This window comes from Pseudoalteromonas sp. MMG022 (genome assembly GCF_021654245.1).
GTDB lineage: Bacteria > Pseudomonadota > Gammaproteobacteria > Enterobacterales > Alteromonadaceae > Pseudoalteromonas > Pseudoalteromonas amylolytica.
On the sequence record NZ_JAKFZQ010000004.1, the window covers coordinates 1 to 57,671 of the forward strand.

Annotated in this window: 26 protein-coding genes (1 of these 26 running past the window's edge); 17 read left to right on the plus strand and 9 right to left on the minus strand. The window is 46.2% G+C overall.

Annotation, left to right across the window (positions count from 1 at the left end):
* Positions 1 to 243 precede the first annotated feature (243 nt).
* Both L1070_RS04670 and L1070_RS04675 read left to right on the plus strand, forming a co-directional pair.
* A complete protein-coding gene (locus tag L1070_RS04670; protein ID WP_070983105.1) occupies positions 244 to 858 on the plus strand; it encodes a trimeric intracellular cation channel family protein in 615 nt (204 codons plus the stop codon).
* 20 nt (positions 859 to 878) lie between these two features.
* Complete coding sequence (locus tag L1070_RS04675; protein ID WP_237124670.1) at positions 879 to 2,390, plus strand: YifB family Mg chelatase-like AAA ATPase; 1,512 nt, start codon at positions 879 to 881, stop codon at positions 2,388 to 2,390.
* On the opposite strand, the gene L1070_RS04680 is transcribed toward L1070_RS04675, so the two are convergent.
* Positions 2,387 to 3,091 (minus strand): response regulator transcription factor, encoded by a 705-nt coding sequence (locus tag L1070_RS04680; RefSeq protein WP_070983117.1) that lies wholly within the window; start codon positions 3,089 to 3,091, stop codon positions 2,387 to 2,389. The two genes, L1070_RS04675 and L1070_RS04680, sit on opposite strands and share 4 nt — an antisense overlap.
* 226 nt (positions 3,092 to 3,317) lie before the next feature.
* Positions 3,318 to 5,774 (minus strand): prolyl oligopeptidase family serine peptidase, encoded by a 2,457-nt coding sequence (locus L1070_RS04685; protein ID WP_237124671.1) that lies wholly within the window; start codon positions 5,772 to 5,774, stop codon positions 3,318 to 3,320.
* Positions 5,775 to 5,882: 108 nt separating this feature from the next.
* On the opposite strand from L1070_RS04685, the gene L1070_RS04690 reads away from it, so the two are divergent.
* Complete coding sequence (locus L1070_RS04690; protein WP_070983119.1) at positions 5,883 to 6,947, plus strand: hemolysin family protein; 1,065 nt, start codon at positions 5,883 to 5,885, stop codon at positions 6,945 to 6,947.
* Here the strand turns inward: L1070_RS04690 and L1070_RS04695 are convergent.
* Positions 6,944 to 8,152, minus strand: coding sequence for an EAL domain-containing response regulator (locus tag L1070_RS04695; RefSeq protein WP_070983120.1), 1,209 nt, complete (start codon positions 8,150 to 8,152; stop codon positions 6,944 to 6,946). The two genes, L1070_RS04690 and L1070_RS04695, sit on opposite strands and share 4 nt — an antisense overlap.
* 144 nt (positions 8,153 to 8,296) lie before the next feature.
* Between L1070_RS04695 and L1070_RS04700 the strand changes: the two genes are divergently transcribed.
* The gene (locus L1070_RS04700; RefSeq protein WP_237124672.1) at positions 8,297 to 9,310 is read left to right on the plus strand and encodes a site-2 protease family protein; all 1,014 of its coding nucleotides are present in this window, start codon (positions 8,297 to 8,299) and stop codon (positions 9,308 to 9,310) included.
* 16 nt (positions 9,311 to 9,326) lie between these two features.
* Here the strand turns inward: L1070_RS04700 and L1070_RS04705 are convergent, their stop codons facing one another.
* Complete coding sequence (locus L1070_RS04705; RefSeq protein WP_237124673.1) at positions 9,327 to 10,646, minus strand: TIGR00366 family protein; 1,320 nt, start codon at positions 10,644 to 10,646, stop codon at positions 9,327 to 9,329.
* 203 nt (positions 10,647 to 10,849) lie between these two features.
* Here L1070_RS04705 and L1070_RS04710 point away from each other — a divergent pair, with 203 nt between their 5' ends.
* Complete coding sequence (locus tag L1070_RS04710; RefSeq protein WP_070983123.1) at positions 10,850 to 11,089, plus strand: hypothetical protein; 240 nt, start codon at positions 10,850 to 10,852, stop codon at positions 11,087 to 11,089.
* Here the strand turns inward: L1070_RS04710 and L1070_RS04715 are convergent.
* Positions 11,069 to 11,980, minus strand: coding sequence for an AEC family transporter (locus L1070_RS04715; protein WP_237124674.1), 912 nt, complete (start codon positions 11,978 to 11,980; stop codon positions 11,069 to 11,071). The genes L1070_RS04710 and L1070_RS04715 overlap by 21 nt on opposite strands.
* A 111-nt stretch (positions 11,981 to 12,091) precedes the next feature.
* Between L1070_RS04715 and L1070_RS04720 the strand changes: the two genes are divergently transcribed.
* Positions 12,092 to 12,460 carry a YacL family protein gene (locus L1070_RS04720; protein WP_070983124.1) on the plus strand — a complete coding sequence of 123 codons (369 nt, stop codon included), beginning with the start codon at positions 12,092 to 12,094 and terminating at the stop codon, positions 12,458 to 12,460.
* 20 nt (positions 12,461 to 12,480) lie between these two features.
* Here L1070_RS04720 and L1070_RS04725 read toward each other — a convergent pair whose 3' ends face one another.
* Positions 12,481 to 13,182 (minus strand): 2OG-Fe(II) oxygenase, encoded by a 702-nt coding sequence (locus L1070_RS04725; RefSeq protein ID WP_070983125.1) that lies wholly within the window; start codon positions 13,180 to 13,182, stop codon positions 12,481 to 12,483.
* Positions 13,183 to 13,210: 28 nt separating this feature from the next.
* On the opposite strand from L1070_RS04725, the gene L1070_RS04730 reads away from it, so the two are divergent.
* Positions 13,211 to 13,600, plus strand: a complete 390-nt coding sequence (locus tag L1070_RS04730; RefSeq protein ID WP_237124675.1) for a thioesterase family protein — start codon at positions 13,211 to 13,213, stop codon at positions 13,598 to 13,600.
* Here the strand turns inward: L1070_RS04730 and L1070_RS04735 are convergent.
* Together L1070_RS04735 and uvrA are read right to left on the minus strand one after the other, a co-directional pair.
* Positions 13,590 to 14,615, minus strand: a complete 1,026-nt coding sequence (locus L1070_RS04735) for a hypothetical protein (RefSeq protein ID WP_237124676.1) — start codon at positions 14,613 to 14,615, stop codon at positions 13,590 to 13,592. The two genes, L1070_RS04730 and L1070_RS04735, sit on opposite strands and share 11 nt — an antisense overlap.
* A 51-nt stretch (positions 14,616 to 14,666) precedes the next feature.
* On the minus strand, positions 14,667 to 17,486 hold the full coding sequence (uvrA, locus tag L1070_RS04740) for an excinuclease ABC subunit UvrA (RefSeq protein ID WP_237124677.1): 2,820 nt from the start codon (positions 17,484 to 17,486) through the stop codon (positions 14,667 to 14,669).
* 132 nt (positions 17,487 to 17,618) lie between these two features.
* Between uvrA and L1070_RS04745 the strand changes: the two genes are divergently transcribed.
* The 4 genes from L1070_RS04745 to L1070_RS04760 all read left to right on the plus strand — a co-directional run bounded on the left by L1070_RS04745 (position 17,619) and on the right by L1070_RS04760 (position 21,125).
* Positions 17,619 to 18,389 (plus strand): transporter substrate-binding domain-containing protein, encoded by a 771-nt coding sequence (locus L1070_RS04745; RefSeq protein WP_237124678.1) that lies wholly within the window; start codon positions 17,619 to 17,621, stop codon positions 18,387 to 18,389.
* Between the two features lie 52 nt (positions 18,390 to 18,441).
* On the plus strand, positions 18,442 to 19,809 hold the full coding sequence (locus L1070_RS04750) for an MFS transporter (RefSeq protein ID WP_070983129.1): 1,368 nt from the start codon (positions 18,442 to 18,444) through the stop codon (positions 19,807 to 19,809).
* Positions 19,810 to 19,829: 20 nt separating this feature from the next.
* Entirely contained in the window at positions 19,830 to 20,510 is a 681-nt protein-coding gene (gene ssb, locus L1070_RS04755) for a single-stranded DNA-binding protein (RefSeq protein WP_237124679.1), read from the plus strand.
* Positions 20,511 to 20,687: 177 nt separating this feature from the next.
* Positions 20,688 to 21,125: a GNAT family N-acetyltransferase gene (locus L1070_RS04760; protein ID WP_237124680.1), complete on the plus strand. Its 438-nt coding sequence runs from the start codon at positions 20,688 to 20,690 to the stop codon at positions 21,123 to 21,125.
* Between the two features lie 152 nt (positions 21,126 to 21,277).
* Here L1070_RS04760 and L1070_RS04765 read toward each other — a convergent pair whose 3' ends face one another.
* Positions 21,278 to 21,994, minus strand: a complete 717-nt coding sequence (locus L1070_RS04765) for a type II CAAX endopeptidase family protein (RefSeq protein ID WP_237124681.1) — start codon at positions 21,992 to 21,994, stop codon at positions 21,278 to 21,280.
* A gap of 1,114 nt (positions 21,995 to 23,108) precedes the next feature.
* Between L1070_RS04765 and L1070_RS04770 the strand changes: the two genes are divergently transcribed.
* The 6 genes in view from L1070_RS04770 to L1070_RS04795 are tightly spaced (at most 36 nt apart) and all read left to right on the plus strand, a layout consistent with a single transcriptional unit that may run on beyond the window.
* Entirely contained in the window at positions 23,109 to 34,613 is an 11,505-nt protein-coding gene (locus L1070_RS04770) for a non-ribosomal peptide synthetase (RefSeq protein ID WP_237124682.1), read from the plus strand.
* On the plus strand, positions 34,610 to 39,112 hold the full coding sequence (locus L1070_RS04775) for a MupA/Atu3671 family FMN-dependent luciferase-like monooxygenase (RefSeq protein WP_237124683.1): 4,503 nt from the start codon (positions 34,610 to 34,612) through the stop codon (positions 39,110 to 39,112). Before L1070_RS04770 ends, L1070_RS04775 begins: the two co-directional genes overlap by 4 nt.
* Entirely contained in the window at positions 39,102 to 45,332 is a 6,231-nt protein-coding gene (locus tag L1070_RS04780; protein WP_237124684.1) for a non-ribosomal peptide synthetase/type I polyketide synthase, read from the plus strand. The genes L1070_RS04775 and L1070_RS04780 overlap by 11 nt, the downstream gene beginning before the upstream one ends.
* Positions 45,329 to 48,355, plus strand: coding sequence for a type I polyketide synthase (locus L1070_RS04785; RefSeq protein ID WP_237124685.1), 3,027 nt, complete (start codon positions 45,329 to 45,331; stop codon positions 48,353 to 48,355). The genes L1070_RS04780 and L1070_RS04785 overlap by 4 nt, the downstream gene beginning before the upstream one ends.
* 5 nt (positions 48,356 to 48,360) lie before the next feature.
* Complete coding sequence (locus L1070_RS04790; protein WP_237124686.1) at positions 48,361 to 57,039, plus strand: SDR family NAD(P)-dependent oxidoreductase; 8,679 nt, start codon at positions 48,361 to 48,363, stop codon at positions 57,037 to 57,039.
* A 36-nt stretch (positions 57,040 to 57,075) separates the two neighbouring features.
* A protein-coding gene (locus L1070_RS04795) for a non-ribosomal peptide synthetase (RefSeq protein WP_237124687.1) crosses the window boundary here: on the plus strand, positions 57,076 to 57,671 show its 5' end (the start). It continues 9,862 nt past the right edge of the window; only the first 596 of its 10,458 coding nucleotides appear in the window; the start codon lies at positions 57,076 to 57,078; the stop codon falls past the right edge of the window.

Sequence of the window (57,671 nt, forward strand, 5' to 3'; positions counted from 1 at the left end):
GGGTGCTAGTCTAAACCTCTCTCAGCAACAACTTTAAATAACCCCTCAGCATTCTATAAAATGGTTCACTTCACCTTGCGCAAAAAGAGCGTTTCGCTTCGCTCATATCGCTAACCTTTTGCACCCTAGCTTCGCGCTCCGTCATTCAACATTTGCACTTTGGTCACGCATTCGTTTGTGATTTTGCGCCTTAGCATCTTAATAAGCTAATATGCTTAATTCAAATATATAGTGGGGAATGATATGACCGAATTGATCCATTGGTTTGATTTACTTGGAGTTATGGTATTTGCTATATCGGGCACGCTCATAGCGCATAGTAAGCATATGGATGGTTTTGGCGTTGTGGTGTTAGCGACCGTCACTGGCATAGGTGGAGGCACGTTGCGCGATATTATCTTAGATGTTCCTGTTTTTTGGCTGCATGATACAAGCTATTTTATTGCGATATTTGGTGCTATTTTTATCAGTATTCTATTCTTAAACAGGCAAAAGCAGATACCAAAACAAATGCTCCAAGTTGCGGATGCGTTTGGCCTAGCCTTTTTTGCTGTAATGGGCGTACAGAAGGCATTGAATATTGGGATGCCTGATACCACCGCTATTATTATGGGAGTACTGACAGGATGTTTTGGAGGGGTAATACGGGATGTATTGGCACGAGAAATCCCCTTACTACTAAAAGGGGAGTTGTATGCGATCACGTGTATTGTAGGTGGGGTTATTTACACCCAGTTGATAAACTTTTCAATGCCACTGGAGATAGCCATGCTGAGTGCGATGAGTGCAACCTTATTGCTTAGGCTATTAGCTATGCGTTACAACATAGTACTACATATATTTAAGTATCCAGACTAACTAAAACCAAGGACAGGGATATGTCACTTGCAAAAATTTATACCAGGGCTCAGGTAGGAGTCAGTGCACCTCAAGTGTGTGTTGAAGTACATTTAAGTAATGGCTTACCTGCATTTCATATTGTTGGCTTGCCAGAAATCTCGGTTAAAGAAGCGAAAGAAAGAGTCCGCTCAGCGATAACCAACTCTAAATTTTTATTTCCAGAACAAAGAATCACCGTCAACTTAGCGCCGGCAGATCTCCCTAAAGAAGGGGGACGTTATGATTTAGCCATCGCTGTGGGCATTCTTGCAGCTTCCGGCCAGGTAGCTGTTCAGCAGTTAGCAGATTTTGAGTTTTATGGAGAGTTGGCATTGAGTGGAGAGGTGCTAGCGGTGAGTGCTATTCTACCGAGTGTATTGGCTGCTGCGAAAGCTAATCGTTGCTGTTATTTGCCGCTTCAGAATGATCCATTAGCAAGTTTAGCATCGCATGCTCAGAGGAAAGCGGTGACGTCTCTAGAATCCGTATGGCTTGATATGCAAGGCCAACAGAGTTTACCGATAAACATTATTCACCCACATGATGAAAACAGGTCAATTGACGATGTGGATATGAGTGATGTAAAGGGGCAGGAAGGCGCTAAACGTGTGTTGGAGATAGCAGCCGCTGGAGGGCATAATGTGTTATTTCTGGGCCCGCCAGGTACTGGCAAGTCGATGCTTGCGCAACGAATGCCAACGATAATGCCCACCTTACCTCCAAAAGAAGCTTTGGAAACGGCTTCGGTGTACTCTTTAACAGGGCAGCATATTGATGCTCAAAGCTGGCGGAAACGGCCTTTTAGAAACCCTCATCATACTTGCTCGGCGGTTGCATTAGTGGGGGGCTCATCAAAACCTAAACCAGGAGAGATTTCCTTAGCACATAACGGTGTACTTTTTCTCGATGAGCTACCAGAGTTTGAAAGAAAGGTCTTAGACTCACTAAGAGAGCCAATGGAAACGGGTATGGTTACCATCTCACGTGCAGCACAGCAAGTTGACTTTCCTGCGAGGTTCCAGCTCGTCGCAGCGCTTAATCCAAGTCCGACAGGTCATTATGATGATAAAAGAGCTACTTCGGAGCAGGTACTTAGATATCTATCGAAAATATCAGGGCCTTTTCTTGATCGTATTGATTTACAAATAGAGTTACCACGTTTATCTACAATGCAACTACAAAGTGAACATGTACCAGAGACGAGTGAAATAATAAAGGAGCGAGTTGATAGGGCTTATGAAATTGCACTTCAACGTCAAGGTAAGGTAAACGGTATGCTTAGTAATCGAGAACTGGCTTTGTACTGTAAACTGGCGGAGGGGGAAAAACTGTTTCTGGCTAAAGCCGTCGATAAATTGCAACTTTCTCCACGCTCTTATCATCGCATTTTGAAAGTTGCCAGAACTATATCTGATTTAGACGGATACCCAGACATATCAATGCTTGCCTTAAAAGAAGCCTTAAGTTATCGAGCATTGGAGCGCTTGATAAGCCAACTCACAAGGTATTAAGCCGAGAGCATGTAGCCTTTGCCGCGAACAGTGACGATGCGTTTTTGATCCTTTTCATCGCCTAGCTTTTTACGCAGCCTACCGACTAGCACATCAACAGTTCTATCGTTGGGACTCCAATCTGGTTGGCCGATATCTTCCGATATTTTTTCACGAGATGTGGCCTTGCCAGCGTTGGCAATTAAGCATATTAACACTTTATGCTCGGCTTCGGTTAAACGGGACTCCTCACCATGTTGGTTAATCAAGGTGCGGTTGTCGGGGTGTAGCTTAAAATCTGCGTATTCGATAAACTCTTCAGATTCATCGCTGTCACCGTTTTGTGAGATCCGTTTGTAAAGTGCGCGCATTCTGAGTTCTAATTCTAATAAGTCGACGGGTTTACACACGTAGTCATCAGCGCCTTGGGCAAGCCCTGCAATACGATCAGCTTGAGAATCTCGACTAGATAGCATGATTACACCAATATCCGTTAGGGTGTTCAACTCTTTGGCAAGCTCTAGTCCGTCAGTTGCGGGCAAAACAATATCTACGATGGCTAACGATATGGGTGCATCAGTATTGCCTGCAAGCTGAATATGCTCGAGCGCATTTGCTCCTGTATTATCAACTTTTATGTCAAACTCGGTCTGTGCGAAATGGCTCAAAATCCGTTTTGCTAATAGTTCGTCGTCTTCTACCAGTAATACGTGAATGGTCATAATGTCGTTATCTATTCAATGATTACGTTTATATTAGCACTGTGAAATCATAGGTGAGAAGACTAAGGTGACTTTTTTGCAATAAAAAGTATCAAAATCACGCAAGGGTGTAATTGTAAAACTTTCAAAATGATATTTAGTGCTTAGGTATACGAATAATATGGAATTATTTTAGGAATGTAGTGTTTGACGCAGGAAGTGATTAGTACCACTTCCTGCGGTTAAATTATTTTTGGTAGATAAATTGCCACCACTGAGGTTCATCTTTCAAATGCATGTCGAAATAAGCAAGCATAGTATTCCACCAATGAAATCTTCGATCTCTGGCAAAAATCTGATGGTCAGCACCTTTATACTCGATTAGCTCTACATCTTTACCTAATAGCTTTAGCGCGGTATACATATTATGGCTCTCACCCGGTGGTACGTTGGTGTCAGCATCCCCATGCAGCAATAGTATAGGTGTAGTAACTTTATCTGCGTGAAATACGGGGCTGTGTTGAGAGTACAAAGTTGGATTATTCCAAGGAAAGCTGTTTTTAGAGGCTTCTCCAGAATACAAATACCCCCACCAACCTTGACCCCAATATGAAGTAATGTTTGAGATCCCTGCGTGTGCAATAGAAGCACTGAACATATCTGTTTTCGTAGCTAGTAGCATGGTCATAAAACCACCATACGATGCACCAAGGTTACCTATTCGAGCAGGGTCGATAAATGGGTAAGCTTGTGCAAATGCTTTAGTTCCATCAATGATGTCTTGTGCAGTATGTTCACCCCAAGCGTTCACATGCTCAGCTGAAAATTTTTGTCCAAACCCAGTCGCGCCAGTTGGTTGCAATACGTAGACAACATATCCATGTGCCGCCCAAAGGTTGAATGGGTAACGCCCTGTAAAAGCTCTAGACACAGGGGATGTACCACCGTAGTAATAAACCAGCGCTGGATACTTTTTGGATTTATCTAGATCGTGTGGTAAATACACTCGCCCTTTGATTTGTACACCTGATTGATTGGTGAAGTTGAATTCGTCTAACGTAGCAACATCGCTATATTGATAGGCGATGTCTTTAGAGTTCCAAAGTAACTCAACACGGTTATTTTTAAGCGTGATGCGCTTGAGTTGTTGAGGGCTGCTAGCCTGAGTACCTGTCACAAGTATTTCATGATGTTTTGAGTGGCTAGTAGTGGTAAAGTTTTCCACGACGTCCAAGCCTGATTCAATGTGGCTGAAGCGGGATTTACTTTCATCAAACAAATATAGTTGCTGTTTGTCCTCGTCAATGACTTTAAGGACAACATCGTTGTTTTTTAACACATCAATATCGCTAATCGATGGATTAAATTGCTTGCTAAATGCTTCGTGATTCTTACCATTAAAGTCCATCTTATATAGCTGGCCATCATAGTTATTGGCAAGCATATCTTTTGGGATGGTACGTCCTAAACCTTGAGAAAAATCTGGCCCAGCGACTAAGTAGATACCATCTTTTGCGTATTTAGCTGTGCGGAATGTACGGTATTTTCCTAACAAGGTCTGCTTTGAATCACTTAAATGAACTTCTAGTAATTCTGTGAGCATATGTGGAGGTGCGTTGTAGTCTTGCGGGTTACGGCTCACTAGAATGGTGTTTCGTTGTGCGTTATAGTCTTCAAGCTGGTGACTCAATTTACCTTCTGTCAGTGCGTTGATAAGGCCTGAATTCAAGTCCAATAGAAAGATCTGACTATTGGCACGAGCATAAGACCATCTATCTTCTAAGCCACGATAATGTTTAACTAGCTTATGTGCGCTTTCTTCACTCTTAGACCAAGAAAATATCAAGGTATTATCATCAAAATAATCAAAGCCACTGGCGCCATCCAAGTTCTGTGCAATGACCTGAGTGCTAAAGTCCTTCATATTTAAGAGCGTTACTTTTTGGTCTTGTACAAAGGCCAACTGTTGAGAGTCAGCTCGCCATGCAACGCTACTTGCATTTACCCCGTTGAATCTATATAGAATTTTACTCTCTTCATTTTTGAGGAGTGTTTCTGTTTGTGGAGTATTCCCCGTATTATCAGCATAGTGGCGCGAGGTAGTGAGATAGTATTGACCATTGGGAGACTGAGAAATTGCCGTGATAGTTGGCGCATCAAAAAGCTGCTTAGCAGAGAGTGCGTGCTGTTCTTTATTTGTTAGAACGATTTGATCGTGTTCGGCTTTTGGAGTGTAGTCAATTTTTACTTCATTCCAGTTGTCCACTTGCTCGGCAATTATGATAACTTGGTGATCACCCGTTGGCACCTGTATGTCGTATTCATTTTTACCTGTTTGTAGTTCTGCGTTTAAATAAACATGAGCGGTTTTGATACCAGTTAGAACAAGTTTGCCTTGTGTAAAGCGCTTTGTACTAAACTGGAATTTTAAAGCTTGTATACCTTCCATAGTCAGTGCTTTGATATCACTCATTTTTTGCCATTTGAGCTGAGTGCCAAATACAGATAAAGAAGTTGAGCGGGATTGCAAGCTGGGCAACAAGGTTTGAATAATTTTACTTTGGCGGGCTGTGTTATTTGGCTTTATGCTATTGTAAGTAGTAAGGGGGCCTAAGAACTGAATTTTCTCTTCATCCAACTGAGCAGCACTCAGTTGCAAAGCAATCGAGGAAAAGAGTAAAGTGGCCGCTGTTCGTAAAATCATATATGCGCCTATTGTAGGTAAAGAATTTGCCCCAATATAGCATATATATCAGTTACGCCAGCAAAGTTGCGATTAGCAAAAAGCTATTGGCAAATTAAGGAGTTTAGGTTGTTTTTATTGATCACTTACATGTTGTTAGCGATTTCCATTTCGTTTTTATGTTCGGTAATGGAGGCAGTTTTGTTGAGCATTACGCCAAGCTATATTGCGATCTTAAAGAAAGACAAACCTGTGCTGGCCAATAAAGTCCAACAACTAAAAGATAACATTGATAAACCATTAGCTGCGATTTTAACGCTAAATACGGTTGCTCACACGGCGGGTGCTGCCGGTGTTGGTGCACAGGCTGCAGTTGTTTTTTCTGATGCTGCAGTAGGTATCGCTTCAGCTGTGATGACTTTATTGGTGTTGGTCTTGTCTGAAATCATTCCTAAAACCTTGGGAGCCACCTATTGGCGCGGCTTAACGCCTATTGTAACGCAATCTTTAGTCTGGTTAGTTAAAGTACTTAAGCCATTCGTGTGGTTGTCGGATATTTTGACCCGCACTATTGGCAAAAAAGAAAGTGAAGCGCACTATATAAGACAAGAAATTGAAGCTATGGCAGAGATTGGTTCAGAAGCAGGGGCACTACAGCAAGAGGAAACAGAAACAATTCGCAGTTTGTTACGTTTCAGGCATGCCAAAATAGAGCATGTTATGACGCCTCGTACCGTGTTATTTAAGGTTCACAAAGATATTACCGTGAATGAATACTTGTCTGAACATGGCTCTGTACCATTCTCACGGATCCTGATATTTGATAAAAACGGTGACGATATCATCGGTTTCGTGCACAAAAATGATATTATGCTTGCCTATCATAGGCTTGGAGAAGATTATAAAATAGGCAAGTTGGTTAAGCCGCTGTATACGGTACCAGAAACTCTGAACGCCCCCTCATTATTTCAAACTCTATTAGAAAAGCGTATTCATATCGCTTTGGTCATTGATGAATATGGTGATGTGCAAGGTATTGTGACGTTGGAAGATATGCTGGAATCATTGATGGGAATGGACATCATTGACGAACGAGAGCAATCGACCAACATGCAGCAAGCTGCGAAGAAAAAATGGCGGGAGCGTGTTGATGCCCACAGCCATTTGATCGAAACAGATGTGGAAGAACGTTAAGAGTTAGAGTTCATCATTCGCAACCAAGAGTGGATCCAGCGAACAAACTCAGCTTTGGCTTTGGGGCGACTAATTAGAAACCCCTGCATCAGCAGGTTATGTTTGTATCTGTCCAAATATTGTAGCTCCTCAATACGCTCGATCCCCTCTGCAACAATCCCGATTTGTTCGTTTTGTGCGATATCTATCAAGCTATCGACAATAACCTGTGAGAAGCGATCCGAATCTATGTGTGTGATAAGCGAACGATCTATTTTTATCTCTGTAAAAGGTAGCGTTTTGAGCTGATGTATATTGGTGAAACCTGTGCCAAAGTCATCTAGAGAAATTGCAAACCCGCGCATTCTTAAGCGGTTGAGTGTTTCTAACTGCACACTGCTGTTCAAAGGAGCATGCTCGGTAATTTCTAGAATAACATCCTCGGGTTTAAGACGGCTTAATTCTAATATCAGTGCGAGCTTGTTGGGGCAGTTTAAATCGTCCAGTTGTACAGGCGATAGATTGAAAGCCAATGACACTTTGTGAGGCAGCTCAGCTCTTATCTCTCGAAATTCTTCTGTTGCCTTTTCAAATAGCTGGAAAGTAATCAAATTGATGAGGTCTAAATCTTCAGCCAGCGTAATAAATTGCTCTGGTAAAATCGTATGTGTACGGTTCGGCGTGACAATTCTTGCTAGCACTTCAACACTATCAATCGACTTGTTGGCACGGTTAACCTTTGGTTGATAAAACGGTGTAATTTCCCGATGACTGATTGCGTGAAGTAATTCTGATTGTGAGATGGGTTCAATATGGCGTTTTTCGGGGGCGATAAAGGACTCAAGCTTTTTAAGCAGCCTATCAACTTCTTTCAATTGGACCGGCTTTGCGATGTTGCCTATCAAATGAGCGTTGGATTGCCGCGCCAAGTTGGAGGCAAGATCAATGATTTTTGGGTCCATATCTGAAATGATGACCACCCCACCTGGGTACTTTATTTCTCCGAGTTGGCGAATAAGCTCCATACCATCCATTTCTGGCATATTTAAATCGGTAAAAACAGCATCGTAGCGACGGGGGGCTTGAGCAATTTTTTCAAGGGCCTGGCTAGCACTAATACAAGTGGTTATCTCCTGAATTCCCAATTCAGTTAACATGGCTTTCATCACCATAAGAATGGCTTGAGAGTCATCAACAACCATTACCTGACTTGCTGTCGTACTCATACTACAGATCCTTTATTTTACCCGCACTATCTTCTGAGTTTAGTACAGGCTGTAAAAAAATGTAGATATCAGATAAGTAAATGTATTGTTTGTCACTGAAGCGGGGAGCTGGGATAATGTCAAAAAACAGCAAACTAATAAATTATGACGAGAATTGAATTTACCGCATCAGGACAGATATTTTCGGTGCTTATTAGGGGCAAGGAGCTACTTCAAGTATTTTGTGGGCAACAGGCTTTGGTTGTCGAACCGCAAGCTGAAGATGTTATGCAGTGCGCCTATGAGCATGGTGTTGTGCAGTTTGATATTGCCAAATTGTCGGAACAGCAACTGGGAATTTCGCTGGATGGTTCAAGCTGGCAATGGTTCGCACTACCAGAGGCAGTCAGTGATAACAAGAGAAGCTTGGTAGGCTTGGCCGCACTTGGATTTAAAGTGTTTAAAAGTGCAAAGGTCGTGAAGGCTGCGTTGGCTGGGGCCTCGGTAGCGGGCTATGCTTGGTTGTTTTCTTGGCAATTTGCGTTGATGCTGGTGGCATGTTTGGTCGTGCATGAATATGGCCATGTTAGGGCGATGCAATATTTTAAAATAAAAACAAAAGGTATTTACCTGATCCCCTTTGTTGGTGGGTTGGCGGTCAGCGATGATAAAATCACAACGCGTTGGCAAGATGTCGTGATCTCATTGATGGGGCCCGCATTTGGGCTGCTCACTTCGGTGTTAGGGGTGGTACTGTATTATGTGACGGAGATGGAGATTTTTGCTGGTGTCGCTGTGCTTAGTGCTTTGCTGAACTTATTCAACTTGTTGCCAATTCTTCCACTTGATGGGGGACATGTTTTAAAAAGTATCAGCTTCTCGATGCGGTCGTGGATAGGTTTGTTGGCTTGCATGGGAGGTGTTGCATTTGGCCTATGGATTAGCTACGTATTTGGTCTGATGTTACTGGTGTTCTTTCTTCTTATCGGCAGTCTCGAAATTCTGTTTGAATGGCGCGCTCGTCACGCTTCTCATTTATTACCACTAGATAGATATGGGCAGATATTTTCGGCGGTGATGTATGTGCTGGTGGTTGCAGGTCATGTTGCTGTGATGATGCATTTTGCAGACTCAGAAAGTGCTATTCTCAGCCTGCCAATGAAAGTGCTATCGAGCTAAATAACCATGGTTGCTGCTATGCCCAGGTCAGCATAGCAGCGATGATCACCCCACTGAAAATCAGCTGGATCAAACAAAACCCCATAATGTCTCTTGCTTTAAGTCCTGCGATTGCAAGTACGGGTAGCGCCCAAAACGGTTGGATAAGGTTGGTCCAAGCGTCTCCCCAAGCAACAGCCATCGCGACTCTTGCAACATCAGCTTCCAGCATTTGTGCTGCAGGTAGCACAATTGGAGCCTGTACGGCCCACTGACCACCGCCAGAGGGCACAAAGATATTCACAATGCCGGCACTTAGAAAGCTCCAAAACGGCAAACTCTCAGCACTGCTGATAGACACAAATGCAGATGATATCTGCTGAGCTAACCCAGACTCAACCATCACAGCCATAATTCCCGCATAAAATGGAAACTGAATAACAATACCTGCGCCGCCAGAAATTGCACTGTTCAAACTCGTTAACAGTCGCTCAGGTGTTTGATGTAACGCAATGGCTAAAAATAAAAAGATAGCAATCACACTGTTTAAGTTGAGCGTCCCCCCTTGAACGGCGAAGTAATAGAGCAAATAAGTGCAGCCAAGCGCACCAATTAGTGTGCCAAGCAGCTTATTGTGCTCAAGCTTTTGAGCAGGCGTTAAGTCTTCTGATTGACTTGATTGAGGCTCTGAAGAATCCATTAGTTTGCTTTGATCTATTAGTACCTGTTGCTCTTTGGGAGGCAGTAGCAATGCGTTAAGAATAGGCAGCAAAATAAGCAACGCACCGAGAATTGCTAGGTTAAAAGATGAAAACAATGTGCTTGATGTGCTTATTACACCGATATTGGTTTGTGAAAAGTGCCCCTCGCTGGCGATGGTTAGTGGCACGGAGCCCGATAACCCTCCGTGCCAGACAATAAACCCCGAATACGCACTCGCCACTAAAATTCGATAGTCGACCTTAACTTGACGAGCGAGCGCTTTGGCAAATAGTGCACCAATGACTAACCCAAAACCCCAATTGATCCAACTGGCTAACATGGCGACTAGCGTGACCATCAAAATTGCAACTACAGGGGTTTTAGCCAAGGTTGCCAGTCTGTTTAGTGCATTGATACACACAGGTGTGCTTGCCAGCATGTAACCGCAAATTAAGATAAGCAGCATTTGCATAGCAAAAGTAAGCAAACGCCAGAACCCTTGTCCCCACGCTTCAACAACCTGAGTTGGTGAGAAGGGCGTGACGATACTTGCTAAAGCAAGTACGATGAGGGTGAGCATAAGAACAAACACAAAAGGATCGGGTAAATAACGTTCTACAAGGTTGCTAATGGGACGTGTAACACGGTAGAGCATAGATCATCCTGATATTATTTTTTGCTCAATGATAGCTAACATTTATGCTAAAAGTTAGTCTTTTAGGCTAAGTTTATGATATAGACTAAACAGTGTAATGCTTTTACCTATTGATTCTATTAGATTATTCTACTTGGCATGATACGTGTATTCTATAGTTAGAAATATAATTTATACATTTAGTAATTAACAGAGAGGATGCCATGGCAGCACAAGGTTCAGGCGGTAATGTGATCGCAGCAATTTGTAATATATTTTTCCCAGGATTAGGCCAGCTGGTACAAGGGCGTATTATCGCGGCGCTGATTTTTGCAATCGTGGTGTTTGGCGGCTATGCACTATGGTTCTTAGTTGTTCCACCAGTGATCGGCGCAGTCGTGCACTTATGGGCTATTATAGATGCTGCTAAATATACCAACTACTCAGGGTATGAGCGCCGTTAGCCAAGCTCCAAGCGTTAGCACGCTTAACATCGTTGATAAGACCACGCTACTAGCAAGTACGCTTTGCTGGCGTTGCAGTTGGCGTGCAACCAGATAGGCATTAACACCCAATGGTGAAGCACTCATAAGTGTGAGCACGGCAACCTGTTTGTGGGGGAGCGCCATTCCCCACCGAGCGGTGATATACACTACGAAAGGTAAAACGATCAGCTTTATGAGGCTTACCAGCAGTGCTTTTTGCCACGCGCCCCGAATAGAGTAATTGTTTAAACTTGCGCCAAGCGCAAATAAGGCACCGGCAATGGCTGGCTCGCAAAGTAGCGAGAGCCCTTCTTGCACCACACTTGGAATGACTAAGCCAACCAAATTACATAGTAGCCCTAAACTGATGCTAATCACGATGGGGTTGAGCAGTAAGGGGTTGAGTGCATCGCGTACACGCCCGTGCAGGTTAGCAGCAAAGGCAAAAGTACAGCTGAACAATAAAGCACTATGGAAGGTAATGATCATAAAGACCATCGCGCCATACTCAGCACCCAAACTGGCAATAATAATAGGTAGACCAACCAACACGGTATTTGAGTAAGTACACGCTAATGATAACGTCGCGCTATCACCGCGCTCTATCCGCATGACATATTTAAATATTCCGCAACTTAATAAATAGACGAGCAGTACTGGCAGATAGAAGCTGGCTATCACACGTAATGATAACGCCTGACTGAGATCTGCTTGATACATGTTTAAGAACAGAAAAACAGGGATGATCAAGTTGAAGATAAACAATCTCAAGCCATCAAGTGTGGCCGTACTAAAAACCTTGAACTTTGCGCAGCTATAACCCACTAGGACGACAAAAATGATTGGGAAAAGAATTACAAATGCGCTCATAGCCAGTCCGAAAATAAAATAGGGCGCTATTATCTCGGTTTGCATGGTGCGCCACAAGGCCTACCGAGTATAATAGCGCACAGATTATCGAGTAAGAGTTGAGAGTGAATTTTGGAGTACCAGTTTATTCGCGATCCGATCACCGGGTTTAGAGTGAAAATCAGCGATGAGCATATGCTGGTGGGTCGTTGGTTAAGTGAAGAGTTACCCTATGATGAGGTAATGCAGCTTGTTGCTGACGCTAAAGCTATGCACAAAGATAGCCCCGTGATTGTCAAAGAAGGAAAGGAAATACGTTTTACTTTGTCTGCCGATGAAGCACTATTTGAAGCACACGCTTTGTTTCACCAAGCTGACGATTTAAGTCATTATGCTGATGATGCACTGGAACTTGATGAACACGGCTTACTGAGTGGTTGTGGCTATGAAGACTTTATTGCGTTATTAGAGGCATGGAATCAGTTTATTCACCGCGCTTAGATACCATGCCCATAGACGTATCACTTAGGTGTGCCGTATATTTGCTCAGCACGATTAAACAACACCCAAGAAGTAAGAATATATTTGTCGTTCGATAGCGGTTTGTTACCTCTGTGGGTATGCGTGAAGTAACCGGGAGCGATCACCATAGTGCCTTTTTTCGGTGCTATTTTTTTCTGTTGGTAATAAAACTCGGTTTCTCCGCCTTCGGTGACGTCATTTAGATAGAACATAAATAGCAATACGCGGTGGAGGGCTTCGTTGTGACCTTGTTGAGGGTACACTTCGCTATGCCAATACGGGTAGCCGCCCTTGTTGACTTCATATTTTTGGGCTTGGATATTACCAAGACGAAACAGCTGCTGGACTAAAACGGGTAGTTGGGGTTTGCCCACTTCTGCAAAGTTGTCGAACGTCACATCAACGGGTTCTCCCGTTTTTGGGTGATAAACTTTCAGACCAAACGCACCGATTATCATAAATAAATGCTCTTCAATATATTTAAAGACATGTTGTGCGGTGACTTGTTGTATGTGCTGTAGATGCTGAGCGTATTCTGGGTGAGAATTCAAATACAGATCTTGACTCACTTTTTTGCTAAGGTCGATACCACCCGATGTAGTGCCTTGTTTTAAGTGTGGGCTTTGTTCAAAAAGATTAATAAACTGATCACAAAACTCACCGCTTAGCGCGTTGTCATAAACGCCTATAAAATCTGTCATTATTTTACCTACAGTTATTGGAATTATTATGTTGTCTGAAAAGCTGATGCCGCGATTTAGCGAAACCGACGTGCTTGGTCATATAAACAATACCGTACTCCCTGTGTGGTTTGAAGCCGCCAGAGTGCCTATTTTTAAAATATTCACCCCAGATCTTAATCCACATCAATGGAAGTTGATTGTAGCTAAGGTTGAGGTGGTATTTAAAGGGGAGTTGTTTTATGGCCAACAGGTGGAGATTAAAACGGCCATAGAGCATATTGGTAATAGCTCTTTTGTAATTGTACAGCAGGCGTGGCAACACGGTGAGTGTTGCGCCGAGGGCAAAACTGTCATGGTTCGGTATGATTTTTCAGCTAAATGCGCTCAACCGTTGTCACAGCAGGAGCGCGATCAGTTAACGAAGTTTATGGTTTGATCGTAGCCATTTTAAATTGATGACCTATCGCGGCTGAAATACATGGTTTAACCTGATAGCGGTAACTTGTTTTATCAGCCGTGGTGATCTTTTCAATTTCTAAAATTTCATAGTCATTTAATTCTATCACCCGGCTATGTTCGCTGTGCTCACAGCGAGAGCGAGCATCGGCTTCATTGTCGAAGATAAAGTTGGCTAAGATCCGTTTTACCTTTTTCTCGTAGCTACTGGCCTGCTGATCAATGATAGCTTTGGCTTCATCTAGCTCGGAAAGGGTACTTTCGAGCTCAGGCTTTTCTTTAATGGCCGCAGCGATTTCCTCGTCTGAAGACTTGATGACGTTTATGGTTAAGTCTGTTTCTATGTCGCCCACTATGTTGGTTACAGTTTGGCTAACGCCATACAGAACACCGGTATAGGTGGTTAGTAGCGTAAGTTGTATCAACAAAAATAGCCCAGCACCAAAACGTATAAAGCCGGTGATGATCCCAAAGCGATAACCCGGTGGGTGCCAAATAGTGTGTAGGCCAAAGGGCCGCAACAACATCAGCAGCAGAATATAGACAGGTATCGAAAATTGGATTAGCAGTAGCACCACAAGGCTGGTGATCACAAACCAAATGGGAACCGACAATAACACTGCAAAGTTATGGGTGTAGGGCAGGTGATCAGCACTTACTCCAGTGATATCGTTGACTAAACCGGACGCTTGCACCAACGCATAGTTGGCGACAAAACCATAAAATAACAAGATTACCGCTTTGCCCGGTAAACTATCCCAAATCTGAATAAATTTAGGCCAAAATTCACTCAACATGGCCACTAACACCAATGCAGTGATCCCTACCATTAAGCCATGGCTTTGTGCATCGTCCCAGAGGTAGACAAAACTGACGATAATCGCGAGCAAGTAACAGCGCTGAGCTAAGTTCAAGGAAGTCCAAAAGCCCGACAGGCGTGCTTGATAGTGTCGCAATCTATCCTTGATAGGCATGAAGTAGGGTAACTGTTGCATTGTAGTGGTTGGGTAGTGAAGGAATGTAGTTAAACTACATTCCTTTGGCTATTAAAGTAAAGGTTTTAGGTATTTTCCTGTATGAGATTGTGTACATTCAGCAACTTGCTCTGGTGTGCCAGCAATCAAGATTTGACCGCCGCCAGCCCCCCCCTCAGGGCCTAAGTCAACAATCCAGTCTGCAGTTTTGATCACATCTAGATTGTGCTCAATCACCACCACGGTGTTGCCATGATCGCGCAGTCGGTGCAGTACCACCAGTAACTGTTGAATGTCGTGGAAGTGTAAACCTGTGGTTGGCTCATCAAGAATATACAGGGTTTTACCCGTATCTCGTTTTGATAGCTCTCTGGCAAGTTTTACGCGCTGGGCTTCACCACCGGATAAGGTTGTTGCAGCCTGACCAAGACGAATATATGACAAGCCCACATCCATCAAAGTGGTGAGCTTACGGTTTATCGCAGGAATTTTATCGAAAAACTGCTGGGCATCTTCTACAGTCATTTCAAGTACTTCATGGATATTCTTGCCTTTGTACAACACTTCCAAAGTTTCTCGGTTGTAGCGCTTGCCCGCACAAATATCACAAGGTACATAAACATCCGGTAAGAAGTGCATCTCTACTTTGATAACGCCATCACCTTGGCATGCCTCACAGCGCCCGCCTTTTACGTTGAAACTAAAGCGGCCCACTTTGTAACCCCGAGAACGCGCTTCTTGTGTGCCAGCAAACAACTCTCGAATTGCGGTGAAAATACCGGTGTAAGTGGCTGGATTAGAGCGGGGGGTACGACCAATTGGGCTTTGATCAATGTCGATCACCTTATCGAAGTGATCTAGGCCCGTAATTGCTTTGTATGGTGCCGCCTCGGCTGTCGTTGCGCCATTGAGTTCGCTGTGTGCAAGTTTAAACAGGGTGTCGTTGATAAGCGTGGATTTACCTGAACCTGATACACCTGTGATACACGTCATCAACCCAAAAGGAATGCGCAAGTCGACGCTTTTTAGATTGTTGCCCGTTGCACCAATGAGTTCCAGCCACTTGTCATTGCATTGGTGACGTTGTGCGGGAACGGCAATCAATTTAGCGCCGCTGAGGTATTGACCTGTCAGAGATTTGGGGTTGTTGATAATATCGTCACGAGAGCCTTGTGCCACCACATGCCCGCCATGCACGCCCGCTCCGGGACCAATATCAATGATATGATCCGCCGCACGAATCGCATCTTCATCATGCTCTACCACAATCACGGTGTTACCTAAATCGCGCAGATGCGTTAGTGTGCTCAGTAGGCGGTCATTATCTCTTTGGTGTAGGCCTATTGAAGGCTCATCTAGGACATACATGACCCCAACTAAACCAGCTCCAATTTGACTGGCTAGGCGGATCCGCTGGGCTTCACCACCCGAAAGCGTGTCGGCGCTGCGCTCCAATGACAGGTAATTGAGCCCGACATTGATTAAAAATGACAGACGATCACGGATTTCTTTGAGGATCTTCTCAGCAATTTGCGCTTTTTGCCCCTGTAAGGTCAGTGACTCAAAAAACTCCATCGCCGCGCCAATGCTCATGGTGGTCACTTGAGGCAATGTGGTTTGTCCAATGAACACATTACGGGCTTCTTCGCGCAAACGAGAACCATGACAGCTTGGACAGGCCTGACTGGTTTGATACTTACTCAATTCTTCTCGCACAGAGCTTGATTCCGTTTCTCTGTAACGACGATTCATATTATTGAGTACACCTTCAAACTCATGATTGCGGGTGATCAAGTCGCCACGATCGTTTCGGTAGTTGAACGCGATTTTTGTTTTACCTGAGCCTTCTAAAATAACTTTTTGCGCATCGCTCGGTAAAGCTTGAAAGGGCACTTCTAAGTCAAAGCCGTAATGCTCAGCCACCGCTTGTAACATTTGAAAGTAATAAAAACTGCGTTTGTCCCAACCTTTAATCGCGCCACCGCTCAGGCTTAACTCAGGGTTTTGTACCACACGTTGTGGATCGAAATACTGACGTACTCCTAAACCATCACAGCTTTGGCAAGCACCAGCGGGGTTGTTAAATGAAAACAGTCTCGGCTCTAGCTCGGTCATGGCATAGCCACAGGTAGGACAGGCAAAATTGGCTGAAAAAATCATTTCTTCAGCATTTGGCTCGTCCATATTGGCAACCACCGCAATACCCGAAGACAGCTCTAGTGCAGTCTCAAATGATTCAGCTAAACGTTGCTGCAGACCATCTTTCACTTTAAAGCGATCAACCACCACTTCTATCGTGTGCTTTTTATGTAGCTCCAAGGTTGGCGGATCTGATAGGTCACATACTTCACCATCAATACGTGCTCGGATGTAACCTTGACTGGCCAGTTGCTCAAGTAACTTTACATGTTCACCTTTGCGGTTTTTAACAACCGGAGCCAATAGCATCAGTTTGCTGCCCAGAGGCTGTTCCAATACAGAGTCGACCATTTGACTGATGGTTTGTGCCGCCAACGGTAAATCGTGGGTTGGGCATCGTGGCTCACCCACTCTGGCAAAAAGAAGGCGTAAATAGTCGTAGATCTCAGTAATGGTGCCCACCGTTGAACGTGGGTTATGAGAGGTCGATTTTTGCTCAATAGAAATTGCAGGTGATAGACCCTCAATGTGATCCACATCGGGTTTTTCCATCAGTGATAAGAACTGGCGTGCGTAAGCCGAAAGCGATTCAACATAACGTCTTTGGCCTTCAGCATAAAGCGTATCAAATGCCAGTGAAGATTTCCCCGAGCCCGATAATCCAGTGATAACGATGAGTTTATCGCGTGGAATGGTGAGCGAAATATCTTTTAAATTGTGCGTTCGAGCGCCTCTGACTTCTATTTTATCCATTTTGACCTAATTACAGAGTTGAGTGGCAACGATTGTTAGCGCAACAGTATCGCATACTTTGCCAAAAATTAACTTATCTTTGCTAAACGTTCTACACTGGGGGGAGGGATCAACATTAGAGCGATTAGTTTTGTGCGTCTGATAGGGCCATGTATCGGCCTCTCACTGTTATTACTTTCTTGTGTACTCAATGCCAGCACTTCGCATTGTGAATTCATCGTGCGTTTTGAAAACTACTCTGCGCAATCGCAACAAGATGCACAATTACGTTGGCATGGCTTGGATGTAGACTTTGCCAAAAGTTTGCTCGAAGAAATGGGTTGCAGCCATCGGTTTGTCAGCGTTCCTTGGGGTCGCGCGTTAAAAATGCTTGAAGTCGGCGAGATTGACTTAATGCTGAGTGTGTCAAAAACCGCTCAGCGGATGCGCTTTGCCTATTTTATAGGCCCTCAGCGAATGGAAAATATTGTCTTTGCTACCAATGGGAAAAGGCCGTTTTATGTGCAGTCACTTGAAGAGCTGTTTTCACTAAGCATGCCTGTGGCCATCCAGCGTGGAGCCTATTATGGCGAAGCATTTGAAAAGAGGATGACACAAGAAGCTGATTCAGAAGATAAGTTTATCTATGTGCCAGATAATCAGCGCAAGCTCCATTTACTACGCAATGGACGCATCTCAGGCTTTTTAGAGGAAAAGTACAACATCATGTATCAGGTTGACCATAATCCTGATTTTATTGAGATTGAAATTGCCCCGTTGGTGGTTAACTCCGAACCCGTTTATATTGCCGTGAGTAAAGAGAGCGTAACGAAAGCGCAAATAGAGCAGCTAAAAGCAGCGTTTGAGCGATTGCGTAGTTCTGGAAAGTTAGCGCAAATTTTAAAAAAATATAAGTTAGACTGAGTTTTTTTGATAGACTGTGGCGCGCTAAACTGAGCAGAACTAAACGAGTACTATGTCTAATCAATCTTTAAATCTTCTGGAAAAACGCGCTGCGCTGTCACTGGCCAGTGTGTTTGCATTTCGCATGCTTGGGCTGTTTATGCTGATGCCCGTGTTGGCTATTTATGGTCAATCACTTGAGCATGTATCGCCAATGTGGATTGGGCTCGCTATCGGTGCATACGGTTTAACGCAAGCTTTGTTGCAAATTCCCATGGGGTGGTTGTCTGATAAGTTCGGCCGCAAGCCTGTGATTATATTTGGTCTGATGATATTTGCTTTAGGCTCGGTTATCGCCGCGTTGGCTGACTCGATTTATTGGGTGACCGTGGGGCGAGCCTTGCAAGGCATGGGCGCGATTGCCAGCGCACTACTTGCTTTGGCCGCCGATTTAAGTCGTGACGAACAGCGTCCAAAAGTGATGGCGGTCATAGGCATGTGTATTGGTTTAAGTTTTGCCTTTGCGATGTTACTTGGTCCTATGGTTGCAGCTGCGTTTGGTATTTCTGGTGTGTTTTGGCTCACCGCAGTGTTGGCATTATGTGGTATTGTCATCATCCTATTTGTGGTGCCCAGTGCTATCAACAAAGCACCAAAAGGCGATACTGTGGCAACACTGGTGGATATTCGCAAACTGAGTCGCCATCCACAATTGTTACGCCTAGACTTGGGCGTTATGCTACTGCATTTATCACTCACAACGATGTTTGTGGTACTGCCAGGGCAGTTGATAGCTGATGGCCTTAACGCAGATGCACATTGGCAGTTATATATTCCGGTTTTACTGTTAGCGTTTGTATTAATGGCACCGCTGATGATAATCGCCATTCGTAAGCAAAAAGAACGTGAAACATTTTTAGCGGCGATTGTATTGATCATACTGAGCACATTTAGCCTGACCTTGGTTGCTGATTCGGTCATTGGCATTGCTGTTTGTATGCTTTTGTATTTTGTAGCATTTAACTTTTTAGAAGCGACGATGCCAGCACTGGTATCGCGAATTGCTCCCGCTTCTCAGAAGGGATCCGCGATGGGGATTTTTTCGTCGGGTCAATTTTTTGGGGCATTTTTAGGCGGAATTTTAGGTGGTTACATCGCCCAGCACGGAGAAGCCAATGGAGTGTTTGCGGCAGTGGCCTGTGTTGGGGTAATATGGCTACTTATTGCATGGCGAATGCAGATCCCGCCCAAGAGTAAAATAATCAGCTTAATGACCGACCTATCTGAGCCTCAACAGGCGGAAGTGTTGGCCGATAAGCTAGTCGCATTACCAGGTGTGATCGAGGCGATAGTCGTGAGCGAAGAAAATCGCAGCTATCTGAAGATAGATGATAAAAAATTTGATTTAAACCAAGCTAAGCAAGTACTTGGCTTGCATTAATAGTGTGAGGAGAGGGTGCCATGGCACGCGGTGTAAACAAAGTTATTTTGGTTGGTAATCTAGGACAAGATCCAGAAGTACGCTATATGCCTAACGGCAATGGTGTTGCGAATATCAGTATTGCCACTACAGACAGCTGGAAAGATAAAAACACAGGCCAGTTGCAAGAACGCACCGAGTGGCACCGAGTGGTGTTATTTGGCAAGCTAGCTGAAGTTGCGGGTGAATACTTGCGCAAGGGCTCACAAGTCTACATTGAAGGTCGTCTACAGACGCGTAAATGGACAGACCAAAGTGGCCAAGAAAAATATACCACAGAAATCGTTGTTGATATGGGCGGTCAAATGCAAATGTTAGGCGGTCGTGGTGAGCAGCAAGGTGGCGCACCGTATCAAGGTGGCCAACAGCAGCAAAGCAACTATGGTCAGCAGCAGTACGCAAGCCAAGCGCCACAGCAGCAACAATACTCACAAGGTGCTCAGAGCCAACAGCAACCAAGCCAAGGCCACACACAACAAAGTGGTTATGCACCTTCGCAACAGAGTAACACTCATCAAGGAGGTGGTTTTGCACCTCAGCAGCCTTCACAACAAAGTGCACCACAGCAACAAGGTGGCTTTGCTCCTAAGCCTGCGCAATCAGGTGGCGCGTCTAACCCAATGGAACCGCCAATTGATTTTGATGATGATATTCCGTTCTGACCAAAGACAAAAATATAAATGTTGAAAACATTCCTGAAAGCCGCTATTGAGCGGCTTTTTTAATGCCCAAATAAAATAATCTGTACCTAATATTGAAAGTCATTCCTGCACCCATATCTCTTATCAAAATAGTCACCAGTTGTGTTTTAGTTAACGCGCTGACAAAGAGGGATAAAGGTGGAAATATCACTTCAGGAAATAACCAAAGATAACTATGAAGCTGTTTGTGATCTCGATGTTAAAAAAGAACAGGAAGAGTTGGTTGCATGCAATATGTGGTCTCTTGTTGAGTCCATGTTTAACGATGGTTATGTTACAAGAGCGATATACGCAGACAATGAAGCGGTTGGCTTTTTAATGTGGGTTAAGGAGTCTTTGCATAAAGTCTCAATCTGGCGCTTTATGGTCGATCAAAATCATCAACAAAAAGGCATTGGCCGCGTGGCTTTAAAGCTTGCCTTAAGAGAGATAAGAACATACCAAGACCTTAAAGAAATTGAAATTTGTTACATGCCACACAACCCCGTTGCAAAAGCCTTTTATGCAAGTTTTGGGTTTGTTGAGATTGGTATGGATGAAGCCGATGAAGAAATGCTCGCAAGTATCAAGCTGTAACGATCGCTTATAAATGTTTATTAAAGCTAGACAATAAAAAGGCCTTCATTGAAAGACCTTTTCATTTGCATCATATTCTAAGCGGCAAGGGTATAAATATATTCATACCTAATTATGCATTATTGTTGTTCGTGAATGATGATTAGCTGCTTTTAAACAGCAACAAACTCTACATAATAAATCGTTTTGCCTACCACTGTGATATTGATAAGCGCATGCATGAGCACACAGGTTAGAATTGAGTTGGTATGCATTCTTGCCAGACACAGCATGATCCCCTGACAAAATATAATAGCAATCAGGTATAACTCGTACTGAGGATGTACCATACCCCATAGTAAAGAGGTAACGATCACCGCACCTGCGGGGCGTAAAAATGAGCGTGAAAAACCATGGAACAAATAACCACGAAAGAATAGCTCTTCAAATAGAGGCGCAATCACTATCACTGCGATTAACAGCAACCATAGTGCATCGGCTGAAGTATAAAGCGACACCGCATAGTCATCCGCAAAGGGTTTACCCATGGCATACATGATTGTGTGGCTAACTAGCAGAAATAATGCTGTTACACCTAGCCACTTAGCCAAATCGGGCATGGAAGAGGCTTTGACAGCTAAATATTGTAAGAAGTCTTTTGTTCCGAATCGGACCAGCGCAAATATCAAGGTCGAGCAGACCAGAAAAGAGGCGAAAGTGGCAACGGATACAACCCAGGCATCACTCGCCTTGTTTCCCGCAGCCAATTTTGCGGCATCTACATAGTGCGAAGAAACACTGTCTTGCACCAATATAAATAAGAAAAGAATGAGCGCTCCACCAAGTAAAGTGCCTATAAAGCCAAAGTAGTGATCGGTTTGTCTAATCATTAGAATATTCCTTATAGTCATAGCAGACATTTGTTTATAACGTTAATCATTCAATTCACGTTTATCCATTACCAGCCACACTAACTACCAGCGCAGATCACAGCCACGCAGCATTTAGTCGTTGATATACTTTCCATGTAATAGGCACGATATTGATAAATAGTGAGTTGTTGTAGTAATGGTAAGAATAGCGCCGTAGTGAATAGGGTTCATGCTCTACCATATGGAGATGACATTAACACAGAGATAACACTTTAGTAATATGAATTATGTAATAACTTATTACAGAAAAACAGTACAAAGCGAGATAAGATGGCTCTTCAAGACTAGTACAGTTGAGTTCTACCTGCTACCTGATAGTTCATACAGGACGAGCAAAGGCAGTGGCTTTTCCTGTTACCTGACAGTTCCTACAGGCAGGGTGAAAATATCGCATTTCCAAGGACCTAAAAAGCGCTTTTTAAGGGCGCTTACTCTTCGCTGTTCTCGCATCAAAAAGCTGCATAATCACAGCCATTAAATTATTGCCAAAAGCCCATTATTACTAGCTTCTCGGGATCATTAAGCAGCGCCAGTCGATTTATTTTAACTTCCTAAACACGTCATGATTACCATAAAAAATTGCAATAGTTCTTAGTGTGCGTCAACGGCGTATACGGCGGCCATATGGCGTCAAAATCCCACCCTTAACACCTACCTAGTATTTATCCCAGTACTGCTCAATCACCACATCGTAGACAATTTGTTCAAGCATGTATTGATGCACTCCATACATTGCACCTTCTTTTATGAAGCTAGCTCAGCTTAGACAGCTTTACTTATTGAATAAGGATAAAAAGGTGTGAGCACTTACTTATATAAGTGTTGGGTGAGTTTCAATATGACTGCAAACCTTATCTTTAAAGCAAGTAAGTAACGCTGAAGGCAAGGGGAGCGCTTTGGTTCGTTGGCATCATTTTTTTGAAAAATGAGGCGGTAAATAGAGTGCTAATTGTGTGCGGCTTTTATGACTTAGGTACCAGCATTAAATGTGATGCAGCGGTGCTTTAGAGCGACACCTAAACACATGGTTAGTGAACAAGTTCTAATAAAACAATAATAAGGGAAGCAATATATGCCTGAAGCATTTAGCTTAAGATTGGACAATGAACAGGTGCCATTTAGCAATCTGGTAGAGATTGTACAGTGGCACTTGCAGCGTCATCCAGATCGAGAGGTGTTTCAATTTCTTAAAGACGGTGAAGTTGAGTGTCACCCTGTAAGCTATTTTGAATTAGATCAAAAAGCCAAAGAAATTGCGGTGCAATTGTTGAGTGAAGCTCAGTGTGGAGATAGAGCTCTACTTGTTTTGCAAAATGGCATTGACTTTATTACAGGGTTTTTTGGCTGTTTATACGCTGGGATATGCGCCGTACCTGTTTACCCACCTCAAAATCGCCAAGCGTATTTAGAGCGACTAGAGATGATAGCTACGGACTGCCAAGCACGTTTTGTGCTGGGGACCCGTGATTACTTCGACAATGCCCAGTCGCGTTTAGAAGCGTTTGAAACGCTTGGCAAGGCAACAAAAATAGCGGTTGATGAGCGTGAAGAAGATACCTCAGGTTATGTATTACCTGCTCTGAATCAAGACAGTCTAGCCTTTTTACAATACACCTCAGGCTCAACGTCAGCACCGAAAGGAGTGATGGTCACGCATGGCAATCTGATCAACAACATTGCATCGATGCAATCATGTTTTGGTCATGATGAGCAAACGATCATCGCCTCTTGGTTACCCATGTTTCATGATATGGGCTTGATTGGTGCCGTGCTACAGCCGATTTGTATTGGTGGCAAAGTGATTGCCATGACGCCAGCAGCGTTTCTACAAAAGCCCATGCGTTGGTTAGATGCCATTTCAAAGTACCGAGCAACCTCTTCTTTTGCCCCTAACTTTGCCTATGACCTGTGTGTGAGCAAGGCCACAGAGGAAGATCTACAGCGTCTTGACCTATCGACTTGGACCATGGCACTCAATGGTGCCGAACCCATAAAACCTGAAACAGTTAAAGCTTTTGCTAATAAGTTTGCACCATGTGGATTACATGCGAACACGATGTACCCGGGCTATGGTTTAGCTGAGGCGACGCTGTTTGTATCGGGTGCCCAGCGCCTGAGCGCACCGCAGTTTTTAGAGGTTGCAGTCTCTAATTATCAGCACAGAGATTTAGTCAAACCAGTGACAAGCGGCGGCGCAACCAGAGAACTAGTCAGTTCAGGTATCCCTAGTCCTTACAACGATGTAGTCATTGTTGATCCAGAAGATCACAGTCGTTTGACAGACGGTCAAGTCGGCGAGGTGTGGGTTCGAGGTGAGAACGTGGCATCTGGATATTGGCAGAATGAAGAGAAAACCATTGAAACCTTTAGAGCCACAATCCGCGGCGAAGGCGATGTTCATTACATGCGTACCGGTGATTTGGGCTTTATCCACCAGCAGCATCTATTCATTTGCGGTCGTATCAAAGAGCTTATCATTATTCGTGGTGCGAACTTCTACCCACAAAACATCGAACAAACATTACAAAACAATATAGATGGCTTAAAACCCAATGGTGGCGCGGCATTTACGATTGAGCATGAAGGTGAAGATGCGCTGGTAATTGTACAAGAAGTTGAAAGAACTTGGCTGAAAAAGGTAGACCCAGAAGCCGTAGCCCAGCAAGCGCGCGCTCTGATTGCCAGTGAGTATGGCTTGTCGCTACACGCGTTTGTCATGATCCGTCCGATGACCCTACCAAAAACATCCTCAGGGAAAATACAACGTGCTCGTGCCAAGCAATACTTTGCAAGCGGCGAACTTAAGGTGGTATCAGAAACTATCTTCACAGCGGCTTCTAAAAACAGTGAATCAGCGCATACGCTTGATATTAAGTCATTCGGCCTCAGCTCTGAACTTGCTGATGTGGTGTTGGGTTTAGCGCTACTGATCGCACACAAGGCTAAACTACCCGTTGCACAACTGGATATTGAACAATCGATTATTCACACCGGCTTGGACTCAATTACTCTGAACAGCCTAGTGGCAACGGTTAAAAATGTATTTGGTGTGACCTTATCACTTGGTGAGTTGTTGCAATCGAGTTCGCTACTGGATATCGCACAAAACATCGTTGAGCAAAGACAAGATGGTCAAAGCGCACCGTTGCTTGCGCTAAAGCAGCACAATTACTCGCAGCACGATGCATTTGACCTCAGCGTTAACCAAATGCAGATGTGGTTATTGCACCAAAAAGCGCCTCATAGTGCGGCGTACAATGTGCCTATGTGCTTACAAGGCCAGTTTGACAAGGTACAACTTGAGCTGGCGCTTACAAATATGCTTGAAGCAAACCCTATTTTGCGTACGCATATCTCGTTTAATGCTCAGCAAAACAAGTGGCAGCAGCGCATTTTACCTATGCCAGAAGTGACATTGATTGAGCACAGTGAAGTGTTAGCATCAGCTGAACTGGCGCGAAGCACAATTGCTGAAGCCGCACAGCAACCTTTTGATTTAGAACATGAGCCTTGCTATCGCTTTGAGTTGTTCCCGCTTGAAGATGGTAGCCAGTGTCTATTGTTGACCTTCCACCACATGGTGGTTGATTTAACCTCAATGCTGGGATTAACCAAGGCTCTGTTGGCACAGCTTAGCGGTCAGGGTGTAGCACCACTGAACACGAGCGCCAGTTACCAAGACTTCATCGCATGGCAGTGTGAACAAGGGGAATCAGAAAAGGGCCAAAACGCTGCCCGTTACTGGCAAGAAAAGCTCGCCGCTGATTTACCTGCATTGCAATGGCCAATGCGAAATAGCCAGCCACAAATGACGCCAGGACAAGGTACGTCATTTGAGTTTGCAAGCGACTTTAGTTCGGCTGAGTTGAGCCAAGCATGTAAGCAGTTGGGGTGTACACAAAACAGCTTTATTTTTAGTGCATACCAGTTGTTCTTGACTAAATTGTGCCACGAACGCCAATTTGCAGTAGGTATTTTGAATACGGGGCGTATTGCGCCAGAGTTCCTTGATTGCACGGGGTACTTTGTTGAGCCACAAGTATTTTTAGCCAATGTTGGTCTGAATGCTTCATTCTGTGAGTTGGTTGCGCAGACGCAACAACAGCTCTTTACTATGGTTGAACATGCGGGTAGTTCGTTACAAAGCATGTTGGCGCAGGAAAGCAAGCATGAGCAATCGTTACAAACCTTGTTTACCTTCTATCCGCATCAAGCACATGCCATTGCACCGTTTAATGCAGCTATGGAGCCTCGTGTTATTAGTGGCTGTGAAGCTTATCAACATATTCCTTTGCCTTCTTTAGGGGCGCAGTTCGATTTATCACTGATAGCAGCCGATGACGGCGAGCAATTACAGTTCAGATTTGAATATCACAATGAGCTGTTCAACGAGCAACATATTGCTAAGTTTGCTGAGTTTTTCAGTCATGTGATGGGCGCTTTGGTCAAACAGCCTAACTTGCGCTCAGAGCAGCTTGCCTTACAACCAACGCAAGCCCATGACCACGCATGCTTGCAAGCCAGCTTTACGACCAAGGACTTTGCTCAGCAGGGCCATGTGCATGAGCTGTTCACCAAGCAAGCACAGCGAAATCCAGATGCAATAGCCTGTCGTTTTGGCAATGAGTCTTTACGTTACAGCGAGCTTGAGGCCAAGGCCAATGGCTTAGCTAAGTTACTGATTGAGAAAACCAACCACCAGGACCCTGTGGGTATTTATGCCGAGCGTTCGTTGGAGCTTGTAGTTGCGATTGTGGCCTGTTTAAAGGCGGGTTGTCCCTATGTACCTATCGATCCAACTCAACCTGACGAACGTGTAGCAACAATCATTGATACCGCAAAAATTGCACTGCTGCTGAGCAATCAGCCACAGCTGCCGTGTGATGTGCAAAATATCACGCTGGACGTTACCCAGATTGACTCATTGGATGCCGATGCTGTGCCAGTACGTGCAATTACAGAGCGCGACCTTGCTTATATCATCTTTACTTCAGGGTCCACGGGTACTCCCAAAGGGGTAATGAATAATCATGGCGCAATTCGCAACCGTGTACTGTGGATGCAAGACGAGTATCAGGTTACACACAACGATGTGATCTTACAAAAAACCCCTTATACCTTTGATGTATCGGTGTGGGAATTCTTGCTACCTCTGATCAGCGGTGCAACCTTGGTATTGGCAAAGCCACAAGGACACAAAGACAGTGATTACTTGAGTGATTTAATCGCACAGCAAGGTGTCACTTTATTACACTTTGTACCATCGATGTTAGAGGTGTATCTGGGTAATCCAAATACCCAATTGGCAAGTGTTAGAGATGTCTTTTGTAGTGGTGAAGCCTTGTCGGTCGATTTGCAAAACCGCTTCTTTACTCGCTTTGCTCACAGTCGGTTGCACAATCTTTATGGCCCAACTGAAGCGGCTATTGACGTGACATACTGGCAGTGTGATCCACACTCGCAAAGTGCATTCGTGCCAATCGGTCGCGCTATCGACAATATCCAGCTTTATATATTGGACGCTGAGTTACAGCCCGTACCAGCAGGTTGTTTAGGGGAGCTTTACATTGGCGGAATTGGCTTAGCCAATGGCTATGTGAATCAGCCAGAGCTGACAGCTACCACCTTTATTGATAATCCCTTTGTTGCGCAAGCCGATGCCAAAATGTATCGCACTGGCGATCTCGTTCGTTACGAGAAAAACGGCGTGATTGAATATGTAGGACGTACAGATTCACAGGTAAAAGTGCGTGGTTTTAGAATCGAGCTAGGCGATATTGACGCGCATCTGCTGGCGATTGACCAAGTGCTGGAAGCGGTCACGATAGTGGTGGGTGAAGGCTCGGACAAACAACTAGCGTCTTATGTGGTGCTAAATAGTGAACTTGATAGCGACCACATCAAAGCCATGTTGGGTGCAACACTGCCACAGTATATGGTACCAACTTACATCACGGTCATGGATACCATGCCAATTAATACGAATGGCAAATTAGACCGCAAAGCCTTGCCTGCACCTCAGTTGACACTCAATGAAAGCGACTATGTTGCACCTGAGTCTGAACATGAGCAGCAACTGGCCAATATCTGGGCGCAAGTACTGAACCTTGATGTGAGCGCTATCAGCCGTACGCATAACTTTTTTGACTTAGGTGGCCATTCATTAGCCGCTGCAAAGGTTGCAACACTGGCTAAGCTAACGATGCGCAACGTATTTGACGCGCCAGTTTTAGCACAGCAAGCGCAATACTTAGACGCTCAGGCGACTGACGTACAAGCACCTATCACAAAAATTGAGCGAGATAGCGAACGCTTTGCGCTGTCACCTGCGCAGTCACGTCTTTGGTTCCTTAACCAGTTCCAAGATTTGGGGGGCGCATACAATATTCCTACTGTGCTGCAGTTAACAGGTCAGCTGGATGAAAAGGCTTTACTGAGTAGTATTGAGCAGGTGGTCGCGCGCCACGAAATCCTTCGCACGTGTTACGCAAGTGAAGACAATGTGCCTTATCAATATGTTGTACAAGATATCAAGTTTGCGGTTGAGCAGCTTGATTGGAGCAGCCTGAACGATGCGCAGCGTGATGACGCCAGAGCACAGTTTATGGCGCAACATGCACAAAGCGCCTTTGACCTTGCCACTGAATTACCGATTAGAGTCGCACTTATCAAAGAGCAAGCCCATTGCTACACGCTTTGTATTTGTTTGCACCATATTTCTGCCGATGGCGTCTCGTTAGCGCTACTATTACAGCAGATCAGTGCATATTACATGCAGCAAGAGTGCGACTTAGAAGCGCCACAGTTACAGTATTTAGATTACTGCCAATGGCAAGCGAAGCGCTTATCAGACGAAGCGTTTACAGCCCAACAGCTAACGTTTTGGACCAAGCAGTTACAAGGTCTCAAGCCTTTATTGCCACTACCAACGGACCGTCCAAGACCAGCTCAGCAAACGACTGCGGGTGAATGTGTAGCGCTGAACTTTGATAACGAAGTAGTTGCTAAGCTACAGCGCATTGCCACCGAGCACAATGCTAGCTTGTACATGGTGTTAATGAGCGCTTACAAACTGTTGCTATCAATCTACAGTACAGAGCAAGACATTGCTGTTGGTACACCAGTATTGGGTCGTGGTCATACACAACTAGATGATGTATTCGGGTTCTTTGCTAACACCGTGGTGCTACGTAATGAGATTGACAGTAATGCAACGTTTGCACAGTTGCTGGCACAAGTAAAAGAAACCACGTTGGCGGCCTTTGAGCATCAGGATTTACCGCTGGATATGCTTATTGAAGCATTGCAAATACCACGTAGTTCCAGCTACAGCCCATTATTCCAAGTGATGTTTAGCCTAGAGCAACAGCAAGATGTAGGGACTTTATTTGGTCAGCAGTTAAAAGTAGCGCGCGTATCTCGATTGCATCAGGTTGCTAAATTTGACCTATCAATGATGCTAGAGCAGCACAATGCGGGTGTATCGGGTTATTTAGAGTTCAATACAGACTTATTTGACAAGCACACCATTGCGCAATTTGCTAAGCACTTTACTACTTTGCTGGATGCGATTTCGACCCGCTATGACCTTGATAAGGTGGCGTTGAAAGAGCTGAACTATCTGCAACAGCCTGAGCTTGAGCTTTTAGCGCAGATGAGCGAGGGGCCTGCGGCGGTATTTAGCAGTGTGACCGAACAATTTGACCAGCAAGTTGCTTGTCATCCAAATAAAGTCGCCGTGTCATGTGGTGACTCCAGCATGACCTATCAACAACTGGCAGAGCGTGCCAATCAGATTGCCAATGTACTGATAGATAAAAATATCACAGGTGCAGTAGGGGTTAGCCTGAAGCCGAGTTGCGAAGCTGTTGTGGCGTTACTGGCAGTGCTAAAAGCGGGCGCACATTATGTGCCGTTGGATAGCCAGCTACCAGCTCAACGCATGGACCATATCGTCAACGAAAGCGCAATGTCACATGTGTTGGTGGATGACGCTAGCGAACAGGCATTTTCTGAGCGCAACGTTATCAACGTGCATCAGGTTTCAACGCAAGTTTCTGTTGAACTTAAATCTAGCAATTGCGCTGATGACCTTGCCTATTTGATGTTTACCTCGGGGTCAACGGGCGCACCAAAAGGGATCACCATCCGTCATGGCAGCATCACTCGTTTGGTTAAAGATGCCAGCTACGTTGAGCTGAATGAGCATACGGTGATGCTGCAGGCTGCTTCGTTGTCTTTTGATGCTGCAACATTTGAGATCTGGGGCGCATTGCTCAATGGCGGACGCTTAGTGGTGCACAATGATGACGTAGTGTCTTGCCAATCATTACAAGCGCTGAATGAAGTAAATACTGCATGGCTCACGGCGTCGCTTTTCCATCAATTGGTTGATGAAAATCCTCATTGTTTGGCATCGCTTAAGCAATTGCTAGTCGGTGGTGATGTGGTGTCAGCAGAGCATGTTGCCAAAGCCTACGCCAGCAATCCAAATATTCAAATCATTAATGGCTATGGCCCTACCGAGTCAACCACTTTTGCCGCAACACATCGCATTCACGCCGAGTCTATCGCTTGTCCACGCGGCAGCATTGCAATCGGTAAGCCGATTAACGGGACTCAGCTGTATGTATTGGATGCGCACCAGCGTCCTGTACCGTTCAATGTTGCGGGCGAGTTGTACATCGGTGGTTTGGGTTTAGCGACGGGCTACATCAATCAGCCACAACTAAATGAGGCGCAATTTGTTGAGTGCGCGCCATTGGGTGGACAGCCACAACGCTTGTATCGCTCGGGGGATTTAGTGCGCCGTTTACCAAGTGGTGACATTGAGTTTATTGGCCGTGCCGATGAGCAGGTGAAGCTGCGTGGTTTCCGTATTGAGTTGGCAGAAATTGACGCAGTTTTGGCCGCTTTGGCGAGTGTTGACAACTGTGTCACTCTGCTGGTGGACGATATGCTGGTGAGCTATGTGGTGGCTAAGCAAGGTGTCGAGGCATTGCGTGAGCAGCTACAGCAGGTGCTACCTAGCTACATGGTGCCAACCTTTATCATTGCACTTGATAGCCTGCCGCTGACGCATAACGGCAAGTTAGACCGCAGAGCATTGCCTGATTACAAAACATTTATTCAGGATATGAGCGATGATGCGCCTGTAAGTGAACAAGAATCAGCCCTTGCAGCATTGTGGGCGCAGCTATTGCCGCTTGGGGAGCAAGCGATAGGCCGCAGCAGTGATTTCTTTGCCTTAGGCGGACACTCACTCCTGGCTGCAAAACTGGTTGCCAAATGTAATAAAGAATTGAACATGCAACTGAGTGTGCGCGAGATTTTTGATAATCCGACACTTTCAAGCATGGCTGGCAAGTTACAACCACTGGACAGTGTAACGCCACTAACTAAAGCCGATAGAAAGCAATCGCACGGTTTATCTTATGCGCAATCTCGCTTGTGGTTCCTCTCTTCCATCGACAATGCGGCGGGTGCATACAATGTACCGCTGACGATTAAACTCAGTACCGACACGCACAAGGTGGATGTCTCGCGTTTACGTCAAGCGGTACATAAATTGGTTGCCCGCCATGAGGTGCTGCGTACTGCGTACCGCGCCCAGCAAGGGGTGCCTAAACAGGAAGTAATGACCGTCGAAGCGGCTTTGGCGCAGCTAGATATCCCGCTATATCAGGCGCAAGAGCTTGAGCACAGCATTGAGCAATTCATGCATACGTTTAATGGTGCGCTGTTCGATTTAAGCAATGGCTTGCCGATTAGAGCAGCAATTGTACAAGAGTCTGAAGACACACTTTATCTGGCGCTGTGTATTCATCACATTGCCACCGACGGCAGCTCGATGGCGTTGATTGGTCAGGAGTTAGCAGAGCTATATCAACAAGATAAAGCCGAGCTGGCCTATCAATACCTAGACTACAGTCAATGGCAACAAGCGACCTTAGAGCAAGGTAAGGCACAACAGCAACTGGCTTATTGGCAAGCGCAACTCGCTGACTTGCCACCACGGCTCGAGTTGCCAGCGGACTATGCACGTCCAGCTGAACAATCTTATCAAGGTGCCTGTTTAGAAGTATCACTACCTGAGCAGGTGAGTGCCTCATTAGAGCGTGTAGCGCACAGCCACGGGTGCAGTATGTATATGGTGATGTTGGCTGCATACCAGTTGTTATTGGCTAAATATGCGGGTGAGCAGGATATCGCTGTAGGCACCCCCATTGCGAACCGCCCACTGGCTGAGCTGGAATCAATGGTTGGCTTCTTTGCAAACACTTTGGTGCTGCGCAATCAAGTCAATACAACACACACGTTGCCTCAGTTACTTGAAGCAACACGGAAAACGACGTTATCAGCCTATGCTCACCAAGATTTACCATTTGAATTCTTGGTAGAGAAGTTACAGCCACAAAGAAGCTTAAGCTACAGCCCATTGTTCCAAGTGATGTTTAGTTTGGCGCACGATGACCAAAGCGCACTAGAGTTTACAGGACTTCGAGCGGATAAGCAGCAGTACGCACATCAGGTGTCAAAGTTTGACTTGTCGTTCATGTTGTCACACAACAATGGTGCTATCAGCGGCTACATCGAATATAGCACGGACCTGTATCGCGCCAGCACTATTGCCAGAATGTGGCGTCACTATGTGTGCATTCTAGAGCAGCTAGAGTCGGCGTGTGCGCAGCAAAATACCGTAGGCAGCATCGTATTGGATTATCCACAACAATTGGATAGTCAATATGCACAGCTTAATGGCGTTGTCAGCGAGCAAGCAGCGACACCTGCAATACTCGCAGAGCTATTTGCACAGCAATGCCAGAAAACGCCAAATAAGGTTGCTGTACAAAGTGGTGATGAGCACTTGACCTATGAGGACTTAGCGCAGCAGGTCAATGTGGTTGCTAACCGTATCCTAGCCACTGGGGTTGAAGGTAATCGCCCAGTCGCGGTGTACTTAACTAGAAGCATTGACCTGTTGATCACGTTACTTGCCATCCAGCAAGCAGGGGCTTTCTATGTGCCGCTGGACCCAAATTATCCGCCGCAGCGTGTGGCTGATATTTTGGCCGATGCACAGCCTGCCTTGATAGTGACACAACAAGGTTTAGCGCAGCGCTTAGCTGATGTAGATGCGAAGATGCTCTACATAGACGAAGCGATGTATGTGGCTGACTTTACGCCTTGTACTTTACTACCAGCGCCGACGGACACGGCATACGCAATCTACACCTCAGGTTCAACGGGTAAGCCAAAAGGGATAGCCATTAGTCATCACAATGTGGCGGCGCTAATAGACTGGGCGACTCAAGAATTCAGTGCACAGCAGCTTAGCCAGGTGCTTGCGGCGACCTCAATTTGTTTCGACTTATCAGTGTTTGAGATGTTTGTTCCACTGTGTGTTGGTGGTTGTGTGAACATCGTAGACGATGCGTTGGCTTTAGCTAATGGCCAAGACTACAGCGGCCTGACGCTTATCAATACCGTGCCTTCGGCCATGACCGCGTTATTGAGCTTAAACAAGCTACCTACATCGGTGAGCACCATTAACTTGGCGGGTGAACCTTTGGCCCGAGAACTGGTAGATGCGCTTTATGAACGTGCGCACGTGGAATGTGTATACAACCTCTACGGGCCATCAGAAGACACTACTTACAGCACCTATGTATTAGTACCTAAAAACCAAAAGGCTAAGCCAACGATTGGTCGCCCAATCAAAGGCACACAGGCTTATGTGATGGATAGCGATCACAATCGCTTACCCATCGGGGTAACGGGCGAGCTTTATCTGGCAGGTGACGGGGTAACGCAAGGGTATCTTAATAACCCAGCACAAACACAAGCTGCGTATCTAGAGATAGCGGGGACACGGATGTACAAAACGGGCGACAAAGTTCGCCTACTAGATAGCTATGAACTTGATTATTTGGGCCGTATTGATCATCAAGTGAAACTGCGCGGTTTTAGGATTGAACTGGCTGAAATTGAGCATGTTATCCACGGCATCGATGCAGTGAAACAGTGTGTAGTGGTGGTGAATCAGCAGCAGGCACAACAACCTCAGTTGGTTGCCTTTGTAACACTGCACGATGAAGCGTCGGATGCAGCACAGGTCAGTAAGCGGATAGCCGCGCAAACGGCAGCTTGCTTACCGGATTACATGCAGCCTGCACATATCGCAATCGTAAGCGAATTGCCGATGTTGCCCAATGGCAAGATTGCTCGCGGACAGCTTGCCCAGCAACCAATAGATATTGTTAACAACAGCTCAGGTGAACGTCCAAGCACGGAGTTTGGAGTGCAGCTAGCTGCACTGTGGGCCGAGTTGATAGGCAGCGATGATGTCTATCTATCAGACCACTTTTTCGAACTTGGCGGTCACTCTTTACTTGCTGCGCAGTTGGTCAGCCGAGTGGAAGAGCTATTTGCCGTACAACTAACCATAAAAGATGTTTTTCAGCATCCAACATTACAAGCACAAATCGATCTTATCGCACTCCTCAAAGCCTCTATGGATGTTCATTCACAAGCATGTTTAGACGACGAGGTGGAACAACAGGAAGGTAGTATATGAGTATTAATCAGCTATTAAACGAGCTCACGCAGCGCGGTATCAAGCTGTGGGTTGAAGGTGACAAGCTGCGATTCAAGGGCCCTTCGGATGGTCTTGATGATGCACTTAAAGAGAAACTGGTCGCGTTCAAACCTGAGTTAATGAACTTGTTATCAAGACAAGCACAATCGGCAGCACCAAAGAGCAACAACGAGTTAGTTATTGATAAAAGTGCACTCTCGTTCACGCAGCAGCGATTGTTGTTCATGAATGACATGCTAGGTGCTTCAGCGTCTTATAACTTACCAAGTGCCTATCGCCTTGAAGGACAAGTTGATGTTGCGCGACTCAAGCAAGCGTGGCAGCAATTAACGCAGCGTCATGAAGCCCTACGTACCGCTTTTGTTAAACAAGAAGGTGAGTACAAAGCACAGGTTCTAGATGCCGTACAAGTACACTTTATCGTCGAAGATTGCACCCAAGATGCAGCAAGAGTTGAGCAAGTTAAACAGATGGCGACAAATCATGTGTTTGATTTATCAAATGGTCCTTTGGCTGTTATGACCTTGATACAAACAGGGCCTGCCAGTCATATCTTGCTACTTAACATGCATCATATTGTGACCGATGGCTGGTCGAACGGTGTGCTTTGGCGCGATTTCTGGCGGCTATACCATGGTGACGATAGTTTGGCAGAGAGCCCCGTTGCAGCAAGTTACGCTGACTTTGTGGCTTGGCAAATGAATTGGTTACAAAGCCCTCAGTTTGAGCAACAGCAGCAATTTTGGTTGCAGTATCTACAAGACGCGAATACATCGCTGGACTTACCACTGGATTTTGCACGCCCAGCAACACCGGATTATTGCGGTAAAGTGGTGCCGTTTGAACTCAGTGCTGACACTGCTGATAAGTTGGCTCGTTTTAATCAGCGCCATGGTTCATCGGCGTTTATTACGCTCCTTTCATCGCTGTTTTTGCTGCTTGGTAAATATACTGGGCAAACAGACATCTGCATTGGCACCTCTGTTGCGAACCGTAAAAAGACCGATTGGGAGTCAGTCATCGGCTTTTTCTCAAACGTAATTGTGCTTAGAGGTCAGCTTGAAAATGAGCAAAGCTTGGCGCAGCTTACCCTAGCTGTGCGCGATAGCGTGCTTAACGCATTTGAACACCAGGACTTTCCATTTGAGAAAATTGTAGAGAAGCTACATCCAGAAAGAAGTCTGAGCACCAATCCGCTGTTTCAAGTGATGTTTAACTATGAACAAGAGGAAGCGGGCGATAACACGTCTACGGCGGGCTTGACCATTAACGCTGAGGCGTTAACACAAGAGGTTTCTAAGTTTGACCTCACAGTAACGGTTAAGCGTCAGGGCGACAAGTTATACGGTGGTATTGAGTATGCTACGGCATTGTTCAAGCACGATACGGTTGAACGCTTGGCACAGCTATACAGCCAAGTATTGTCACAGTTGCTAGACAACGATGCTCAGCGTTATGCCGATTTAAGCCCATTAAGCGAGGATGCCCAGCAACACATACTGTCAGATTTTAATGGCCCAGATCTAGAGTTTGACCGCCACACCACGATAGAGCAGGTGATCACCGCTAAAGCGCTAGAAATGGGTGACGCGCAGGCGCTACAAGACCACCAGCAGAGTTTAAGTTACAACGAACTGATGCAGCGCGTATCTGTGATGACTCAAAGCTTGTTGTCTCACGGCGTTAAAAAAGGACAGTTTGTTGGTATCGCACTTGATAGAAGTGTTTCTATGGTGGTTGCGATGCTTGCCGTAATGCGTTGTGGCGCGGCTTATATCCCTATTGATGTGAACTTCCCAGCCACTCGTAAACAGCAAATTTGCGACGATGCTCAACCGGCTTGTGTGATCACCGCGCAAAAGGATGAAGTTGAGGTTTATTGGTCTTGTCCTACCTTGGCATTGAGCGATGTGGATTGGCAGGCACTACCGAGCAACATTGAAGCGATGCGACCAGAGGTCGACGGTGAAGATTTGGCCTACATGATTTATACCTCGGGCTCCACGGGTAAACCAAAAGGCGTTATGGTGAGCCATGCCAATGCTATTAATCTATTCTGTGGTTTAGATCAGTCACTTGCTAAGACTTTTGATAAGGTGGAAGGGCAACCTGTTTTTCGTGCCTTGACCAGTATTTCGTTTGATATTTCGGTGCTGGAACTGTTTTGGACATTAGCCAATGGTTTCAAGGTTATCATAGAGCAAGACCACTTTACCTCGTTAGCTCAGCAAAGTACGGCCAAGCGTAAGACGACGCAAATCAATCAGGCGGCAAAAGCACTTGATTTCAGCATGTTCTACTTCGCGTCAGATCAAACCACAGAGCAAGGCAAGTATCGTCTGTTAACAGAAGGTGCCAAGTTCGCTGACAACAGTGGTATGAGCGCGGTCTGGATCCCAGAACGTCACTTCCATGAGTTTGGTGGGCAGTTTGCAAACCCCTCGGTTGCAGCGGCCGCAGTCAGTATGATCACCAACAATATTGAGATCCGCTCTGGTAGCTGTGTGCTACCTCTACACGATCCAATTCGTGTTGCAGAAGAATGGTCTATGGTTGACAACCTCTCTAATGGCCGTGCTGCGATGGCGGTGGCATCGGGTTGGCACTTCAATGACTTTGTGCTCCAGCCAGATAATTTTGCCGAGCGCCATCAAAAACTAAAAGAGGGTATTGAAACGGTTAGGCACCTTTGGCAAGGCGGTGAGATCACCCGAATTAATGGTAAAGGCACTGAATCTCAAATAAAAATTCATCCAAAGCCGATCCGTAAGGCATTACCTATGTGGATCACCGCGGCAGCAAACCCAGAGACTTTCCGTTATGCCGGAGAAATCGGTGCTAACGTGCTGACCCACTTTTTGGGGCAAAGTCGCGAAGAGTTAGCAGAAAAAATCGCCATTTATCGTCAAGCACGTGAGGAGCATGGTTTTGACCCTAAAGCAGGTAAGGTGACGCTGATGTTACATACCTTCTTGTCTGACGATCATGATGCGGCTATGAAAGCCATCGAAACACCGTTTAAGAACTATCTAAGAACGTCACTGAACCTGCTACTTCCTGTGGCGGAAAAAACTGGACTGGATACCAAAGAAGACTTAGAAGCCGTGGTAGAGGCAGGATTTCAGCGTTATGCCAAACACAGCGCTTTATTTGGTTCACCAGAGTCCAATATCGAGATGCTCAACGAACTGGGTAATATCGGGGTCAACGAAATCGGTTGTCTTATCGACTTTGGTGTAAAGGAAGATGAGGTTATCGATAGCTTTACACACATCAAACGCTTGATGAGTATGCTTCGTAACAGCAGTGATAATTCGGTGGCGCTATCAAATGACGAAGCGACACATATCCAGTGTACGCCTTCGTATGCGCAGTTGTTACTTGAATCCGAGTCGACGCGTGCCAGTTTATCCAACATTCAGGGTTTCTTGGTTGGTGGGGAGGCGTTGACGGCCGATCTTGCTCAGCAAATCCAGCAAGTCATCCCAGGTAAGCTGTTCAATATGTATGGACCAACGGAAACCACGGTCTGGTCGGCGGTCAGTGAAGTACAGGGTAAGGATGTCAGTATCGGCTTACCTATCGCAAATACCCAAATGTACGTGTTGGATAAAGCGCTTAAGCCGGTGCCATTTGGCGTGGCTGGCGACTTATACATTGCCGGTGATGGCGTAACTAAGGGCTACTGGTGTCGTCCAGAGCTTACCAAAGAGCAGTTTATTCTTAATCCATTCTCAGACTCAGGCAAACATGACTTGTATCGCACGGGCGATGTGGTGCGCCGCAACCCTAATGGCACACTGACTTTTGTTGGTCGAGCGGATAATCAGGTCAAAGTACGAGGCTATCGCATCGAATTGGATGAGATAACTAAGCGACTGAACGATCAGGCTGATGTTGCACAGGCATTTGTACGTGTTCATCGCGCCGAAGGTCAAGAAGCAAAAATCTTGGCTTATGTACTACCGCAACTGGGTCAAACGATTAGTCGTGAAGCGTTAATGACAGCACTTGGTGCCAGTCTACCTGATTACATGATGCCTTCGGCCTTGTTTGTCCTTGAGCAACTTCCTTATACCCCAAATGGCAAGGTAGATATTAAAGCCTTACCAACACAAATACAGGCGTCGCCAGCGAAGCTGGTGCCGGTTGCAAATGACACCGAATTCAAGATGGCTGAGATCTGGAAAGCGCTACTTAACCTTGAGCAGGTAAGCACCAAAGAAAGCTTCTTTGAATTGGGCGGCCACTCACTGTTGCTGGGCAAAATGCAGCAACAAATCAAAGCCGTCTTTGATGTCACGATAGAACTTGTTGATTTGTTTAAGTACCCAAGCATTTCAGCGTTGGCAGAGCGAATTTCAGCTGAAAAAGGCTCAAGCCAACAACACACGAAGCGGAGCGGTCGCAAGGTAAACCGTTCATCTATTAATCATTTCAGAAATAACATGAGACAGAGAAATCAACGTGGAAAATAACAACAATATAGCACTGAACCAAATCGCGATCGTTGGCATGGCAGGTCGATTCCCTTCTGCAACGAGCGTAGATGAATATTGGCAGAACCTAGTCGCTGGTAAGCAGTCATCAACAGAGTTAACGGACGAGGAGTTACGTAACTCGGGCGTGCCAGAGGAGCTAATCGCGGATCCAAATTTTGTGAAGAAGTCTTATATCGTCGATGCGGTAGATAAGTTTGACGCGAACTTCTTCGGCTTTACGGCCCGAGATGCACAGATCACCGATCCGCAACAACGTATGCTACTTGAATGCAGTTACGAAGCGCTTGAACATGCAGGTTACAGTAATGAGAAATACGATGGTTTAGTTGGCGTCTATGCGGGCGTAGGCCCGATGGCTTACTACATCCGTAATTTACTCCCAAATAGAACCTTGCTGGACTCGGTAGGCACGCTACGAATGTCTATTGGTAATGAGAAAAGCTTTGCAGCGACTATGGTGTCATACAAGCTTAATCTCCGAGGCCCAAGTATCAACGTTGATACCGCTTGCTCTACTTCGCTGGTGGCGATTCACCAAGCGTGTCAGAGCTTGTTGTCATACGAATGTGATATGGCACTGGCCGGCGGCGTGTGTTTGGATACACCACAGAAAATCGGTATGCACTACACCGAAGGCAGTATTATCTCTCCTGATGGCAGCTGTAAGCCATTCGATGAAGATGCCAAGGGCACAGTGAAAGGCAATGGTGCGGGGCTGCTGGTACTGAAACGATTAGAAGATGCACTCGAAGATGGTGATACCATTTATGCGGTCGTAAAAGGTTCCGCGGTAAATAATGACGGCGCATTCAAGGTGGGGTATACCGCATCAAGCGTTGAAGGCCAGGTGGATGTAATAAGCGAAGCCTTAGCGCGTGCCGACATTGACCCAAGCAGTATGCGTTTCGTGGAAGCACACGGTACGGGCACCATTTTAGGTGACCCAATCGAAGTGAAGGCACTGAGCGAAGTTTACAGCAACTATACCGACAACAAGCAATTCTGTGCCATTGGCTCGGTAAAAGCCAATGTTGGGCACCTAGACATTGCGGCAGGTGTAGCTGGCGTGATTAAGTCATCAATGGCGATTCACACTAAAACCTTGCCAAAGAATATCAACTTTACGGCACCGAACCCTAATATTGACTTTGATAATAGTCCGTTCTTTGTCAACACCGACAACCTATCACTACAAAGCGACACCGAGATTGTTGCTGCGGTCAGTTCATTTGGTATTGGTGGCTCTAACGCACACCTTATCTTAGGTGAGGCTCCTCAGTTGGTCAGTGATGAGGCTAATCGTCCACAACAGTTGATTGTTGCCTCTGCGAAAACCCCTCAATCACTGGATATGCAGCTCAACAAAATTGCCCAGTACTTAACTGATACAGCCGATGTGAATCTGGCTGACTTTGCTTACACCATGCAAGTGGGTCGTAATGAATACGAACATCGCGCAGTGGTTGTAGGCAGCAGTGCAGATCAAGTTGCAGAGGCGATTTCGCAAGGCGCAAGTCAAGTCATCACGTCGCACAATGACAATGAAGATGCCAATGTTTACTTCATGTTCCCAGGTCAAGGCGCACAACACGTCGGCATGGCCAAGTCACTGTACCAACAAGAAGCGCAGTTTAAATCAGTCGTGGATGAGTGTGCGACTTTGTTTGAACAGCACTTAGGCTTTGATATTCGTAGCTACCTATTTGCACAGGATAACGATGCAGATCTGACTTCAACCTTATTATCACAAACGGCACTATTCACCATCGAGTATGCGATGGCTAAATTATGGCAAGCCAATGGTATTGAGGCGACAGCAATGATTGGTCATAGCTTGGGCGAATACGTTGCAGCTTGTTTAGCTGGGGTATTTAGCCTTGAAGATGCCATTAAGCTCGTTGCGGCGCGTGCATCACTGATGAATAAAGTGGCACCGGGTTCAATGTTAATGATCCAACAAGGTGAAGCGCAGGTTCGTGATTACTTGAACGAACAAATTTGCCTTGCAGCCGTCAATGGCGAAGCCATCTCGGTGGTTTCAGGCCAGAGTGACGCAATCAGTGCGTTACAGGCGCAGCTACAAGCACAAAATGTGGATTGTCGTATTCTACACACCTCACATGCATTCCACTCACATATGCTTGACCCAATTCTTGGTGAGTTTAAACAAGTGCTTGATGGCATTGTATTTAACGCGCCAGTTCAGCCGTTTATTTCAAATGTGACGGGGGATTGGATTGAAGTGTCTCAGGCGACATCAGCTAACTATTGGGTTAATCATTTACGTGGCACCGTGCAGTTTGCTAATGGTTTGAATACGATTCTACAAGATAGCAAAGCGGTACTGCTAGAAGTGGGCCCAGGTCAGGTGCTATCAACTCTGGCAAAACGCAGCTTCCAAGTTAAAAACAGTATCGCCAGTGCACGTCATGCAAAAGATCAGCGCTGTGATGTAGACACATGGTTACGCGCGTTTGGTGCACTATGGCAAGCGGGCGTCTCTGTAGATTGGACCTTATTACACCAAGGCTCTTTCCGTCGCCGTATTGCAGCACCAACCTATCAATTTGATAAGCAAAGCTACTGGGTTGGTAACGACGCGCAAACAACACAAGAAGTTGCCGTGATTGAGTCAAGCGCTGCTGGGACTGAGCAACAACCAAGTTTGGATGCAGGTATTGATGCCATCGTCGCCCGTATCTGGCAAGACGCGTTTGGTATCGATAAGGTGGATTTAAGCGAGAACTTCTTCCAACTTGGCGGCGATTCGTTGCTGGCAACTCAGTTGTTGTCTCGTGTGCGCCAAGAACTAGATGTGCAAGTGACCCTCAGTGAACTATTTGAATCAACCGACTTAGCGGATTTCATCGCGATTGTACAAGGGCATGCAGGTGAGGACGAAGCAAGTAAAGCAAGTAACCTGAAGATCTCAGTCGTTGAGCCTGATGTTGAAAATCGTTACCAACCGTTCCCACTAACTGATATCCAGCAAGCATATTGGGTTGGGCGTAGCAGCGCAGTTGAGTTGGGTGATGTGTCCACCACGATTTATCTAGAAGTCGAAATCAAAGCGGGCGAAATAGCCAAGTTTGAACGTTCATGGAACCGATTGATTGAGCAGCACGAGATGCTCAGAGCCATTTTCTTAGACAGTGGTGAGCAGCAAATTCTACCGGCTGTGCCTGAGTATAAGTTTGACATCATTGATGTATCTAACTGTGACGAGTCGTCTGCCGAGGCGCAGGCCATGGCGCTACGTGAAAAAATGTCGCATCAGGTGTTACCGTGTGACACGTGGCCGCTCTTTGATATCAAAGCCGTTCAATACAGCGAACAATCATTCCGCCTATGTATCAATATTGATGTGTTGATTGTTGATGCGTGGAGCATGAACATGATCATTGAGCAATGGTTACAGTTGTATCATAAGCCAGAAACATCGCTGCCAAAATTGGACTTCTCGTTCCGCGATTATGTGATAGCAGAGCACGCTCTAAGAGAAACAGAAGCATACTACCAAAGTGAGCAGTACTGGTTCGACCGTATAGATTCATTACCGAATGCACCTAAGCTGCCCATGGTGACATCACCTACCGCAGTGAAAGACGCCAAATTTGAGCGCTTTAACTACGATATGGAAGCCACTCGTTGGAAGCGTTTGAAACAAAAAGCGCTAGCCAACGGCGTTACACCAAACAGTGTGTTGATCAGTGCATTCTCAGAAGTGCTATCGATGTGGTGTGAAAACAGTCATTTCTCCTTATGTTTAACCAACTACAACAGGCATCCATTCCATGCTCAAGTTGATGACATTACTGGGGATTTTACCTCATTGACCATCCTTGAGATAGACAATCAGCTAGAAACGCCATTTATTGACCGAGTGGGGGCAACACAAACGCGCCTATGGAAAGACCTAGATAACCGTCTCGTCAGTGCAGTGCATGTGCTGCGTGAAATGAGCAAACGTCGTAACGAGCGTGTGATGTTACCTGTGGTATTCACCAGTACCTTGGGTGGCCGAGAGCTTGAACACGAGCAGACGCAAGAAGATTTTGCACAAGAGGGTTATGGTTTGAGTCAGTCATCGCAAGTATGGCTGGATCACCAAGTGCTAGAGTGGCAGGGCATGTTGCGATTCAACTGGGATAGCGTTGCATCATTGTTCCCACAAGGGATGATCAAGAGCATGTTTGACACTTACTGTGCCCTGCTAGAACAGTTGGTCGATAGCGATGATATTTGGCATGCCGTGACACCGATTCGTCAGTCTGAAATTGCCCCGCCAATGGAGTGTAAGCAGTTTGAAGATCATATTCTACACCACGGTTTACAACGCTTAGCGGCAACCCATGGCGAGTCATTCGCAGTGGCCTCGGCTGGAGATGAGTTGAGCTATGCACAGTTAGATAATGTTGCGGATCACATTGCCAGCCGAGTTCATGAGTTGGGCGTGGAAAAAGAAGAGTTGGTGGCCGTGATCATGCCTAAAGGCTGGCAACAAGTTGCAGCAACACACGGAATTTTACGAGCAGGTGGCGCGTACTTACCAATCGACCCTGAGTGGCCGACGCAAAGACAGCAAGATTTGATTGATACGACCAATGCCAAGGTGTTGATCACGCTGCCTGAGTATGAGCAGCACTTTAGTGCGTGGCCGGTATCGGTGATTGGTGTTGATTCACAATGGCAACACAGTAAACCTGCGCAGTTGGTGAATGCAGATGTGCAACCTGAAGATCTGGCATATGTGATTTTCACATCAGGTTCAACAGGTAAGCCCAAGGGCGTAATGATTGACCACCGTGGTGCCATGAACACCATTTGTGACATAAACGAGCGCTTCAATGTGACTGCCAAGGACCGTATCTTTGGTTTGTCAGCACTGAGTTTTGACCTGTCGGTATACGACAATTTTGGTCCTTATTTTGTGGGAGCTGGGCTCGTTATCCCAGCGGGTGAGCAAATCAAAGACCCAAGCGGATGGAATGCACTCCTTACTCAGTACGATGTCAGTGTGTGGAACACCGTGCCTGCGCTTTTCCAAATTCTAGCTGAATATCAGGAGCACAAAGGGGTGAACTTCCCAGCTTTACGTCTGGCAATGCTCAGCGGTGACTGGATCCCATTAAACCTGCCCACGGATGCCCGAGAAAAGCTCAATGACAAGTTAGAGATCATTAGCTTAGGTGGGGCGACCGAGTGTTCTATCTGGTCGGTATTCTATCCGATTGATGAAGTAAAACCCGAGTGGAAGAGCATTCCTTATGGTGTGGGCTTAACCAACCAGCGCTTGTACGTACTCAATAAACAACTAGACGAATGTCCTGTGGGTGTGACGGGTGATATTTACATTGCGGGTGTGGGCCTTGCGCTTGGTTATTACAAAGATGAAGAAAAAACCAATGCTCACTTCATCGTTCATCCAACGACGGGGGAGAGACTCTACCGTACTGGCGACTGCGGTAAATACTTCGCTGATGGCTGTATCGAGTTCTTAGGTCGTAACGACAATCAAGTGAAAGTAAATGGCTACCGCATCGAACTGGGCGAAATCGAATCCGCGATTCGAGACTGTGGGCTATTTGATGATGTTGTGGTGGTAGCACAAGGCAGTAATAAGCCGGGCGCACAGACCAATACGCGTCTTATCGCTTACTTATTAACAAGTACAGACAGCGCCTCGGGTGGTGTTGCCAACGCCGAAGCACAATTGGTATCGCAACTTGCGGACAAGATCCCAAGTTACATGATCCCAAATGCGTACGTCACGATGGATAAACTGCCGCTCACAGCGAATGGCAAAGTAGATAGAAAAGCGCTGGTAAGTCAGGAGATCAAGGTGACTTATACCCGCGAGAAGATTGCAGCTAAGAACGATACCGAGCGCCGTATTGCAGGTATCTGGGCAAGCGTACTGGGCTTTGATGATTTCAGTACCGACGACAACTTCTTCGAAATTGGTGGGGATTCAGTCTCAATCTTGAAGGTACACCAGCAGTTAGTGAAAGAGTTTGGTTCAGGCCTGACAGTAGTGGAGATGTTTAAGCATCCAAAAATTGTCGCCTTAGCCCAATTTATCGACACCCTTGCGCCAGTAGCACGTTCTAAAGAAGACCTAAAAGCAAAGGCAAACAAACAAAAAGCCGCCCTTGGTAGAAAACGCGGTGCCTCAAAAAGGAGAGTGAACTCATGAGTCAATACAAATTAAATACAACTAACAATGATGAACAGGCATTGCCTGAAGAAGTAGCTGTAGCAGTAATTGGCATGGCGGGGCAGTTTCCTGGCGCTGAGAATGTTGACGAGTTTTGGGACAACCTCTCAAAAGGGGTTGAATCTATCGCCCGCTTATCGGATGACGATTTACGCCGATGTGGCATAAGTGATGAGTTGTTGAATAATAAATCCTATGTAAAAGCAGGGGCTTATTTAAAAAATTCAGACATGTTTGACCCTGAGTTTTTTGATATGACGCCTAAAGAGGCAGAGATCACTGACCCACAACACCGTGTGTTGCTTGAGTGTGCACATGACGCAATGAGTGATGCAGGATATGTGGGTGAGCATTATGATGGTGCGGTATCTGTGTACGCGGGGATTGGTGTTGACACCTACTTGCTTGGCAACATCATGACTAACCCACAAATTCTTAATGAGATGGGGATGTATCAGTTGGTACTGGGCAACGATAAGTGCTATGCGGTATCGCGCATCTCTTACAAATTGAATTTGACCGGTGCGTCTTTGCTAGTCGACACCTCTTGCTCAACCAGTTTGGTGTCTGTTGTGATGGCATATAAGAGCCTACTGAGTTACGACTGCGACATGGCGTTAGCGGGTGGTGCTAAAGTCAACGCATCTGAGGTTGGTTACCTGTATGAACCTGGCAGTGTGAACTCACCAGATGGCCATTGTCGTGCGTTTGATGCTGAGGCTTCGGGCACCGTATTTGGTAATGGTGTGGGTCTGTTATTGATGAAGCGCCTAGAGGATGCCATTGAAGACAAAGACAACATCATTGGCATTATTCGTGGTGGCGCTATCAACAATGATGGCTCCGACAAAGTCGGCTTTACCGCGCCAAGTGTTGGTAAGCAGCGTGACGTTATAGAACAGGCATTGGAATTCTCAGAGGTGCCAGCACAATCTATCTCTTACATTGAAGCCCATGGTACAGGTACACGCTTAGGAGATCCGGTTGAAATTGGTGCGCTTAATGAAGCCTTTGCCGATTGCCCAGCGCAAAGCTGTTATATCGGTTCGGTAAAAACCAATGTGGGCCACCTAGAAACTGCGGCGGGTGTGACTGGGGTAATTAAAACTTTGCTGTCGATGAAAAATGACACATTACCAGCGACACTCAATTACCAAACGCCTAACCCTGCTATCAATATTGAGCAAACACCGTTCAAAGTGGTGGCTCAGAACACGCCTTGGGCGCGCACCGAGAGTCCTAGACGCGCCTGTGTGAGTTCATTTGGTATTGGCGGCACCAATGCGCATGTAATTTTGGAAGAGCCACCTGCACGTGAGTACCCAACGGAGCCTGGCAGTGAGCTGTTATTGCTTTCGGCAAAATGTGCTAATGCACTGAAGCAGTCACAACAGAATCTGAGCGCTGCACTACCAGATGTACCATCGTTACAAGATGCGGCGTATACCTTGGCAGTAGGGCGTAAGGCTTATGCGCATCGTAGCTATGCTGCGGTCAATGACAAAGGCTCGGTCACGTTTGCACCAGCCAATGAACTGACAAAATCGGTCAGTAAAGTGGCTTGGGTCGTACCGGGCCAAGGCACTCAATATGTGGGGATGTCTCTCGACTTGCACCAACGTTTTGAGGTGTTCAGAAACACATTTGAACAGTGTTGCGAGCTTATTGTACGCCAAGGCGGTCAAGATATCCGTGCGCTGCTGCTGGCAGAAACACCAGAGCAACAGATGCAAGCGCAGATCACACAAACTGATTACGCTCAGCCTGCGATTTTTGTGCATGCCTATGCGATGGCAAAACAACTACAAGCGATGGGAATTGAGCCTGAGCTTATGTTGGGTCACAGCTTAGGTGAGTATGTGGTGGCCTGCTTAGCGGGTGTAATGAGTCTTGAAGATGCCATCAAGCTAGTACTGACTCGTGCACAACTGATGAACAAGGTTGAACGCGGCGCGATGTTATCAATTAGTGCGTCATTGGATGTGGTTCAAAGTGTGTTGGCTCAGGCAGAAACTCAGCAGATAGATATTTGCGCCATCAACAGTGGCAAGTCCATTGTGGTAGGCGGTACACATGACGCGATTGATGCGCTATCGAGCCTGTTACAAGACAAGCAAATTGACAACCGTAAGCTGGTGACATCACACGCATTTCACAGCCACATGCTCGAGCCTGTGCTGGGTGAATTTGAAGCGGCGGTTCGTGGTATTACCTTTTGTGCACCAACAATGGACTATGTATCGAGCTTAAATGGCCAACGGGTCAATGAGCAGATGGTATGTGAGCCACAGTACTGGGTGCAGCATCTACGCCAAACGGTGCAGTTTGGTAATGCAGTGAATACGTTAATCGGCGAGGGGGTGGATTGTGTCTTTGACCTCGGGCCTTCAAATACCGCAGCCATGCTGGTACGCGATAACGTGACCAGTACTTGTGCGATTATCCATTGCGCGCCAAACGTCAAACAAAAAACAGCGGCAGATTTGGTGCTACTTGAAGCCATTGGTAAGTACTGGAGCTTAGGCGGCAACATTGATTGGCATGACTTCTACGCCGATCGTGATTGCTACCGTACCTCGTTACCTGGTTATCCATACCAAAAACGTCGTTGTTGGATTGACCCAATTCATACCCAAGCGACGCCTGTGGCTGCACAGCAACCAACACCTGAGCATGAAGTCGTAGCAACAACGCCTCAAAGCAGCGATGAACAAGGTGCGCCACGCAATACAACTGAAGCCATGATTGTAAAAATCTGGCAGCAGCTTCTGGGTGTGGAGTCTATCGCTATCACAGATAACTTTTTCGACTTAGGTGGACAGTCGCTACTGGCCTCTCGTGTGATCAGTTGTATCTATGAAGAGACAGGCCTAGAGGTGGATGTGAGCGCCGTATTTGAATCACCAACCGTAGAGGCATTGGCCTCAGTAATCGTTGAGCAACAGCTCAGCTCAACAGACAGCGATGAACTAGAACGCTTGTTACTTGAACTAGAAGAGTAAACCCCATGACAACAGCAAATTTAAAAGCTCGGTTGGCGAAGCTATCACCCGAGCAGCGGGAGCTTTTGCTTAAAAAGCTTCAAAACAGCCAGAAAACGACTAAAAAAGAAACAGTTGCACCGGTTACACGTGAGTTTGATTTATCCAATGCGCAACAAAGAATGTGGTTATTTGAGCAGTTAAACCACGGCGATAATGCCTACAATATTGTGTCAGCATTGCGCTTTGTGGGCGACTTTAACCCAGACGCATTTCGTTGGTCTATCCAGCAGTTGGTTAATCGCAATGAGATGTTTAGAACGTATTACAAAGGGGGAGACACCCCACTACAGGTGGTAGAGCCACACTATCAGGTAGAAGTGAATATGTTGGCACCGCTGGCGCTGGATTTCGTTAAAGACCGAGAACAGGTTGAAGCTTTTGTTGCCAAGCAAAGTGACGTGGCTTTTGCGCTAGATAAACTACCGCTATTTAGCGTGGATTGTGTGCCTTTGGCTGATGGTTCTCACATCATTATGTTTGTGATCCACCACATCCTAGCGGATGGTTGGTCACTTGGGTTGATTGAGGAGCAATTAAACGAAAACTACTTTGCATATTTAGGTGGTCAACGTGAAGATGTTCAAGCCAATGCGTGCCAGTTCAGAGATTTTGTGGCGTGGGAAAAAGATTGGTTACAGAGCAGCAGTGCCGACCAACAGCGCCTTTACTGGAAAAAACAGTTACACGGCGCACCAGAACATTTGCCAATGCCGACCATTGTGCCACGCAGCTCACAGCTAACGTTGAACGCTCAATCACACCTGTTCCAATTGAGTGACCAACAAATAGAGGGCTTAAAACAGTTGGCGAACGACCATCAAGCGAGTTTCTTCATGGTATTGGTTGCTACTTTCAAACTGGCGTTGAGTTACTTCAGTGGTGTGGAAGATCTCACCGTGGGTACGCCTGTTGCCAACCGTAAACGCGCGCAGTTTGATGGTGTTATCGGCATGATGTCAAATACCGTAGCGCTGCGCAGTCAGCCAAAACGTACCAGCACCTTCGTAGAGTATTTAAATCAAGTAAAAGCAATGTCATTGCAGGCATTTGCCAACCAAAACGTACCCTTTGAAGAAGTGGTGGATAGCTTGCAGTTAGAGCGTAGTGCACACCACTCACCGCTTTTCCAAGTGTTATTTGCATTGCATGCCTCTGATAAAGAAGAGCTCAACCTAGATGATATTCAAGTTGAACCAGTTCATCTTGCTCGTAAGACCATTGAATTCGATATGATTTTTGAGTTCTTTACCAGCAACTTCAATGATCATCAGGTGGTATTCTCATACAAAGAGGACCTATTTTCAGCATCGATGATTGAAGCGTTAACAGCGACGTTCAACGCTATCGTCGATTACGTCACAACAAGTGCCGTATCAGACTTACCGCTGGCGGAGTTGTTCACCCCACTCAATCAAGCTGCTGGAGTGGTTGCGCCAGTTGCGAACTTGGCGTTGAGCGCAGCAACAGTGCAACAGTGCATCAGCTCGTTGACAGACAACGCATCACTACAACAGCAGTGGCAGTCACTAGATGCAAAATTGAACTGGCAGCAGTGTGCGAGTTTTATGCAGCAACATTTGCCGCTCACGGCACAGGATACGGTGTTATTAGAAGCGCAGTTGAGCCCAGAGTTATCGCTACTGGTTAGCTTATGGGCCATGCAAGTTGGCGCGCGGTGTCAGTTTATAACGAGCGTTGATGAGATAAGCGACGCAGCGACCGTATTAATTGCAAATCCTGCGACAGCCAAAGCGTTGAGCCAAATGCGTACAACCCATGCCTTGCGTGCTGTGCTGGTCAATGGTGCGCAACCGGATTTAGACCTAAGCGCGCTGGGCGTGCCTGTTTATCTTACTTGGTCGATGCCCCATTGCCTGCCAAGCGTGATCTTGAGCGATGAAGGGGTTGCCTACAGCGGTGAAGTGAGCATTGTTAATGGATTAGGCGAAGTGCTGCCAGAGGGGGCTATCGGCGCACTCAAGGTGGAGCAATACGCAACAGGTATCGACGCCTACATTGACAATGGCGTGATTAGCTTATTGCGTTATGCAGGTAATCGCCATGATCAGTTGCAAGCATGGCACAATGGTCGCTGGGTTGAGTGTGCTGCCGTGAGAGCTCAGTTATTGGCGCAACAAGGCGTGCAAGATGCCCTTGTTTATAACCGCAAAGACAGCAATGGCATCTATCGTTTGGTGGCTTACATTGTAACCAACCGTCAGCTCTCGGGTGAGCGTTTATATAACGAGCTAAGCCAAGCGCTACCTACTCATCAAGTTCCTCATGCATTGGCCTTCGTATCGCAATTGCCGCGTAACATGCAAGGCGCAATTAACTTCACTAAGTTAGAAGAAATCGCCTTATTTGACCGCGAACAATTGATGGGGATAGATGGCTACCTTGAGAATAACTTACGCACACCAGAGCCAATCTCACTGCAACAACTGGCTCGTCAGCAACAAGACAGTGAGACACAGCACAGCAATGATACACCTGCGACAAGCAAAGGAGAGGCGCTTGATTTTGACACACACCCTAGCAACTTAGCGCAGCTTCTATGTAACGCTGCACAAACTGACCATGGTGTAACCTTTGTACTCAATGAGCAAGGTGAAACGCAGCATATCGGCTATGGCGAGCTACTAGAGCAGGCCAAACGCGTGGCAAATGGTTTACATCGTGCGGGACTGCAAGCTGGAGATCGTGTGGTGCTGCAGCTTGCCACTAACGCCGATATCGTACGTGCGTTTTGGGGATGCTTAGTTGCGGGTATGGTGCCCATGCCTGTGGCTTGTCCTGACAGCTACGACAGTGAAGATAAAGATTTTGAAAAAATCATTAGCAGTGTCAGCGATTTGGATATTAAAGCGGCTATTTGCGAACAAAGCAATCATGGTGTGTTGGCTGAGCAAACCACGCTAAAGCATGCTTTAGCGTTAGACGAGTTATTGACTAACCCCCCTGGTGAAGTACATGAAGCCGACTCAGACGCGGTGACCTTATTGCTGCTTACCTCAGGCAGTACGGGTAAACCTAAGGCGGTACAACAAACTCATCATGCCTTGATCAGCCGTTCGGCTGCGATGGCCAAAGTGGGGCAGTTTGACCAAAACACCACAAGCTTTAACTGGATGCCATTGGATCACGTGGGTGGGATTGTGATGTACCACCTGCTTGATGTTTATCTAGGTTCTAACCAATATCACTGTGCCACTGATGTGATTTTGAAAAAGCCACTGCTGTGGGTTGATTGTCTGAGCCAGTTTAAGGTTAACAACACGTGGGCACCAAACTTTGCCTATGCGCTGTTGAACGAGCATATCGACCCAGACGTTGATTATGGTTGGGACTTGAGTGCCTTGCACTTTGTGCTAAACGGTGGTGAAGCTGTGGTTGAAAAAACAGCTAAACGCTTCTTAGAAAATCTTGCGCCTTACCAGCTGCGTTCAAACGCGATGCACCCTGCATGGGGGATGTCTGAAACCTGCTCTGGTGTTGCGGTAAATACGGATTTTGATCCACTAAACACACCAAGCAATACGCCTTATGTCACAGTCGGCGGGGCGGTGCCTGGCGTGCAAATGCGCGTGGTTGATGGCGATGATACGGTATTAAAAGAATCTCAAGTTGGCCAGCTACAAATCAAAGGCGCGCCCGTGACCATGGGATATCTGAACAATGAAGAAGCCAACGCTGATTCTTTCACCGAGGATGGCTGGTTTATTACCGGCGACCTTGCGGTTATCAATCAAGGCCAATTGGCGATAACCGGTCGTGCCAAAGACCTCATTATTATCAACGGTAATAATTACCAAGGTCAGGAAATTGAACAAGTTGTAGAGTCGGTTGAAGGCGTATTGGTTGCACATACCGCGGCTTGTGCGGTGAGAAAGTCTTCGGACGATACCGACAAAGTGGCAATTTTCTTTACCACTGACAAGGTCGAAGAGGCTGATCTTAGCGAGCTTAAAGCGCGGATTCAGCAGGCGTGTTTACGTAAACTACAAGTGGCTTGTCAGTACTTTATTCCACTTGAAGCGGATGAGTTCCCGCGTACATCAATTGGTAAAATTCAGCGCAATAAACTGTCGAGCGCTTTTGCTGCGGGCGAGTTTGATCAACGCATCATTGAATTTGATATGGCGCAGGATGAGCAATATCTACCCGCTTGGTTCTATCGTCCACACTGGCAACGCGTACAACGCGGTGCTGAGTATCGCTGCAAGCTGGATACGCTATTAATTTGTGCTGACGGCGCGCTGGCTGAGCAACTGAATGCAGATGCCTTGGGGGTAGCAAATGTACTTGCTATCAACGAGTTATCACAGCTAGAGCAGGCTTTGAGCACAGCCAAAACATGGCGCGTAATTTACCATGCGCACAATGCACAGGCATTAGCTGAGCTGTTGCACATTGTACAGCACGCGCAGCACAAATTGGCGAGGCTGGACGTGATCACGCATCAGGCATTTAGTGTGGCAGGTGAAGCTGTGAATACCCAGCTTGGTGGCCTGCACGGATTCTTGGCGACGCTACGTCAAGAGTACCCTGCACTGAAATGCACGCATATTGATGTATCAGAAACGTCGACGCAGTTAATCAACGAGCTGCGCGCGACGAGTGCAAATTCGACGGTCGCTTTGCGTGATAACACACGTTACGAATACAAGTTGGCCAAGGTCGATGAGTTCAATCAAACACAGTTGCCGGAGCCATTTAACACAGACACCTTCACCTTGATCACAGGTGGTATGGGTGGCATCGGTCAAGTGATCACCCAAGCAATGGCGCAAAATAGCTCGGTGGATGTGTTACTTGTTGGCCGCCGTGAACTGGATGAGGCACAGCAGTTGCAGCTGGCTAACTTATCAAATACCGGTGCAAGGGTTGCCTACCAGCGTTTGGATATCACAGATAGCGCAGCGCTTAAGCAGGTGATCAGTGACTATGAGCAGCGTTGGGGTAAGCCAATTGGCAGCGTACTACATCTTGCAGGCCAGTTACGTACAGCCATGATTGCGGATGAAGACAGCAATGCACTTAACGCATCGATGCAGGCAAAAGTGCAAGGTGCGATTGCTATCGGCGAAGCGCTGACAGGGCGCATGGATGTCAGACAAATCCACTTTGGCTCAGTGAATGGCTATTTTGGTGGTTCACAGTACGCAGCATACGCGGCGGCAAACAGTCTGCTTGAAGCAATTTGTCATTCACTCAAAGCGCAAGGTTATCCAGCACAGTGTTTACACTGGAGTATGTGGCAGCAGTTGGGCATGAGTGCTGAGCACGTAAACAGCGAACAAACTCGCGCTAAAGGTTATTACGTGCTGACACCAGAGCAAGGCGTTGCTGCACTGCGCTTGGCATTAAGTACAGAACATAGCACTTTGCTTATCGGTATCGACCAAAGCAACTTGTTTATCAGTCAGTATGTTGCGCAAGCCGCCCGGGCAACACAGGTGATTGCATCAACGGCTGACACCTTAAGTCTACTACCGAAAACCGATGATTTTGGACAGCGCATTGAAACGCGCATCACGGATGCTAACGAAGACGATAGTGCAGACGCATGTTACGTTGCAGGTCGTGATGAGCCTAAAGATGTGATCACACATTTGGCGCAGATTTTCTGCGACTTGTTGTCGTTATCTCGTGTGCGTTATGACGATAACTTCTTTGCCATTGGTGGTGACTCAATTATTGCCATTCAAGTGGTGGCGCGTGCCAAAGGCGTGGGAATAGCGATTGAGCCACGTCAGTTGTTTGAAACGCAATCTTTAACAGAGCTGAGCGCGAAAGCGGGCATCGATGAAGTAACCGTTGATATTGATGAGTTCATCACCGGAGAAATTAAAACGTCGGCCATTGGACGTTGGTTCCACAGTTTGGCGCTGAGCGATCCACATCATATGAACTTATCTACGATGTTAAAGTTCAAGCAAAAGCCAGACTTGGCGCGCTTAGAAAAAGCGTTACAAGCGATGCTCAAGCATCACGACTTATTGCGTGCACGTTTTGATGTACACCAAGTTGAGCTGCAGTGTGAAATCGATGAACAGTACGACATTGCACTGGAGCGTATCACGCTTGAGCAAGACGACAGCACCCCATTTGCAGAGCGTTTAGAGCGCGTAGCGACCGGGTTACAAAGTTCACTCAACATGGATGAGGGCCCATTAGTTAGAGCCATCTATTTAGCAGATCCGAGTACGGGGAATGACCGCTTGCTGCTGGTTGTACACCACCTGCTGATTGATGGTGTGTCTTGGCGCATCTTAGTTGAAGATTTGATGTTCTACTATCAAGCACCAGAAGAGAAAGCTCTTAAAACAGCAAGTTACAACACTTGGATCCACTCATGGGAAGAGTACCTGGATAGCCATGATTGTCATGAAGAAGTGCGTTGGTATTTAGAGCAGCACCAACAGGGCAATGGCAACGATGAATTGGCGTTTGTGGATACGCGTTTTGAAAACACCCGCCAAGAAGAACAATCCATTGAGTTTAAACTCGATAAAGCGTTATCAGAAAAGCTCGTTCGACAGCTACCAGCTAAGTGTAACTTGTCTATCAATGAAGTGTTGTTAACCACTTTGCTGTTGGCATATGAACAGTGGGCTGACCAATCTAGCATGTATTTGATGATGGAAGGCCATGGTCGTGAAAACTTACCAGCCAACACGCCTGATGTAAGCCGTACCGTGGGATGGTTTACCTCGCTTTACCCCGTGCGTTTAAGTGGCGCAGCCTCGGGTGAACTAAGCGATACTTTCAGGCAGGTTAAGCGTCATATGGCGGCTATTCCAAATCAAGGGGTGAGCTTCAACTGGCTACGCTACCACACGGCTGACAATGCATTGCGCGACATGCCAGTGCCACATATGAGCTTTAACTATCTAGGCACATTTGATGTTGCTGATGAGCGTGACATTAGCTTTGCCAGCGAGTCTTCAGGGGTACAGACGTCTCCAAGACAGCAGCGTTTGTATGAAATAGATTTTCTTGGAGCAATGTTAGATAAACAAATTAACTTCTCCATCATCTTTAATCACACGCGTATCGCACGGGATAAAATTCAAGCATTGGTTGAGCTGTGGCAAAGCAAAATGGCGTTGGTTGGTGAACAGCTAGAGAGTCTACCGCGCTTCAATTCTGAGGTTAAAACTCAGTTGCAGTACTTTACCAATGAGGCGCATCACGCTAGCACGGAGCGCTTGTTAGCTTCGCTTACGGACGATGATATTCATACCGCAATGCCGGCCACTTCTACACAGGTGGGTTTGATGTATGAGAGCTTGGTAAGTGACACCAAAGGCATGTACGTATCACAGTTGGTTAACCAGCTACGAGGCGAGCTTGACGAAGTTGCTTTCAAAGCAGCGTGGCAAGCCATTGTACAAAGACACAGCATCTATCGCACTGCGTTTCATGTAAACGATGAAGGGATATTTGTGCAAGCGGTGAAAGAGTATGTACAGGTGCCTTGGCATTCTCACGATTGGACACACTTGGACGCAGAGCAACAAGAAGCGAAGTTTAGTGCCTTGGTAGCAGAAGATGCACAAACCAACTTCGACATTGCAAAAGCACCACTGATGCGTATCAATCTTGTCAAACTTTCTGATGATTGCTATCGCATGTTGCTTAGCGAGCACCATGGTATTTCAGATGGTTGGTCACGTGGTGTGGTACTCAGAGAGCTCGCCCAGTTCTATCTTGCTTATGTTGATGGCAGCGACCTAACACTGCCCGAGGCTCATCCATTTGCTGACTATGTTGGCTGGCTAAACAGCCAAGACATGCAAGCGGCAAAACAATTCTGGCAGCAAAGTTTAAGCAATGCGCCAATGAGTAAGCCACTAGCCGGTCAAAATGAGGCCACACAGGTAGAGAGCATTGACAGATTCTCTTGTCACTTTAGCTGTGAGTTATCAACCCAAGTGCAAACATTCGCGAAACAACATCGTATCACCGTAAATACCATCGCGCAGCTTGCATGGGCACTGACACTATCGATTTATAGCGATAGCGATGATGTGGTATTTGCGACCACCTTATCAGGGCGTCCTGCGGCACTTGAAGGGGTTGAAGAAATCGTCGGTGCGTTTATCAACACCGTGCCGGTGCGCATCAAACTTGATAAGCAGCAGAGCATCATCGCGTTATTACAACAATGTCAGCAGTTACAGCTGGGTATTGCTGAAAGCGACTTCTTGCCACTGAGCGAAGTGCTCAAACAAGGTGGCGTAAGCTCAGTGAACGATGTGATCAACAGCTTATTTGTATACGAGAACTTTCCGCTGACAGCACCGACCAAGCAGCCTGACAGCAGCCTTTGGGTTGAATGGGTAGACAGTCTCGACAAATCTGAGTTCCCACTGTCACTGATGTTAATACCTGAGCAGCAGCTTGAATGGGTGGTGTATTACCACACGCCACATTTCGATGCTGAGGCTATCAAGACTATGTCTGAAAACTATCAAGCAATTTTAGCAGCACTCATGGACAACAGTGCGCAACGACTCAGCGATGTATCGCTACTGCCAACTGCAGCCTATGCCGAGGTACACAAGCAACTCGAGCAGACAAAGGCGTTAACACAGCAATCAGAAGATACGTCGATTGAAGTTTTAGAGTTTTAACAAGACAAGAATAATAAAGAATTAGGAATTAGAAAAATGACATTAACAGTATTAAAACAAGCACAAGCACAAGGCGTATTACTTTACTTAGAAAACAACAAACTCAAAGCGCGTGCCGCAAAAGGCGCGATGACGGATGAGTTGAAAAAAAGCATCGTAGAGCATAAAGAAGGACTGGTTGCGCTGATGTCTCGATTCAACCTATTGAATCTTAATGACGAGATGATTGAGCAGCAGCAAACATACTGGTTGGAACAGCTTGCAGACTCTAGTGAACAAGCGTGGCAAGTACCGCTTAGCAAGCGCGCAGCCAATAGCAAAGGGGCGGAATATGCTCAGCATAGTGTAACGCTTGATGCTGGGTTACTGGCGCAATTAGATGCATTTGCAATCGCTAAGCAAACAGACCGTTTTGCGGTGTTACACAGTGCACTATGTGCCCAATTAAATCAGTACTCGGGCGTAAACGATTGCGTGGTAGCACAACACCTGCAAGGTGGTTTAGGTTACTGCGCTGATGATTTCGATAACCGTGTGGCGCTGCGCATGAAAATGACGGACGACGCATCATTTGAAGATTATTTAAGCTGTTACGAGCAACAGCGCATCGCCGCGTTGAACAACGCCAGTTT

Coding starts and splice junctions, on each gene's coding strand:
- L1070_RS04735 (WP_237124676.1), bottom strand. CDS start 14,615: ATGCAACAGTTACCCTACTTCATGCCTATCAAGGATAGATTGCGACAC.
- L1070_RS04695 (WP_070983120.1), bottom strand. CDS start 8,152: ATGAGTACGACAGCAAGTCAGGTAATGGTTGTTGATGACTCTCAAGCC.
- L1070_RS04680 (WP_070983117.1), bottom strand. CDS start 3,091: ATGACCATTCACGTATTACTGGTAGAAGACGACGAACTATTAGCAAAA.
- L1070_RS04765 (WP_237124681.1), bottom strand. CDS start 21,994: ATGATTAGACAAACCGATCACTACTTTGGCTTTATAGGCACTTTACTT.
- ssb (WP_237124679.1), top strand. CDS start 19,830: ATGGCACGCGGTGTAAACAAAGTTATTTTGGTTGGTAATCTAGGACAA.
- L1070_RS04700 (WP_237124672.1), top strand. CDS start 8,297: ATGACGAGAATTGAATTTACCGCATCAGGACAGATATTTTCGGTGCTT.
- L1070_RS04685 (WP_237124671.1), bottom strand. CDS start 5,774: ATGATTTTACGAACAGCGGCCACTTTACTCTTTTCCTCGATTGCTTTG.
- uvrA (WP_237124677.1), bottom strand. CDS start 17,486: ATGGATAAAATAGAAGTCAGAGGCGCTCGAACGCACAATTTAAAAGAT.
- L1070_RS04775 (WP_237124683.1), top strand. CDS start 34,610: ATGAGTATTAATCAGCTATTAAACGAGCTCACGCAGCGCGGTATCAAG.
- L1070_RS04770 (WP_237124682.1), top strand. CDS start 23,109: ATGCCTGAAGCATTTAGCTTAAGATTGGACAATGAACAGGTGCCATTT.
- L1070_RS04730 (WP_237124675.1), top strand. CDS start 13,211: ATGTTGTCTGAAAAGCTGATGCCGCGATTTAGCGAAACCGACGTGCTT.
- L1070_RS04670 (WP_070983105.1), top strand. CDS start 244: ATGACCGAATTGATCCATTGGTTTGATTTACTTGGAGTTATGGTATTT.
- L1070_RS04725 (WP_070983125.1), bottom strand. CDS start 13,182: ATGACAGATTTTATAGGCGTTTATGACAACGCGCTAAGCGGTGAGTTT.
- L1070_RS04750 (WP_070983129.1), top strand. CDS start 18,442: ATGTCTAATCAATCTTTAAATCTTCTGGAAAAACGCGCTGCGCTGTCA.
- L1070_RS04710 (WP_070983123.1), top strand. CDS start 10,850: ATGGCAGCACAAGGTTCAGGCGGTAATGTGATCGCAGCAATTTGTAAT.
- L1070_RS04790 (WP_237124686.1), top strand. CDS start 48,361: ATGACAACAGCAAATTTAAAAGCTCGGTTGGCGAAGCTATCACCCGAG.
- L1070_RS04705 (WP_237124673.1), bottom strand. CDS start 10,646: ATGCTCTACCGTGTTACACGTCCCATTAGCAACCTTGTAGAACGTTAT.
- L1070_RS04715 (WP_237124674.1), bottom strand. CDS start 11,980: ATGAGCGCATTTGTAATTCTTTTCCCAATCATTTTTGTCGTCCTAGTG.
- L1070_RS04785 (WP_237124685.1), top strand. CDS start 45,329: ATGAGTCAATACAAATTAAATACAACTAACAATGATGAACAGGCATTG.
- L1070_RS04675 (WP_237124670.1), top strand. CDS start 879: ATGTCACTTGCAAAAATTTATACCAGGGCTCAGGTAGGAGTCAGTGCA.